The sequence below is a fragment of the Acinetobacter sp. CY17 genome (assembly GCF_059515825.1).
Genome location: NZ_JCAKMX010000019.1, coordinates 1 through 57,671 on the forward strand (window position 1 = coordinate 1; position 57,671 = coordinate 57,671).

Annotated in this window: 49 protein-coding genes, 4 pseudogenes and 2 riboswitches (1 of these 55 running past the window's edge); of the genes and pseudogenes, 33 read left to right on the forward strand and 20 right to left on the reverse strand. The window is 42.1% G+C overall.

What is annotated here, in order from left to right; genetic code table 11:
• The 3 genes and pseudogenes from AC5YCI_RS12555 to mtlD form a co-directional block, all read left to right on the forward strand.
• The coding region (locus tag AC5YCI_RS12555) for an IS3 family transposase (protein WP_496175593.1) at positions 1-204 on the forward strand (204 nt) is incomplete at its 5' end.
• Positions 205-534: 330 nt separating this feature from the next.
• Positions 535-795 (forward strand): annotated as a pseudogene (locus AC5YCI_RS12560) (transposase); the annotation flags it as partial.
• 248 nt (positions 796-1,043) lie between these two features.
• Positions 1,044-3,170 carry a bifunctional mannitol-1-phosphate dehydrogenase/phosphatase gene (mtlD, locus tag AC5YCI_RS12565; RefSeq protein ID WP_496129454.1) on the forward strand — a complete coding sequence of 709 codons (2,127 nt, stop codon included), beginning with the start codon at positions 1,044-1,046 and terminating at the stop codon, positions 3,168-3,170.
• A 36-nt stretch (positions 3,171-3,206) separates the two neighbouring features.
• Here mtlD and AC5YCI_RS12570 read toward each other — a convergent pair whose 3' ends face one another.
• From AC5YCI_RS12570 to AC5YCI_RS12590, 5 genes are all read right to left on the reverse strand, one after another.
• Positions 3,207-4,070, reverse strand: coding sequence for an ABC transporter ATP-binding protein (locus tag AC5YCI_RS12570; protein WP_496129455.1), 864 nt, complete (start codon positions 4,068-4,070; stop codon positions 3,207-3,209).
• 1 nt (position 4,071) lies between these two features.
• Entirely contained in the window at positions 4,072-5,016 is a 945-nt protein-coding gene (locus tag AC5YCI_RS12575; protein ID WP_496129456.1) for an ABC transporter permease, read from the reverse strand.
• A gap of 107 nt (positions 5,017-5,123) precedes the next feature.
• Positions 5,124-5,675 (reverse strand): lipocalin family protein, encoded by a 552-nt coding sequence (locus tag AC5YCI_RS12580; RefSeq protein ID WP_496129457.1) that lies wholly within the window; start codon positions 5,673-5,675, stop codon positions 5,124-5,126.
• Between the two features lie 181 nt (positions 5,676-5,856).
• Positions 5,857-6,468, reverse strand: coding sequence for a MarC family protein (locus tag AC5YCI_RS12585; RefSeq protein ID WP_496129458.1), 612 nt, complete (start codon positions 6,466-6,468; stop codon positions 5,857-5,859).
• The gene (locus AC5YCI_RS12590) at positions 6,465-8,510 is read right to left on the reverse strand and encodes a choline transporter (protein ID WP_496129459.1); all 2,046 of its coding nucleotides are present in this window, start codon (positions 8,508-8,510) and stop codon (positions 6,465-6,467) included. Before AC5YCI_RS12590 ends, AC5YCI_RS12585 begins: the two co-directional genes overlap by 4 nt.
• 141 nt (positions 8,511-8,651) lie before the next feature.
• On the opposite strand from AC5YCI_RS12590, the gene betI reads away from it, so the two are divergent.
• From betI to pgi, 6 genes and pseudogenes are all read left to right on the forward strand, one after another.
• Positions 8,652-9,236 (forward strand): transcriptional regulator BetI, encoded by a 585-nt coding sequence (gene betI, locus AC5YCI_RS12595; RefSeq protein ID WP_496129460.1) that lies wholly within the window; start codon positions 8,652-8,654, stop codon positions 9,234-9,236.
• Between the two features lie 10 nt (positions 9,237-9,246).
• Positions 9,247-10,728, forward strand: a complete 1,482-nt coding sequence (gene betB, locus AC5YCI_RS12600) for a betaine-aldehyde dehydrogenase (RefSeq protein ID WP_496129461.1) — start codon at positions 9,247-9,249, stop codon at positions 10,726-10,728.
• A gap of 9 nt (positions 10,729-10,737) precedes the next feature.
• On the forward strand, positions 10,738-12,387 hold the full coding sequence (gene betA / locus AC5YCI_RS12605; protein ID WP_496129462.1) for a choline dehydrogenase: 1,650 nt from the start codon (positions 10,738-10,740) through the stop codon (positions 12,385-12,387).
• Between the two features lie 108 nt (positions 12,388-12,495).
• Positions 12,496-13,356 (forward strand): UTP--glucose-1-phosphate uridylyltransferase, encoded by an 861-nt coding sequence (locus AC5YCI_RS12610; protein ID WP_496129463.1) that lies wholly within the window; start codon positions 12,496-12,498, stop codon positions 13,354-13,356.
• Between the two features lie 165 nt (positions 13,357-13,521).
• Positions 13,522-14,625, forward strand: a pseudogene (locus AC5YCI_RS12615) (UDP binding domain-containing protein); the annotation flags it as partial.
• The gene (gene pgi / locus AC5YCI_RS12620; protein ID WP_496175594.1) at positions 14,622-16,253 is read left to right on the forward strand and encodes a glucose-6-phosphate isomerase; all 1,632 of its coding nucleotides are present in this window, start codon (positions 14,622-14,624) and stop codon (positions 16,251-16,253) included. The pseudogene AC5YCI_RS12615 and the gene pgi, both read left to right, overlap by 4 nt.
• A gap of 30 nt (positions 16,254-16,283) precedes the next feature.
• Here pgi and AC5YCI_RS12625 read toward each other — a convergent pair whose 3' ends face one another.
• A complete protein-coding gene (locus AC5YCI_RS12625) occupies positions 16,284-17,648 on the reverse strand; it encodes a phosphohexomutase domain-containing protein (protein ID WP_496175595.1) in 1,365 nt (454 codons plus the stop codon).
• 156 nt (positions 17,649-17,804) lie between these two features.
• Positions 17,805-17,912, forward strand: a riboswitch (TPP riboswitch).
• Positions 17,913-17,997: 85 nt separating this feature from the next.
• On the opposite strand from AC5YCI_RS12625, the gene AC5YCI_RS12630 reads away from it, so the two are divergent.
• The 7 genes and pseudogenes from AC5YCI_RS12630 to AC5YCI_RS12660 all read left to right on the forward strand — a co-directional run bounded on the left by AC5YCI_RS12630 (position 17,998) and on the right by AC5YCI_RS12660 (position 24,143).
• Positions 17,998-18,921, forward strand: a complete 924-nt coding sequence (locus AC5YCI_RS12630) for an FAD-dependent oxidoreductase (protein WP_496129466.1) — start codon at positions 17,998-18,000, stop codon at positions 18,919-18,921.
• The gene (gene thiS, locus AC5YCI_RS12635; RefSeq protein ID WP_496129467.1) at positions 18,918-19,115 is read left to right on the forward strand and encodes a sulfur carrier protein ThiS; all 198 of its coding nucleotides are present in this window, start codon (positions 18,918-18,920) and stop codon (positions 19,113-19,115) included. The genes AC5YCI_RS12630 and thiS overlap by 4 nt, the downstream gene beginning before the upstream one ends.
• 1 nt (position 19,116) lies before the next feature.
• Positions 19,117-19,875, forward strand: coding sequence for a thiazole synthase (locus tag AC5YCI_RS12640; protein ID WP_496129468.1), 759 nt, complete (start codon positions 19,117-19,119; stop codon positions 19,873-19,875).
• On the forward strand, positions 19,875-20,834 hold the full coding sequence (locus tag AC5YCI_RS12645; protein ID WP_496175596.1) for a ThiF family adenylyltransferase: 960 nt from the start codon (positions 19,875-19,877) through the stop codon (positions 20,832-20,834). The genes AC5YCI_RS12640 and AC5YCI_RS12645 overlap by 1 nt, the downstream gene beginning before the upstream one ends.
• A gap of 70 nt (positions 20,835-20,904) precedes the next feature.
• Positions 20,905-23,541, forward strand: a complete 2,637-nt coding sequence (locus AC5YCI_RS12650) for a heavy metal translocating P-type ATPase (protein WP_496175597.1) — start codon at positions 20,905-20,907, stop codon at positions 23,539-23,541.
• A pseudogene (locus tag AC5YCI_RS12655) lies at positions 23,538-23,852 on the forward strand (MerR family DNA-binding protein); the annotation flags it as partial. The gene AC5YCI_RS12650 and the pseudogene AC5YCI_RS12655, both read left to right, overlap by 4 nt.
• A 96-nt stretch (positions 23,853-23,948) precedes the next feature.
• Positions 23,949-24,143 (forward strand): heavy-metal-associated domain-containing protein, encoded by a 195-nt coding sequence (locus AC5YCI_RS12660; RefSeq protein ID WP_496129536.1) that lies wholly within the window; start codon positions 23,949-23,951, stop codon positions 24,141-24,143.
• A gap of 173 nt (positions 24,144-24,316) precedes the next feature.
• Here AC5YCI_RS12660 and yddG read toward each other — a convergent pair whose 3' ends face one another.
• Complete coding sequence (yddG, locus tag AC5YCI_RS12665; protein ID WP_496175598.1) at positions 24,317-25,225, reverse strand: aromatic amino acid DMT transporter YddG; 909 nt, start codon at positions 25,223-25,225, stop codon at positions 24,317-24,319.
• 191 nt (positions 25,226-25,416) lie between these two features.
• Between yddG and AC5YCI_RS12670 the strand changes: the two genes are divergently transcribed.
• The 3 genes from AC5YCI_RS12670 (at position 25,417) to AC5YCI_RS12680 (ending at position 29,604) form a co-directional block, all read left to right on the forward strand.
• Positions 25,417-26,043 (forward strand): riboflavin synthase subunit alpha, encoded by a 627-nt coding sequence (locus tag AC5YCI_RS12670; RefSeq protein ID WP_496129472.1) that lies wholly within the window; start codon positions 25,417-25,419, stop codon positions 26,041-26,043.
• A 268-nt stretch (positions 26,044-26,311) separates the two neighbouring features.
• Positions 26,312-28,465, forward strand: coding sequence for a TonB-dependent siderophore receptor (locus AC5YCI_RS12675; RefSeq protein WP_496175599.1), 2,154 nt, complete (start codon positions 26,312-26,314; stop codon positions 28,463-28,465).
• A 377-nt stretch (positions 28,466-28,842) separates the two neighbouring features.
• Positions 28,843-29,604 carry a hypothetical protein gene (locus tag AC5YCI_RS12680; RefSeq protein WP_496129474.1) on the forward strand — a complete coding sequence of 254 codons (762 nt, stop codon included), beginning with the start codon at positions 28,843-28,845 and terminating at the stop codon, positions 29,602-29,604.
• Between the two features lie 39 nt (positions 29,605-29,643).
• Here AC5YCI_RS12680 and AC5YCI_RS12685 read toward each other — a convergent pair whose 3' ends face one another.
• Positions 29,644-29,988, reverse strand: coding sequence for a DMT family transporter (locus AC5YCI_RS12685; protein WP_496129475.1), 345 nt, complete (start codon positions 29,986-29,988; stop codon positions 29,644-29,646).
• Positions 29,989-30,371: 383 nt separating this feature from the next.
• Between AC5YCI_RS12685 and AC5YCI_RS12690 the strand changes: the two genes are divergently transcribed.
• The 7 genes from AC5YCI_RS12690 to AC5YCI_RS12720 all read left to right on the forward strand — a co-directional run bounded on the left by AC5YCI_RS12690 (position 30,372) and on the right by AC5YCI_RS12720 (position 37,131).
• Entirely contained in the window at positions 30,372-30,788 is a 417-nt protein-coding gene (locus AC5YCI_RS12690) for a RidA family protein (protein WP_496175600.1), read from the forward strand.
• A gap of 15 nt (positions 30,789-30,803) precedes the next feature.
• On the forward strand, positions 30,804-31,490 hold the full coding sequence (locus AC5YCI_RS12695; protein ID WP_496129477.1) for a DUF1028 domain-containing protein: 687 nt from the start codon (positions 30,804-30,806) through the stop codon (positions 31,488-31,490).
• Between the two features lie 15 nt (positions 31,491-31,505).
• A complete protein-coding gene (locus AC5YCI_RS12700; RefSeq protein ID WP_496129478.1) occupies positions 31,506-32,489 on the forward strand; it encodes a LysR family transcriptional regulator in 984 nt (327 codons plus the stop codon).
• On the forward strand, positions 32,490-33,623 hold the full coding sequence (gene argE, locus AC5YCI_RS12705; protein ID WP_496175601.1) for an acetylornithine deacetylase: 1,134 nt from the start codon (positions 32,490-32,492) through the stop codon (positions 33,621-33,623).
• A 189-nt stretch (positions 33,624-33,812) separates the two neighbouring features.
• Positions 33,813-35,324 carry an amino acid ABC transporter permease/ATP-binding protein gene (locus tag AC5YCI_RS12710; protein ID WP_496129480.1) on the forward strand — a complete coding sequence of 504 codons (1,512 nt, stop codon included), beginning with the start codon at positions 33,813-33,815 and terminating at the stop codon, positions 35,322-35,324.
• Between the two features lie 95 nt (positions 35,325-35,419).
• A complete protein-coding gene (locus AC5YCI_RS12715) occupies positions 35,420-36,250 on the forward strand; it encodes an ABC transporter substrate-binding protein (protein ID WP_496129481.1) in 831 nt (276 codons plus the stop codon).
• Positions 36,251-36,264: 14 nt separating this feature from the next.
• A complete protein-coding gene (locus AC5YCI_RS12720) occupies positions 36,265-37,131 on the forward strand; it encodes a phytanoyl-CoA dioxygenase family protein (protein ID WP_496175602.1) in 867 nt (288 codons plus the stop codon).
• 44 nt (positions 37,132-37,175) lie between these two features.
• On the opposite strand, the gene AC5YCI_RS12725 is transcribed toward AC5YCI_RS12720, so the two are convergent.
• Complete coding sequence (locus AC5YCI_RS12725) at positions 37,176-37,901, reverse strand: class II aldolase/adducin family protein (protein ID WP_496175603.1); 726 nt, start codon at positions 37,899-37,901, stop codon at positions 37,176-37,178.
• A gap of 155 nt (positions 37,902-38,056) precedes the next feature.
• Between AC5YCI_RS12725 and AC5YCI_RS12730 the strand changes: the two genes are divergently transcribed.
• Positions 38,057-38,881 carry an ABC transporter substrate-binding protein gene (locus AC5YCI_RS12730; RefSeq protein ID WP_496129484.1) on the forward strand — a complete coding sequence of 275 codons (825 nt, stop codon included), beginning with the start codon at positions 38,057-38,059 and terminating at the stop codon, positions 38,879-38,881.
• Positions 38,882-38,946: 65 nt separating this feature from the next.
• Complete coding sequence (locus AC5YCI_RS12735) at positions 38,947-40,077, forward strand: hypothetical protein (RefSeq protein WP_496175604.1); 1,131 nt, start codon at positions 38,947-38,949, stop codon at positions 40,075-40,077.
• A 40-nt stretch (positions 40,078-40,117) separates the two neighbouring features.
• On the opposite strand, the gene AC5YCI_RS12740 is transcribed toward AC5YCI_RS12735, so the two are convergent.
• From AC5YCI_RS12740 to AC5YCI_RS12755, 4 genes are all read right to left on the reverse strand, one after another.
• Positions 40,118-41,110: a TauD/TfdA family dioxygenase gene (locus tag AC5YCI_RS12740; RefSeq protein WP_496175605.1), complete on the reverse strand. Its 993-nt coding sequence runs from the start codon at positions 41,108-41,110 to the stop codon at positions 40,118-40,120.
• A 57-nt stretch (positions 41,111-41,167) separates the two neighbouring features.
• Positions 41,168-42,439 (reverse strand): flavin-containing monooxygenase, encoded by a 1,272-nt coding sequence (locus AC5YCI_RS12745; protein ID WP_496175606.1) that lies wholly within the window; start codon positions 42,437-42,439, stop codon positions 41,168-41,170.
• A gap of 177 nt (positions 42,440-42,616) precedes the next feature.
• Positions 42,617-43,411, reverse strand: a complete 795-nt coding sequence (locus AC5YCI_RS12750) for a phytanoyl-CoA dioxygenase family protein (RefSeq protein ID WP_496175607.1) — start codon at positions 43,409-43,411, stop codon at positions 42,617-42,619.
• Positions 43,412-43,775: 364 nt separating this feature from the next.
• Positions 43,776-44,672: a LysR family transcriptional regulator gene (locus AC5YCI_RS12755; protein WP_496129489.1), complete on the reverse strand. Its 897-nt coding sequence runs from the start codon at positions 44,670-44,672 to the stop codon at positions 43,776-43,778.
• A gap of 241 nt (positions 44,673-44,913) precedes the next feature.
• Between AC5YCI_RS12755 and AC5YCI_RS12760 the strand changes: the two genes are divergently transcribed.
• Both AC5YCI_RS12760 and AC5YCI_RS12765 read left to right on the forward strand, forming a co-directional pair.
• Positions 44,914-46,335 carry a GntP family permease gene (locus AC5YCI_RS12760; protein WP_496175608.1) on the forward strand — a complete coding sequence of 474 codons (1,422 nt, stop codon included), beginning with the start codon at positions 44,914-44,916 and terminating at the stop codon, positions 46,333-46,335.
• A gap of 15 nt (positions 46,336-46,350) precedes the next feature.
• On the forward strand, positions 46,351-47,136 hold the full coding sequence (locus AC5YCI_RS12765) for a 3-hydroxybutyrate dehydrogenase (RefSeq protein WP_496175609.1): 786 nt from the start codon (positions 46,351-46,353) through the stop codon (positions 47,134-47,136).
• Positions 47,137-47,191: 55 nt separating this feature from the next.
• Here the strand turns inward: AC5YCI_RS12765 and AC5YCI_RS12770 are convergent, their stop codons facing one another.
• From AC5YCI_RS12770 to AC5YCI_RS12785, 4 genes and pseudogenes are all read right to left on the reverse strand, one after another.
• The gene (locus tag AC5YCI_RS12770) at positions 47,192-49,351 is read right to left on the reverse strand and encodes a malate synthase G (RefSeq protein WP_496175610.1); all 2,160 of its coding nucleotides are present in this window, start codon (positions 49,349-49,351) and stop codon (positions 47,192-47,194) included.
• A gap of 81 nt (positions 49,352-49,432) precedes the next feature.
• The gene (locus tag AC5YCI_RS12775; RefSeq protein WP_496129493.1) at positions 49,433-49,555 is read right to left on the reverse strand and encodes a hypothetical protein; all 123 of its coding nucleotides are present in this window, start codon (positions 49,553-49,555) and stop codon (positions 49,433-49,435) included.
• A gap of 24 nt (positions 49,556-49,579) precedes the next feature.
• Positions 49,580-50,806, reverse strand: coding sequence for a D-amino acid dehydrogenase (locus AC5YCI_RS12780; protein WP_496129494.1), 1,227 nt, complete (start codon positions 50,804-50,806; stop codon positions 49,580-49,582).
• Positions 50,807-50,911: 105 nt separating this feature from the next.
• Positions 50,912-50,998, reverse strand: a riboswitch (glycine riboswitch).
• A 268-nt stretch (positions 50,999-51,266) separates the two neighbouring features.
• A pseudogene (locus AC5YCI_RS12785) lies at positions 51,267-51,491 on the reverse strand (amino acid transporter); the annotation flags it as partial.
• Positions 51,492-51,806: 315 nt separating this feature from the next.
• Between AC5YCI_RS12785 and AC5YCI_RS12790 the strand changes: the two are divergent.
• Positions 51,807-52,919, forward strand: coding sequence for a zinc-dependent alcohol dehydrogenase family protein (locus tag AC5YCI_RS12790; protein WP_496175611.1), 1,113 nt, complete (start codon positions 51,807-51,809; stop codon positions 52,917-52,919).
• 392 nt (positions 52,920-53,311) lie between these two features.
• Positions 53,312-54,517 carry a zinc metallochaperone GTPase ZigA gene (zigA, locus tag AC5YCI_RS12795; protein ID WP_496175612.1) on the forward strand — a complete coding sequence of 402 codons (1,206 nt, stop codon included), beginning with the start codon at positions 53,312-53,314 and terminating at the stop codon, positions 54,515-54,517.
• A 51-nt stretch (positions 54,518-54,568) separates the two neighbouring features.
• Here zigA and AC5YCI_RS12800 read toward each other — a convergent pair whose 3' ends face one another.
• A complete protein-coding gene (locus tag AC5YCI_RS12800) occupies positions 54,569-55,264 on the reverse strand; it encodes a DUF1826 domain-containing protein (RefSeq protein ID WP_496129497.1) in 696 nt (231 codons plus the stop codon).
• Positions 55,265-55,633: 369 nt separating this feature from the next.
• On the opposite strand from AC5YCI_RS12800, the gene AC5YCI_RS12805 reads away from it, so the two are divergent.
• The gene (locus AC5YCI_RS12805) at positions 55,634-56,572 is read left to right on the forward strand and encodes a serine hydrolase (RefSeq protein ID WP_496175613.1); all 939 of its coding nucleotides are present in this window, start codon (positions 55,634-55,636) and stop codon (positions 56,570-56,572) included.
• A gap of 229 nt (positions 56,573-56,801) precedes the next feature.
• Here the strand turns inward: AC5YCI_RS12805 and AC5YCI_RS12810 are convergent, their stop codons facing one another.
• Positions 56,802-57,038: a VF530 family protein gene (locus AC5YCI_RS12810; protein WP_496129537.1), complete on the reverse strand. Its 237-nt coding sequence runs from the start codon at positions 57,036-57,038 to the stop codon at positions 56,802-56,804.
• Between the two features lie 279 nt (positions 57,039-57,317).
• On the reverse strand, positions 57,318-57,671 hold the 3' end of the coding sequence (locus AC5YCI_RS12815; RefSeq protein WP_496175614.1) for an IS982 family transposase. 504 nt of this gene lie beyond the right edge of the window; the window shows 354 of its 858 coding nt (coding positions 505-858); its start codon lies off the right edge, out of view; its stop codon occupies positions 57,318-57,320.

Genomic DNA, 57,671 nt, shown 5'->3' on the forward strand with positions numbered 1-57,671 from the left:
AATGCCCCAACAGAAAGGCTTTTTAGAAGTCTCAAGACTGAGTGGATTCCCAAATTGGGATACAGCTCAATTGAAGAAGCGAAGCTAGATGTTGGTCTGTATCTGATGGAATACTACAATCAGATACGACCTCATCGATTTAACGATGGTATCAGTCCTTGTCAGGCTGAAAATGAACTTAAAACTGTGTCCAATATTTGTTGACCACTATATATGGGGCAAAATATTACAAAATTTAATTGCTCTAAAATAATTTATAATCATCTCTCGTCAACACTTCGATTACTTCATTTGATTACTAGCATCATAAATATGAGAATTTTGAGAAACACTAAAGTTTATTTTTTAGAAAAAACTTAAATTCATTAAAAATATAAGTTTTTTAGGATCTATCCTTTAAAACAATTTACATTAACCCGAATCATGGATAAGAAATTCAGTTGAAAAAAAAGATAACTTAGTTGATAAGTGAGTTACCACACAAACTATTCAACCAGCCATCCTATGTTCGAGCTTACTACTTTATTCTGTGCGAAAGATAAATTAGCTAGGCAAGGTATTGAATTAATTACTTATCATCGCAAGAATATGCGACGAGTGGATCTATCATCAGAGGATGAAGTCATGCTGAGACAACGCAATAAAATAGAGACCATCTTTAGCTTATTGAAGCAATAATACAACCTAGTAAGCAGTGGCCATCGTTCCATTTCAGGTTATTTCGCTGGAATTTACGCATCCTTATGTACTTATCAAATCTGTCATCAAAATAAGTCTCAATTTATAACGATGTGAAACTAGGCTTATCCATGATTCAGGTTATATTAGCCCAACTCATAATCAGCCTTTATAAAATTCATTTCAATAAATTTACACACGAGTTACATGAAGTTTCTTAATCTTACAAAAATGAGTCATATGCAAGCCCGTTTGATTAAAAAATAATCTCAAGTATTACATTTTTTAAATTTCCTATATTTATTGATCTGATTTTCCTATGGTGTTGAGCAAACCTTGAACGCTTATGGAGAACAAATACACAGATGCTAGACTTTAAAACACATGTTATACACGGCGCAATTTTCGATATGGACGGTACGATGTTCGATACTGAACGTCTACGTTTCAATACTTTACAACAAGCATCAAAAGAACTGATTGGGGTAGAATTTTCGCATGATTATCTTATGCAATGTTTAGGCTTAAGTGCCAAAAGCGCAGAGCAGCTCGCTCAACAACAATATGGAACCGATATTCCCTACGCATTGATTCGTAAACGTGCTGATGAGTTAGAACTAGAGCATGTGCGACAATATGGCGTTCCTGTGAAGCCCGGCTTAGTACAGGTACTTGAACGCCTACGCAAATCTGGCTTAAAGATGGCTGTTGCGACTTCAAGTCGCCGTGCGATTGCAGAAGAATATTTAATTAATGCCAATGTCTATAAATTTTTTGATGTTTTGGTTTGTGGTGATGAAGTACAACGGGGCAAGCCACATCCAGAAATCTTTCTCAATGCGGCTCAGAAGATTAATCTCAGTCCAAAACAGTGTTTAATGTTTGAAGACTCGGATAATGGCTTAAAATCTGCGTATGAAGCGGGTGGCATTACCATCTTGTTTCAAGATATAAAAGTACCAAGCGCTGATATGTTAGATCGAGCTGATTACTTTTACCTTGATGTCCTCAGCTACTTACAGGATCTAGATCGCTGTGTACCCATTTTACCGATGCCCGAATTACATACGCCGTTTCCACAAACTTTAAATCAACATCAAGTGGCTATTCATGGCTTTGGTGCCATTGGTGGGGGATATTTAGCGCAAGTGTTATCCCACTGGGATGGCTATACACGTCCACAAAAAATTTATGCCTCTACCCGTAATCGACTGTATCAATCTACAGTCAATGCCTTTGGCAGCTACTGCATCCGTTATGGACAGCATTCATATGATGAGCGAATTGATCATATTCAGATTGTCGATGCCCATGATCAGTCACAAATGCATGAGATGTATATTCAGTCTAGCTTAGTGGCGATTTGTTTGCCTGAAGCTGCACTGTTAGAAGACATGCCGACCATTGCAAGTGCACTGTATGCGCGTTTTAAACACTATGGCGACCAAGAACAGGGACTGACCTTGTTACTGATTTTAAATAAAGTGGGTGCCAAAACCTTATTTGAACAGGCCTTAAAACACGCCTTGCTTGAACTTACCAATCCGCAAATTGCAGCAGATATTTTAAAACGCCATTTTATCTGCGATACAGTCGTCAACCGCATGGTATCTAAGCTCTCCGAGCAAAAACTCTATCGCCAGCTTCGTATTAAATACAACATTTTTAAGCAACAGCAAGCGGAAGAGGAAAATATCCAAGTTGATTTAGATGATGCAACCGCCTTAAGTCGTGAGCAAGAACATCAAGCCGGACTCTATGTGGCTGATCTACAAAAAAACTTTCAGCCCAGCCATAGTTTGCAGCATATCGATCTCATTTTGTTCCAAGCAGAAACAGATATGCCACTGTATGTGGAAAATAACAGTCCACTCTTGAAAAAAATGCGCCAAATGCATTTGGTGGATGATATCCATCAAATTCAACTTATTAAAAACCGCCTATGGAACGGTGTACATGCCATGTTGGCTTGGTATGCCATGCTGCGAGGCCATCAAAATATTGGGGTGGCCTTAGCAGATGATCAAGTGAAACGCTTTATGCTGCAATTGCTGGCACAGGTACAACAAGGCTTAAGGCAGGCGCTTCCACAGCATAGTCATGAGTTAACTCGCTTAAGCCAAAGCTTTATGGATTCATGTTCACATGCCTATCAAGACCCATGTTTACGTGTTGGACGTGACCCTTTACGAAAGCTCACTGCCAATGAGCGTGTCTTAGGCTCTATTGCCTGTCAATTGCGTTACGGCTTAGCCTATGATGTACTGCTAAAAGGCGCTGTGCTCGGTTACGTCTATGCGATTGAGCAGGGCGAATGTGACTATGTTGAAGCCTTGCTACACTTGCAAATGCAAGTCAAACAACTTGTGCCACAGCAGCAAGCCTATAGCCGCTTATATGATGTCATCGCAGAGCATATTGAAGCTTTAATTCAACAGGACATGAGTATTCAGCAATTTATGCAACATGATTTTCAGCGCCAACTGATTTAAACACAAGCGGCTTATCTTCAAGATAAGCCGCTTTTTCTATTTAACGCTGACTTGAGTCATGCGTGGAATTTTTGGCAAATCTGCCAATGCTGGATCAAGCTCATCATCATTGACATGAACCAGCGCATCGACACGTTGTCTTAGGGCTTTAAACTCAGCGCTTTGCATCACTTCAATATCACGTGGGCGCGGCAAATCGACCTCAATAATTTCTTTGATCTCACCAGGATTGGCTTTTAAAGCCACAATGCGATCGGCCAGTAAAATGGCTTCATCCATGTCATGGGTGACAAAAATAATCGTAATATCAATATTGGCCCATAAATCCATTAAGTGCTTTTGCATTTTTTGTCGAGTATGCGGATCAAGTGCGCCAAAAGGTTCATCCATAAGTAAAACTTTGGGTTCATTGACTAAGGCACGGGCAATGGCAACACGTTGTTTCATCCCGCCTGACAATTGATGCGGATACTGATCTTCATATTTTTCTAGACCAATGATATTGATCCATTCTCTGGCATGTGCTTCTGCCAATGAATGACTTTCGCCTTTCATCAATGGCCCAAACATCACGTTTTCTTTGACGGTTTTCCAAGGAAAAAGGGTATAACCTTGAAACACCATGCCACGTTCAGGGCTTGGACCTGTCACTAAAGCATCGTTTACCCGTAATTCGCCAGAAGTGTAAGGGTCTAGACCTGCGATCACTCGGCTTAAGGTTGATTTACCACAACCTGATGGCCCAATGACACAAATAAACTCACGCTTATAAATTTTAAGATCGATTTGATTTAAAACGGTGCGCTCTGTTTTCGCTTGCTGAAATACTTGGCTAAGTTGTTTCGCTTCTAGGATCACAGGGCGCTGTTTAAGATTTTGAAAGTATGCGGCATGCATCATATTATTTTACTCCTGCTTTCCATTGAAAAAGACGTTGTCCGAGTTTCATTAGAACCACATCACAGATCAGACCAATGATGCCAATAATTAAAATTGCAGCAAATACGTTGTCGAAATTTTGGTAGCGGGCTTGTTGGGTAATAAACCAGGTAATCCCTGAGGTGCTTCCAATCAACTCTGCCACAATTAAGTAAGTCCATGCCCAGCCCAGTAATACCCTTAGATCTCGGTAAATATCAGGCAAGGCAGCAGGAATCACCACATGAAATAAGCTTTTGATTTTATTGGTGCCTAAGGTAAAACCCGCCTCGATGAGACTTTTATCGACGGCTTTGGTGGTGTTGGCAATAATTAGGATTTGTTGAAACAAAGTACCCACCACAATAATGGCGATCTTGGGTGCATCATTAATGCCCAAAATCGCGACGGCAAGTGCGCCAAAGGCAGGGGCTGGCAAATAACGAAAGAATTCAACAAAAGGTTCTGTCAGTTGTGACAAGGTTTTAGAAAAACCACACAAAATCCCTAAAGGAATACCAATCAGAGATGAAATCAAAAAGGCACTAAACACCAGTTGAATACTGTGCCATAAACTCTCATGAAACCATGGCGCATTGTCTTGCGCTGGAGCAGTGGTAAATGCGGTGACTAACGCTCGTGCAACCTCATGCGGTGCAGGCAGATAAATCGGATTGCTGAGTAGACCTTGAGGTGGCTCCAAGCCTTGATCCACGGCAATTTGTGCTTGCTGATAGAACTCTGCCCGATCTACACGGCTGTCGACTTGTAAAAAAGCACTACTACCTGCATCAGTAATGTGCACTTGAGGATGCCAAAACATAGGTAGATAGCTAATGGCACACCACATCAAAATTGGAATCAAAAAGGAGCCAAATCCAAAGAATATTTTCTTTTTTTGGCTGAGTTCTCTTGCAACATAACCCATAGCTTTGCCTTTTAGTCATACTTTTTTTAAAAAACGTAATACTAATAAGCAAAATGAATGCCATAAAAAAAAGCAGCCTAAAGGGCTGCTTGTTCAATCTTAAAGCCTTATTTGGCTTTATAAGGTGTATAAATCACATCACTAAGATCATAACCCATCGATTGCGCATAGTTTAAGTACTCTTGTACCACTGCTTTGTTTGGCTCTGGATCACGAGATAAGACCCATAAATATTTTTTCTTTGGCTCACCCACTAAAACAGTTTGATAGTCTTGGTCAATTTTTAACACCCAATAATCACCACGGGCAATCGGAATCCAACGAATCGCTTTGGGTAAGAAGCTGACTTTGAGTTTTGAGTTTGCAGGGGCATTTTGCACATAAGCTTCGGCTGTTGATTGTTTCATGCTGCCATCTGCTTTATAGCAGCGGTTATCTACATTGACGTTACCTTTGCTATTTAAACTGTAGTTGGCCGTCACGTTGTACGCACAGTCCTTTTGGAAAGTTAAAGGCTTACGTGCCACTTCATGCCATTGACCTAAATATTGATTTAAATCCAATTGATCTACGGCTTTGACTGACTCATTGGCTAAAGCTGGAGTAATCATACTTGCAGCAAGGAATGCACCAACAGTTATTTTTTTCAATTGCTTCATGTATTTATCCAAGTGGGTTGTTATTTGGCTATCATGCTGAATTTCATCTTTAATTGCATAGGGTAAATCACTTACATTTGTATACTTATTGTTCCAAAAACAGCTTAAGTGTTTTATTTTTAAAACTTATTTTTTTATATATCTATTAATAAAATACTGCAAAATGCACATAATTGGATATCTAGCCCTGCCAAATACCTAAAATGCCGGTCACAATCATATCAATGGCAATGGTACCAATGAGTAGGGCGGCCAGTCGCCCGACAATATCCACATACAAATCGATATAGCTGGAATAACGGGTTTTGAGATGATCATGTGCATATTTCATTAAGATTAACAAACTACAACTGAGCAAAAGTGTCGAAGCAATCACAGCTACGGTATGTGCAAATGGCAACTGCACACCCGTAATAACAGCAGCACTGATGGTTCCTGGACCAATCATAAACGGCATGGCAATGGTGCCAGCCAAATGCTGTGGCGCACCGCGCATGACGCCAATGGTATCCGCCCCCTCAAATACATAGCGATAACCAATCACTAAGAAAATAAGCCCACCAAAGATTTGAAACGATTCAAAACGAACATGCAGGACATCATTAAAAAAAGCTTCTCCGGTTTTTGCAAAAATTGTGAAAACAATCAGACTAATCAGACTGCCTTGGATCAACGCTTTGCTAAAGGTCGATGCATCGGTGTGGCGGATAATGCCGAGCATATAAATGCTCATTAAAAATGGGTTGAGTAAGGAAAAAAACAGCGCAAAACTATGTAACCACGGACTGGTCATGTATGTTCTCCTTCATGTTCAGGAAAGAGCGGGCGTGTTCCGGGACTACTACGATTGATATGAAGAAAGTTTAGATGACGCTCATATTTATCCAAGATATCGTTAATCACCTGTTCTTGACTGTAACCCACCAGATCATTGCCTTGAGAGCCTTCAAATAAATAGCTTTCTAAACGATAGTAATATTTTTCAGTGCGCTTACCACGTTGACTAAAACTTGGTGCGATATAGCGTACCGGCCAAATTTGATAAACGAAGTTTTCTTCTGCCTCTAAGGCAATCTGAATATCAAGATGATATAGCTCAGGTTCATCTTCTAGTGCGGTTTGAGCAAGCTGTACGCTGATACCACGTAATTCGAGTTCGTCTGCAACCGCACGCATGGCCGGTTGGCAAACACGATCTAACATTCCACGGGTTTGGCTGGCATTTGGATGTTGCATCACGCGCGTTAAGCGTCTTCGCCAATTGGAAATATCCACATTACCGACCACAGGTGCGGCACTGGCATAGGTACTGGCTTGTCGAAAATCCTCTAAACGCAAAGACTTAAATAACCCTGCTGCTACAAAGAAAATCACAAAGCTAAAAGGTAAGCCCATAATGATGGTGGCATTTTGCAGTGCTGTAATACCATTGGTCATCAACATGGCCAAGGTGAGTAAACCAATGGTAATGGCCCAAAATACACTTAGCCATCGTGGTGAATCATGATTAATATTACTAAATTTAGTGGTGAAATTACCTAGCACCAGCGCGCCGGAGTCCGCTGAAGTGACATAAAAGAGTAGACCTGTAATGGTCGCAACGCCGGCAATAAAACTAAAAAATGGGTATTGTGCCAGTAGGTCGTAGAACCCATGGGCAGGATTAGATAAAACCGTTTCAGCGAGTTGTTGATTGCCTTCAAAAATGACATTGTACAATGCACTATTACCAAAAATAGATAACCAAGTGAGGGTAAATAACAATGGAATAATGAGAGTACCGGCCACAAACTCACGAATGGTACGACCGCGTGAGATGCGGGCTAAAAATAAGCCTACAAAAGGCGACCATGCAATCCACCATGCCCAGAAAAACAGTGTCCAACTGTTCATCCACTCCTTAGGTTGCTCAAAAGGAAAGCTGGTCAAAGACAGTTTGGGGAATTGACTCAAATAGTCACCAAAGTTTTGAATCAATGCAGCCAACAAAAACTCGGTATTGCCTAACAATAAAATAAACAGCAATAAACCCACGGAAACATAAATATTAATTTCCGAGAGAATCCGTAAACCTTTATTGACCCCTGTCACGACAGAAATAATGGTAATAATCACCGCAAGTGCGATCAATGCAGTTTGCATCCAAAGATTTTCAGGTAAGTCAAACAGCACATGCAGACCGTAATTCAGCTGTACCACCCCAATACCACAGGTGGTGGCAATACCAAAAATAGTGCCTAGCACGGCTGCGGTATCGACCGTATGACCAATCGGACCATGAATGCGTTTACCAAAAATGGGATACAGCGCTGAGCGAATGGTTAAAGGTAGGTTATAACGATAACTAAAGTAACCGAGCGCGACGCCCACTAAGGCATACATACTCCAGCCAGTAATGCCATAATGAAACAAAGTCCACACTAAACTTTGCCGTGCTGCTTCATAGGTTTCACCGCTGCCCACAGGTGGATTCATATAATGTGATAAAGGCTCCGCCACGGAGAAGAACATCAGGTCAATACCAATGCCGGCTGAAAACAGCATGGCGGACCAACTGAGTAGGCTAAATTCAGGTTTAGAGTGCTTAGGGCCAAGTTTAATTTCGCCATAACGAGAGCAGGCAATAAACACCACAAAGACAAAATACAGCGCTGCAGCCAAGAGGTAATACCAACTGAAGGTGCGGCTGACCCAATTCAAGGCATGCAAAATGCCTTGATTAACAGGTTTATTAAAAAAAATAGTAATGATAGAAAAACATAAAATCAAAAAAGCCGAACAAAAAAAGACCACTTTATTGAGTTGATCACGATTTTCAGGTTGTTTGTTGTCCATCACGCGTTAAATCGCACCTTTATTATTTACAAATTCACAGCAATTTAGAATTGCTCCTGTCCATAGCTTAAGACTATGATCTTTTTTAATTGAACGTTCAATTAACAAAAAGTTTTTAAATGTAAGTGTAAAGGAAACGCCATGCCTAAGGTGGGAATGCAGCCGATCCGTCGCCAACAGCTCATTGAGGCGACGTTAAGTGCAGTGAATGAGCTTGGCTTTCATGATGCAAGTATCGTGCAAATTGCACGGCGGGCAGGGGTATCAAGCGGCATTATTAGTCATTATTTTAAAGATAAGCATGGTCTGATTGAGGCAACCATGCGCTATTTACTCAAACAGCTCAGTCAAGATGTGGCACTGTGTTTAGCCCAAGCCAAACCGACCGCAGAGGCACGCTTATATGCCATTGTGGCCGGTAATTTTTCCCAATCGCAAGTGGAGCATGCAGCTATGAAAACATGGCTGGCTTTTTGGGCCAACAGCTTACATCACCCTGACTTACAGCGTTTACAGCGCATTAATCATGATCGTTTACATTCTAATTTAAAACATGAATTTGCCAAACAACTCACACCACAAGCTGCCGATCATGCTGCACGTGGACTTGCCGCGTTAATTGATGGTTTTTGGTTACGCGGTGCTTTATGTCCCCATGCATTTGATCCCGATTTAACCTTACACCTTTGTCACGACTACATCCAACAACAGCTTAAACAGATTTAAGGAAGCCTTCATGCCAAAATTTGCCGAACAATATCCGTATATTAACGGTCAATATGATCAAAAAGCGGGCCGTAAAAGTTTTGAAAGTATTAATCCAAGTAATGGTGAAGTTCTTGCTGTGCTGTATGCATGTGACCAGCAGGATATTGATCACGCTGTCAAAGCCGCACAAGCCGCACAACGTGATTGGGCCAAGCGCCCAGCCATTGAACGTGCCCGCATTTTGCGTAAAGCAGTTGATTTACTCCGTGCTCGTAATGATGAATTGGCCGTACTTGAAAGTTTAGACTCGGGCAAAGCCTTCAGCGAAACCTCTACGGTTGATGTGGTCACGGGTGCAGATGTCCTTGAATACTATGCCGGGCTTGCACCTGCGTTAGAAGGCCAGCAAATTCCGCTGCGTGATAGTTCGTTTGCTTATACCCGTCGTGAACCCTTGGGCGTGGTGGCGGGCATTGGCGCATGGAATTACCCAATCCAAATTGCATTATGGAAATCTGCACCTGCACTTGCTGCGGGCAATGCCATGGTGTTTAAGCCGAGTGAAAATACATCATTAACGGCACTCAAACTTGCTGAGCTGTATGTTGAAGCAGGTTTACCCGCTGGCTTATTCAACGTGGTGCTGGGCGGTGGCGAAGTTGGGGATGCGCTCAGCCGCCATCCTGAGATTGCTAAAATTTCATTTACTGGTGGTATTGTGACCGGTAAAAAAGTCATGTCGAGTGCAGCTGAATCGAGCCTTAAAGAAATCACCATGGAATTGGGTGGTAAATCACCTTTGATTATTTGTGAAGATGCCGATTTAGATCTGGCCGCTGATATTGCCATGATGGCCAATTTCTTTAGTTCTGGCCAAGTATGTACCAACGGTACCCGTGTCTTTATTCCTAAAGCCTTGCAAAGTGCCTTTGAAGAAAAACTCTTACAGCGAATCCCCTATATCAAAATTGGTGATCCATTAGCAGCAGGAGTTAACTTCGGTCCACTGGCCAGTTTCCCGCATATGCAAAAAGTGCTTGATTATATCGAGCAAGGCAAAGCCGCAGGTGCACGCGTGGTGACAGGCGGCCAGCGCTATCAAGAAGGCGCATGTGCAAAAGGTGCTTTTGTTGCACCCACCATTTTTAGTGATTGTCATGATGACATGTCAATTGTAAAAGACGAAATTTTTGGTCCTGTGATGTCTATTTTGACCTATGAAACTGAAGAAGAAGTCATTCGCCGTGCCAACACGACCACTTATGGTTTAGCAGCAGGCGTAGTTTCTCCAAATTTAGCCCGTGCCCATCGTATCATTCATCAAATTGAAGCCGGTATTTGTTGGATTAATACTTGGGGGGAATCACCCGCAGAAATGCCTGTTGGAGGATACAAGCACTCTGGCGTGGGTCGTGAGAATGGCCTCACCACCTTATTGGCTTACACACAATTAAAAGCCGTGCAAGTTGAGTTAGCCCCCTTTCAATCGATCTTTCGTGCCCAGGACTAAGGCGGTGTAATGCAATATTTTGATTATATTATTATTGGAGCAGGCTCAGCGGGCAACGTCTTGGCTGCCCGCCTGACTGAAGACCCTCAAGTTCAAGTGCTGTTATTAGAAGCTGGCGGACCTGATTACCGCTTAGATTTTCGCACCCAAATGCCAGCCGCTTTGGCCTATCCCTTGCAAGGTAAACGCTATAATTGGGCCTATTTAACCGACCCTGAGCCTTATATGAACGGGCGTCGTATGGAATGTGGACGCGGCAAAGGTTTAGGTGGTTCATCACTGATTAATGGCATGTGCTACATTCGCGGCAATGCCATGGATTTAGAACAATGGGCCAGTTTAAAAGGCTTAGCGCATTGGCATTATCGTGCCTGCCTGCCTTATTATAAAAAAGCTGAGAGCCGTGACATTGGTGGCAATGACTACCACGGAGATTCAGGGCCAGTCTGTGTAGCAACGCCTAAAAACAACAATAACCCCTTATTTCACGCCATGGTAGAGGCTGGGGTACAAGCCGGTTATCCACGCACCGATGACTTAAATGGCTACCAACAAGAAGGCTTTGGCCCTATGGATCGTACTGTGACGCCACAGGGGCGCCGTTCGAGTACTGCTCGCGGTTACTTAGATTTAGCCAAAACGCGTGACAATTTAACCATTGTGACGCATGCCATGACCAACCGTATTTTATTTTCGGGTAAAACGGCGATTGGTGTAGAGTATATTCAAGGTCAAAATACCCAAGCCCCTATACAAGTTTTTGCTGATCGTGAAGTTTTACTCTGCGCAGGCGCGATTGCATCACCGCAAATTTTGCAACGCTCAGGCGTAGGGGCAGCCCATGTGCTAAAAGAACACCATATTGATGTGGTGCAGGATTTACCTGGTGTTGGGGAAAACTTACAAGATCACTTAGAGATGTATTTACAGTATCGTTGTAAGCAACCTGTGAGTTTGTATCCTGCATTGAAATGGTATAACCAACCTAAAATTGGTGCAGAATGGTTATTTTTAGGTACAGGGATTGGCGCCAGCAATCAATTTGAAGCAGGGGGCTTTATTTGCTCATCTGATGAGTTTACTTGGCCAAATATTCAGTATCACTTTTTACCTGTGGCGATTAACTATAATGGCAGCAATGCCATTCATGAACATGGTTTCCAAGCCCATGTGGGATCTATGCGTTCACCCTCACGAGGCCGCATCCGTTTAAACTCCAAAGATCCGTTTGCACATCCGAGTATCTTGTTTAATTACATGAGTCACGAGCAAGATTGGCGTGAATTTCGTGATGCCATTCGCATTACCCGCGAGATCATGCAGCAACCAGCCCTTGATGAGTATCGTGGCGAAGAAATTAGCCCAAGCCGCCATGCCCACAGCGATGATGAACTCGATGCATTTGTACGTCAGCATGCTGAAACGGCTTATCATCCATGTGGCAGCTGTAAAATGGGGGAGGATGATCTCGCTGTGGTTGATGGCTTTGGCCGTGTGCATGGGGTGGCGCAATTACGGGTGATTGATGCATCGATCATGCCGCTGATTATTACGGGTAACTTAAATGCAACCACGATTATGATGGCAGAAAAATTAGCTGATCACATTCGGGGCAAAGCGCCTTTAAATGATGCACAGGTCGACTTCTATCACCGTTAAATCGTTATTTTTATTGTTTTTCCTGCTACTTTTTGTAAGTGATGCATGAACTTTCAACATTTCATATTATGGTTGAAAGCACCTATAACAATGACGCTAATTTTAACAATGATAAAAAAAGCTGTATTACCGGTTGCAGGTTTTGGAACTCGCTTCCTGCCTGCAAGTAAAGCCATTCCCAAGGAGATGGTAACCATTGTTGATCGTCCTGCCATCGACTATGTGGTGCAAGAGGCCATCGCTGCAGGAATTGAGCATATTATTCTTGTCACCCATGCCAGTAAGGGGGCGATTGAAAATTACTTTGATCGCCATGCTGAGCTTGAGCAATTACTCACCCAAAAAAACAAGCCAGAATTGCGCGAACGTTTACAGGTCATACCCGAACATATTCACATCACCAGCGTACGCCAAGGCCAAGCCTTAGGTTTAGGTCATGCCATTTACGCAGCACGCCATTTAATCGAACCTGACGAAGCATTTGCCGTTTTGCTCCCCGATGTGCTGATTGCAGGTGATCAGGCTGATTTAAAAGATATGATTCATGCCTATGATCGCCACCATGCAGCGCAAGTGATGGTCGAAACAGTAGATGCCTCTCGTGTCGATCAATATGGCATCGTGGCGCTACAAGGGGACTTAGCGCCAGGGCAAAGTGTTGCCATGCAGGGGATTGTCGAAAAACCAGCGCTTGATCAAGCACCTTCTCAATTGGCCGTGGTCGGGCGATATATTCTGCCCGGTCAGATTATGCAAATCTTAGCAGACACACCTGCTGGACAAGGCGGTGAGATTCAACTCACCGACGCTATTGCACAGCTGGATCATGTAGAAGCGTATTTGATGCAAGGGCAGAGCTTTGATTGTGGTAGTCAATTGGGCTATTTACACGCCGTGCTACATTATGCCCATCACCATCCAACTTTTGGAGCTGCCTTTCGTGAGTTAATCAAACATTATAATAATTAGAGGAACCGTATGAAAGTTGCCGTATTTGGAAAAACGCTCTATGCCGGCGTCATCAGTGCCTTATTAGCAGAATCAGGTCATGAAGTGTATTGGTGTGACCACTTGGCAGAAGATTTTAATCTTGAAGATAACTTTGATGATCCAGTTTTAAAACTCATTATTGTCAAACAAAAACAACAAGGCTTTTTAAACTACTGTTATTTTGAAGATTTAGATTTAGATATTGATGCCTACTGGTTTTGTCTGGGGCCGCATGAACAACAACAATCGCTCTCATTAGCACAGCGTCTCAAACAACGTCCCTTAATTCATCCAAAACTCATGATCAATACCGCAACCTTTGGTCTATATGGCACACAGCGCTTACAACAGATCCTAGAAGATGATGAGTGGGTGTATTTACCTGATAACATTCGTGAAGGGGATGCATTGGGCAGCCTCACCGATGCAGAGCAACTGATTGTGGGGTGTGATTGTGGTCACAGTTTAAATAAATTACAAGAGTTGTTGAGACCGCTTTTTCCACTGCCACAGCAATACGTGTGTATGCCCATTTTAGATGCTGAATTTAGTAAGCTCAGTATTTCAGGCATGCTCGGTTCCAGAATCAGTTTTATTAATGATTTGGCAGCAGTTGCTGAAAAAATTGGCGTAGATATTCATCACGTACGTTCTGCCATGGCTGCCGACCCACGTATTGGTGGGACCTATTTGTTTCCAGGGGTGGGTTTTGGGGGAGAACACTTCTCACATGATATTTTAACGTTGACACGGGCTGTGGCAGATGCTGGCGGTAAAAGCCGCTTACTCGAGCAAGTCTGGGAAATCAATGAAGAACAAAAAGAATTCATGTTTCGTAAACTGTGGCGCTATTTTAATGGCGATTTAAATGGGAAAACTATTGCCATTTGGGGTGCATCCTATAAAGAAAATACCGCAAGCGTACACCAGTCGCCTATTCATCCGATGCTCACCGCCTTATGGTCACAAGGCGCCATAGTGCGTTTACATGATCCTGCAGCATTAAATGCCATTTCTCGGATGTATGGCGAACGGGATGACCTGATTTTATGTGATCAACAATATGATGCCATTATTGGTGCACATGCTTTATGTGTACTCACCCCTTGGCGTCAATACTGGAGTTTAGACTATCGACACTTGCTGAATCGCATGCAGCATCCTTTATTGCTCGACGGACGCAATATCTATCGACCTGAATATGTCAAAAATCAAGGCTTAGCTTATATCGGGGTAGGACGTAAATGACCAGACAAGAACAACAACGTTTAAAACATTTAGCCGATCAAATCCGCCAGCAACATTTGCATGATTTATTTCAACACGATCAACAACGTTTTGAACGTTTATCCCTCCAGCACGAACAAGTCATTTTTGATTTTAGCAAGCAACGCTTAAATGACAATATACTGGATGAACTGATTCAATTCGCTGAAAAAAAACAGCTCAAGCAGTGGATTGATCGTTTATTTTCAGAAGAAAAGATTAACTATACCGAACAGCGTGCTGCCATGCATTGGGCACTGCGTTTGCCTGAGCATGGCACACCACATCAAGACTTAGCGCAAGCAGTGCATGAGCAATTACAACGCATGTTCGCACTGGTGGAACAAATTCATGCAGGGCAATATCGCGGCGTGACCGGAGAAGTGATTCAAGACGTGGTCAATATTGGGGTCGGGGGCTCAGATTTAGGCCCCGTTATGGTCAGTCATGCCTTGTCAGATTTTAAACGCCAGACCGCTAAGGATTTAAATCTACATTTTGTCTCTACCATGGATGGCAGCCAACTCTCTGATATTTTGCATAAATTACGTCCTGAGACGACCTTATTTATTATTTCGTCTAAATCCTTTACCACCATAGATACGCTCTCCAATGCACAAACTGCACGGCTATGGTTAGAGGCAAGTTTGGGAGAGGCTGAACTCTTTTTAAAACATCATTTTGTTGGGGTGTCTACCCGAGCAGATAAAATGACAGCTTGGGGCATCGCGCCTGAAAAACAGTTTTTACTTTGGGACTGGGTAGGGGGGCGTTATTCACTGTGGTCATGTATTGGCTTACCCATCGCCTTATCCATTGGGGTCGGACATTTTAAGCGCTTACTTGCCGGTGCGCATTCCATTGATCAGCATTTTCAACTGGCGGATTTACGCCATAATATTCCAGTGCTGATGGCACTGATTGGCATTTGGAATATTAATTTTTTAAATATTAATACCCATGCCGTACTGCCTTATGACGGTCGCTTGAAATACTTTACTTCCTATTTACAGCAGCTTGAAATGGAGTCCAATGGCAAATCCATCCAACGCAATCATCTCCCTGTGGAAGTGAATACCTGCCCCATTATTTGGGGTGAAGTCGGACCAAATGCCCAGCACGCCTTTTATCAACTGTTGCATCAAGGCACCAGCAACGTCAGTTGTGATTTTATTGCCCCTATACATCGTTATGATGATGAACAATTTGGTCATATTGAAAATGCAGCCTCTTTGGTAGAGCAACATTATTTGGCACTTTCAAACTGCTTAGCACAATCGCGTCTCTTAGCATTTGGCAATCATGCTTTAACAGAACAAAACCTGGCCGATTTACCGCTGTATAAACATTATAGTGGTAATCAACCCAGCAGCACCTTATTGATCAAGTCTTTGGATCCTTATTCATTGGGTATGTTAATTGCACTGTATGAACATAAAGTGTTTGTACAATCGGTGTTATGGAATATTAATCCTTTTGATCAATGGGGAGTAGAAAAGGGCAAAGAAATAGCCAATGAGTTATTGCCTGTGTTAACCCGAGAACATGCTGACTTATCGCATTTAGATGCCTCAACGCGCGGTTTGATACAAACGATTCAAATGTTCTAAAGCAACGCATGGCGAAGGCCATGCGTGATGTTATGATGTGCTCTCAATCAATTCGCTTAAGAGCTGCACATAATAATCCAGAGGCTGAGTTGCTTGCTCTTGATTGATTTCAATATTCAGTCTGAGTAAGGGTTCGGTATTTGAGGCTCTGACATTAAAACGCCATGTTTTAAAATCAAAACTTAAACCATCTGTGCTATCCAAATCAGGCTGATACTCTGAGAAATACTGTTTCAAGGCATTAATCGTCGTTGGCGCATCTTTGACAGTAAAGTTAATTTCACCACTGCAGGGAAAACGTTGCTGCATCGCTTGGGTGAGTTCAGATAAGGGACGCTGTTTGGCTGACAATAAGTTCACCACCAATAACCAAGGGATCATACCGCTGTCACAGTAGCCAAAATCACGGAAGTAATGATGGGCACTCATTTCGCCACCATAAACTGCATTTTCTTCACGCATGACCTGCTTCATATAGGCATGCCCAGATTTAGACTGAACTGCAATGCCTTGATAACGCGCCACAATATCCAATGTATTCCAGATTAAACGTGGATCATGCACAATCTTTTGCTGGGCTTGTTTTTGTAAAAATGCTTCTGCCAATAAGCCGACCAAATAATATCCATCAATAAACTGGCCTTTTTCGTCAAATAAAAAGCAACGATCAAAATCACCATCCCAAGCCACACCAAAATCAGCTTGATGTTCAAGTACCGCAGCTGTTGTCGCATGACGATTTTCAATCAACATTGGATTGGGAATGCCTGTTGGAAAACGACCATCCGGTTCATGCTGAATTTTAATCAGTTCAATAGGAAGATGTGCTGCTTTAAAACATTGTTCCAAAGCATCCACCGCATGCCCAGCTGCGCCATGTCCGGGATTGGTGACAATTTTTAAGGGTCGAATCTGTTGATCCAGATAGCCCATAAGATGGGCGGTATAGGCAGGTAAAATATCATAGGCTGTGGTTTGACCCTGTGCTTGCGTAAAGGCAAACACGCCTTGTTCAATAAAGGCTTGAATGTCTTTTAATCCAGTGTCCATACCAATAGGACGTGCGCCTTTGCCCACCAATTTCATACCATTATATTCAATCGGATTATGGCTGGCGGTAATTTCAATGCCACCATCAATATCCAAGGCAAAAGCCGCAAAGTAGATTTCTTCGGTACCGGCTAAACCTAAGTCCAGTACGTCGACACCTGCATCGTTTAAGCCGTGAATCAAGGCTGTTTTGAGCATGGGGCTACTTAAACGAATATCTGCACCCACCGCAATACAACGTGGTTTAAAGATTTCTGCATAAGCGCGACCCAAGGCATAAGCAAATTTAGGGGTAATTTCTGTGTCTAGTTTCCCCCGAATATCATAGGCTTTAAAACAAGTCATTCTTATCTATCTATTTAATTTATATTAGAAATTAAGCTAACAGTGTTTTTAGATACTTTGGGTAAGTAATCATTATTTTTTGTTAAGCAAAAAATAGCCGCATTTTAGCCCTACAGATTGCTTGACAAGCTGCTTAAAATTTAACTAAATAGAGACACTTTTAGGCAGGGGAGTCTCCAATAGAGACTGAGAGGCTAGTTGAGCTAGCGACCCTTTGAACCTGACCCAGTTAATGCTGGCGTAGGAAGACCATCTTAATACGGCCTGTGCTTTTAAAGCCAAGTCCGTCTTTTCCTGTACGTCGCATGGGTCTCTTGTCGGAGATCAACATGTTTCTTGAGTTATTGATATGAGCCACTGGTCAATTTTGGGCAGTGGCGTCACTGCCTTATGTGTGGCAACAGCCTTACATGCTCACGGCGAATCGCTAGAAGTGATTTGCTCAAATACGCATGCCATGGCTTCACATTTTGCCGGTGGTATGCTGGCACCGTTTTGTGAGGCAGAAGCTGCACCACATTTTAAAGCTTTATACGATTTTGACGCGATTGCTTGGTGGCAGCGCTATAGCACACAGGTGGTGCAACAGGGCACTTTGGTCTTAGCAAATAAGCGTGATCATGCCGAGTTGCAACGTTTTGCCACACGTACGACACAGCATCAATGGCTGAACCCACAGTGCCTGGAGCCTGAGTTGGAACATGTACAGCATGCCTTGTTTTTTAAAGATGAAGCCCATTTAGATCCACGTTTGGTCTTAGCTGAGCTCAAAAATAATTTAATTCAACAAGGCGTCGCCATCCACGCTGGCCAGCCCAGTGGCAGAATCATTGATTGCCGTGGTATTTATGCGCAAGATCAAATTCCCTTACGTGCAGTACGGGGTGAAATGCTGATTTTAGAGCAGCCGGAGTTACATTTTTCCCGACCCATTCGCTTATTACATCCCCGTTTTCCCTGTTATTTAGTGCCACGCGCACATGGTCGCTTTATGCTAGGGGCAAGCATGCTTGAAAGCGATTCGCGTCAGCCCATCACAGCACGTAGCATGATGGAATTACTCAGTGCAGCTTATAGCATTCATCCTGCATTGGCAGAAGCTTCTATTGTAGAAACAGGTGTCGGGTTAAGACCAGCTTACTCAGACAATATTCCAAAAATTGCTTATCAACAGCAGACCTTTTACGTCAACGGCATGCATCGTCATGGGTTTTTATGTGCACCATGGCTGGCCGAACAACTGATTCATCAACTTGCAGGGAGCACAGTATGAAGATTTATTTAAATGGTAACCCAATCGACACGCACAGTGAAAATTTAAGCCAACTACTTGAAGAACAGCAGTTTGACGGTAGCGCAGTGGCCACGGCGGTTGATGGCAACTTTGTTCCACGCAGCCAATATACAACCACCTTATTATGTGCTGGGCAAAAAATTGAAGTCCTTGCACCAATGCAAGGAGGTTAACATGCAGGTTTATGGTACAACGCTAAAATCACGTTTATTGTTGGGCACAGCCGGTTATCCTTCCCCGGATTGTCTTCTACGCGCCATTCAAACTGCGGATGTTGATGTCATTACCGTCAGTTTACGCCGTGAAGGCACAGGTGGGCAGGGCTTTCGTGATTTACTCAAGCAAGTCAACTGCCGATTTTTACCCAATACAGCAGGCTGTTACAGTGTCAAAGAAGCGGTCACCACTGCACATATGGCACGTGAAGTGTTTAATACCGCTTGGATTAAACTTGAAGTCATTGGGCATCCAGACACACTCCAGCCCAATCCATTTGCCTTGGTCGAGGCAGCACGGATTTTAGCTGAAGATGGCTTTCAGGTATTTCCCTACACCACAGATGATTTAATTGTGGCTGAAAAACTCTTAGATGCAGGCTGCGAAGTGCTGATGCCTTGGGGAGCACCGATTGGTTCGGGTCAAGGTTTATGCCATCTCGATGCCTTAAAACGAATGCGTCATTATTTTCCCACCACGCCGCTGATTATTGATGCAGGCATTGGGGCACCGAGTCATGCTGCTTTGGCCTTAGAAATGGGGTTTGATGCGGTATTGCTCAATACCGCCGTTGCGCAGGCCCAAGATCCTGTAATGATGGCACAGGCTTTTGCCGCTGCAGTACAGGCAGGCCACTTGGCATATCAGGCTGGGTTAATGCCGAAACGCGATCTTGCCCAAGCCTCGACACCACTTTTTGGTTTGGCGGAGTTCTAATGTTAGACAACGCACGTTATGCCAGACAAATACAATTACCACAGGTGGGAAGCTACGGCCAACAGCAATTACAAGCTGCGCGGGTCTTGGTGGTTGGAGCAGGAGGATTAGCAGCCTCACTACTGCCTATTTTAGCGGCCAGTGGTGTTGGCTATTTACGTATTTATGATGCTGATCGCGTGGAGCTTTCCAATTTGCATCGGCAGATTGTATTTCGTATGGCCGACCTTGGCGCATTTAAAGCCATTGCTGTTGCGCAGCACTTAAAGCAACTGAATCCTGAGATTGATATTGAGCCCCGTACTGAGCATATACACAGCAGCAATCTTGCAGCAGCACTGCAAGACATTGATCTTGTGGTAGATGCAGCCGATCGCTTTGCCACCACGTATTTGCTTTCAGATGCCTGTTTTATGCAAAAAATTCCTTTGATCAGTGCCTCTGTATTGGCTGAACAAGGTTATGTTGGCGGCTTTTGTGGACAAAGTGCGCCAAGCTACCGTGCGCTTTTTCCTGAGTTGCCACAACAGGCAACCTCTTGCCAAAGCACAGGCGTACTGGCTTCAACCGTGGCCACCCTTGCCAGCCTACAAGCGCATATGGTGCTCAATGTCTTGTTAAATGGCCAAAACTCCGCCCTTGGGCAGCTCTTGGGCTTAAATTTACAACAGTGGCATATCACGAGTTTACGATTTGATCAGCTGCCTGAACCTCAAGATTCATTGCTGTGGTTAGATCGCGCTCAGCTGCAGCCGGATGATCTGATTTTAGAACTGCGTGAGCCGAGCGAAATTGAATCTCCTCTTCAAGGAGCACATATGACACGATTAGAGCAGTTACCGACACAGATCACACCACAACGGGTGGTCTGTGTGTGTAAAAGTGGTATTCGTGCGGCCAAAGCCGCAAAACTGCTCAAGCAACGTGGTTTCGCTCACGTCTTTATTATGGCGGACTAAAAATACTTGACCTTCCCATTATGGGAAGGTTTATGCTATTGGCATGCTAGTAAAATTTATAGGTCTGATCATGCAAAGCGTTCAACTTCACATTTTAGGCATGAGCTGTGCTTCCTGCGTAGCGCGGGTGGAAAAAGCCTTAAATAAAGTTGAAGGTGTGACGGCAACGGTTAATTTGGCGACCGAATCTGCTCAAGTTCAGGCTGAAATCATCGACTATCCTGCTTTACAAAATGCCGTACACAAGGCGGGCTTTGACCTCGAGGTACAGCAATTTCATTTAAAAATTGTCGGCATGAGCTGTGCCTCGTGCGTGGCACGTGTTGAAAAATCCCTGAAAAAAGTATCTGGTGTGCTTCAAGCCAAAGTTAATTTGGCGACAGAACAGGCTCAGGTACACGTTTTAGCACCAACCTCACAAGCAGAGTTAATTCAAGCCGTACAAAAAGCCGGCTTTGATATTGCTTTAGAAAAAATACAGTTGCATATTTCTGGCATGACGTGTGCCTCCTGTGTGGCACGCGTGGAAAAAGCGCTCAAGAAAGTTGAAGGCGTAACAGAAGCTGGGGTAAATTTAACGACCGAACAAGCAACCATTCAGGTTGATCGTCAAGTTGAGCCACAACGTCTCATTGAACAGATTAAAAAAGCAGGTTTTTCTGCCAACCTATTGCAAGATCAAGTTATAGATCAAAAACAACAGCAACAGCAGACCCTCAAGCGTGATCTTATGATGGCCATCGTGTTGGCGCTACCTGTCTTTATTCTAGAGATGGGCGGGCATCTGATCCCTGCTTTTCATCATTGGGTTATGCATACGATCGGACAGCACAACAGCTGGTTGATCCAGTGCATCCTTACAACGCTTATTTTGCTCCTGCCAGGCCGTCATTTTTATCAAAAAGGTTTGCCAGCCTTATGGCGTTTGCATCCTGATATGAACTCCCTTGTCGCCGTGGGAACGTTGGCGGCCTATAGCTATTCGCTGGTTGCTATTTTGTTACCACATGTATTGCCTGCTGGTAGTCAAAACGTCTATTTCGAAGCGGCCGCAGTGATTATTGCCTTAATTCTATTGGGACGTTATTTTGAAGCACGGGCCAAAGGGCGTACCTCTTTAGCCATTCAACACCTTATCGGATTACAGCCAAAAACTGCCGCCATTGAACAACATGGTCAGGCTGTTGAGCTGCCTATTGAACACGTGACGCCTGGGATGTCTCTGTTGGTCCGTCCAGGAGAGCGGATTGCCGCAGATGGTCAGATTATCACGGGTCATAGTTATATCGATGAATCCATGCTCAGCGGTGAATCCATGCCAGTCTCCAAGCGCATTGGCGATCATGTGGTTGCAGGCAGTATTAACCAAAATGGTCACTTAAAAGTTAAAGTGAGCGCCGTGGGGCATAACACGGTATTGGCAAACATTATTCATATGGTCGAACAAGCACAGAGTGGAAAACTCCCCATTCAAGCTTTAATTGATCAAGTCACGCTATGGTTTGTACCTGTGGTGATGGGCTTATCATTGCTGACCTTTGCAGTATGGTTAGCGTTTGGTCCTGAACCGAGTTTAAGCTTAGCGCTGGTTAATGCAGTGGCCGTACTGATTATTGCTTGTCCCTGTGCGATGGGATTGGCCACACCTACGTCTATTCTTGTGGGCACAGGACGCGGTGCGCAATTGGGGATTTTATTTCGTCAGGGTGAGGCACTACAACTATTGCAACAAGCCAAAGTGGTCGCATTCGATAAAACAGGCACATTAACTGAAGGCAAACCAACGCTGACCGATCTATATAGCCTCGATGCTAGAGATGATAACGACTTACTCAGCTTAGTGGCAGCAGTCGAGCGTCAATCTGAACATCCTATTGCGCATGCCATTATCAAAGCTGCTGATGATCTCCATCTGCCTCAGTATCCTGCAACAGATTTCCAAGCGCTCACTGGCTACGGTATTCAAGCTCGAGTCAATCAACACATGGTACATATTGGTGCTGAGCGTCTCATGCAGCAGCTTCATCTCGATACTCAAAGCCTAAAGCAACAGATGCAGCAGTGGGGCAGCGAAGGGAAAACGCCAATTTTTGTGGCCATTGATCAAAAACTTGCGGGTATATTGGCTGTGGCAGATCCCATCAAACCCAGCAGCTTCGCGGCAATTCAAGCATTGCATCAGCAAGGAATTCGCGTGGCAATGATTACAGGCGACCAGCAACATACGGCCCACGCGATTGCTAAGCAGCTTAAGATTGATCAGGTGTTTGCTCAAGTATTACCAAATGCTAAAGTCGAAGCCATTCAAACATTGCAACAACAGGCTGGACGAGTTGCATTTGTCGGTGATGGCATCAATGACGCACCAGCCTTGGCACAAGCAGATATTGGCATCGCCGTGGGTACGGGTACCGATATTGCGATTGAAGCGGCCGACGTGGTCCTTATGTCAGGCAATATGCAGGGCGTGGCTCATGCAATCGCTTTAAGTCATGCAACCTTAAATAACATTCGTCAGAATCTATTTTGGGCTTTTGTTTATAATGCTGCATTAATCCCCATTGCAGCAGGTATTCTTTATCCTGCTTTTGGCATTTTACTCTCGCCTATGTTTGCCGCGGCTGCCATGGCGTTATCTTCAGTCTTTGTGGTCAGCAATGCGCTACGCCTGCGTCAATTTAAAGCCGTGAATGAGGCGAAAACATGAATATAGGTACAGTGGCGTTACACAGTGGGATTTCCGCCAAGATGATCCGTTATTACGAACAGATCGGCCTGATTCAAGTCAAGCGTCTTGGCAATGGTTATCGTGATTACCAGCCCGAAGATGTTGAAACTTTAAAATTTATTAAGCATGCCCGTGACTTAGGGTTTGATCTAGCGAAAATTCAGACCTTACTACAGCTTTGGCATAATCCAGAACGTCATAGCCGTGACGTCAAAGCCCTTACACGTCAACATATTGCTGATTTAGATCTTAAGATTCATAGCCTCCAACAGATCCGCCAGACGCTGAGTAACTCGTTAGCCCATTGCCACGGCAATGATTCATCGGAATGTAGTATTTTAAGCCAGATTGAATTTGGCAACACCATCTTAACAGGAGAACCAAAGATGAAATTTCGTATTGATAATATGACCTGTGGTGGCTGTGCACGCAGTGTGACGGCAACCATTCAAGACTTAGACCCTCAGGCTCAAGTTAACATTGATGTGGCGACAAAGCTTGTTGAGGTCCACTCTACGCTAGATGCAGCGCAAATTGTGGCTGCGTTAACCGAAGATGGCTTCCCACCCGTCGATGCTTAATCGCTTAGGCGGGTCGCAGATGCTGCCCGCCTATTGTGTTAAAAGCTGCTGAATTTATCGTTTAAGCTTTTGAATTATTACTATATCTACCCACTGTCCTAGATTGAGATAAGTACAATAACTCTGCACTAAGGTATAGATCGGTTGTTTATGCAAATAACAGGTTAAATAGGCTATCTTTTTTGTCGTGTTGACAACCAACACAGCATTGCACCTAAAGTGACACACAATACACCTTGCCAAAACATCCAGGACAAGGTGGTATTGAGCAAAAAGGCAGCAAAAAAAGCGGAAAATACTGGCGTGAAATAAGAAGCACCGGCCATCAAGGTCATATTGCCAGATAAAATGCCGATATTCCAAGCACCATAGCCTAAACCCAATCCAGCTGCAGCAAAAAAGAGGGCTACGCTATTATCAAAATTAAAAGCTAAGCTTGGAGCACCCATCAGCCAGTACTTCACCCACAGCACAATTGCCACCAAAGCAAAAAACAAAGTCACCACATTTTTGCCTTGCGAACGACTGACAGTGACTGAGCAATATAAGCCCCACAGCACAGCTGCTGCCAAAGCCAAACCATAACTGAGAGGATTATTCTGTATATTTCCCCACACCTGAGCCAGCTCAAGTCCTGTTTCCGCCGCTAACACCCAAAAGATCCCGATTAGCGCAGCCAAACAACCTGGAATAATCAAAATATTGGCTTTGACATTATTGAATAAAATTGCAAAGAGTAGGGTAAAGGTGGGCCACAAGTAATTAATCATACCCACTTCTATGGCCTGTTTTGGATGATGTGCATAACCGATTGAGAGGGCAAAACACAATTCATAAGCAATAAACAGTAAGCTTCCCCAAAATAAATAAGTTTTTGGAATGCTATTGAGTTTAGGTAAACCAATAGTAAAAAATAAAATGATGGTGGCCACACTGTAGATCAATGCAGCCCCTGCCACAGCGCCAAAACTTTCACTGACGCTACGCATTAGGCCAACATTGGTACTCCATAACAAAACAGCACTCAAACCAATCGCAGTTGCAGTATTTTTACTTAATGGTTTGGCAAAATGAAGTCGCATAGATTTGCTCTTATTGTGTTATTTCCTACCAGTATGCAAGTAAACATGTCTTAGATACAGCATATTTTGAAAGAACATTTACAAGCCTCCATTCAAAAAATCCGAGCAATTGATTGAAGTATAATCAAAGCAATTACGGTGTGATCTCTGCTCTGTTATATTGAACACAATTTAAAACTCTAGGAATCACTATGTATACCGGTATTGTGCTTGGCACAGAACGTATTGAAAAAATTGAACAACATGACGGCTTCCATACTATTTTCGTAAGCAATACAAAAGGCTTTATGGATGATGTTTTTGTGGGCGCAAGTGTCGCGATTGATGGCACCTGCTTAACGGTAACAGGCATCACGGATGACAAAACTCAGGTCAGCTTTGACGTTGCAGCCTTGACACTCTCTCTCACCACATTAGCTGATTTGCAGGTTGGCGATTTGGTCAATGTAGAACGCTCATTTAAAGTCGGCATGGAAAATGGCGGGCATAACATATATGGTCATATTGAGGGTAAAGCAAGTATTGTGAATATCATCCATATTGGACAAACCCTACAATTTGATATTCAAATTCCTAAGCAATGTATGAAATACTTTTTCCTTAAAGGTTTTATTGGTTTACATGGCTGTAGCTTAACCGTCAATCAGGTGGATTTAGCACGCGATCAAATCTCCGTTAACCTGATTCCAGAGACCATTCGCTTGACCAAATTTGGACAGCTGCAGGTAGGTGACCAACTCAATTTTGAAATTGATCAAACCACACGCACCTTAGTCGATACCTTAGAAAATATTTACGCTCGCCAGCAAGCCATCTAGCTTAAATTCAGGCGCCTTTATATTTTAAAGGCGCTGAAATCCTTCAGATTTTCTTCATTAAAAACTCAACTATCAATCTAAATATTAAAATTCAATAAAAAACATTAACTTAATCTAAAAGACAGCAAATCTTTTTATATCCTATTGAAATAAAGACTCAAACTTGTGGTTTGGATTGCTAAAAACAATTCCTTTTTCATTGAAAAGTGTACAAGTTTTGCTACAAAATATAAATGATAATAATTATCTTTATTATATGGAAATGATCATGTTATTCAAAAGCACACTTTTAAATCGTTCTATCAAACTTGCTCTATTGGGCATCTCGACTATGGCGGTTACACATACCCAAGCCAGTGAGATCACTGTACTAGAAACGATTGAAAGTATGGCTGAGCAAGAGAGTGCGTATAAAGTTAAAAACTCGACATCAGCAACCAAGTTTAATTTAGCTTTAAAAGAAACACCGCAAGCGGTCAGCATCGTTACTAGTCAACAAATGCAAGACCAAAATTTAGATACGCTAGGTGATGTGCTGGCACAAACTGTGGGGGTCAGTGGCACACAATATGCAGCACCAGGGACGGACGATACCTTCAATAATTATTTTGCACGTGGTTTTAGTATTACCAATTATCAAGTAGATGGAATCAATAGCACCAGTGCTGCAATAGGCAATACCACTTCATTAAACACAAACGTATATGAAAATGTCACAGTCCTCAAAGGTGCAAATGGTTTGCTGAGTGGCACAGGTAATCCAAGTGCAACGATTAATTTAGTGCGCAAAAAACCTACCAAGGAATTACATAGTGATGCTCGTATCGAATTAGGCTCTTGGAATAAAGTTCGCTCTGAGGTTGATGTCTCAGGCAGCTTAAATCAAGATCAATCGCTACGTGCGCGTGTAGTGGCATCTTATGAAGACTATGACAGCTACCAAAAACGTGGAACAGGCAAGCAAGCAGGGATCTATGCGATTGTTGAAGCTGACCTTGATGAGTCGACTACATTACACGCAGGTATTGATGCTTATCAAAAAGAAAATGATGGTGTCACTGCTCATGGCTTTAATATTTTAGATATCAGTAAAACTAAGCGCACACCTTTTGGACCCAAAGACAATCACGCTGCTGCTTGGTCCTATGATGATGTGCAGCGTATCAACGTCTTTGCTGGGATCGAGCATATATTTAACAATGATTGGAAGACGTCCTTAAATACAGGTTACACCTGGTCAGATACAGATATTGTGTACGGCATCGCAGGGCGATCGAACATTAATCTCGCGGCAGACATAATGGCCTTTAGCGCTGACCGTAACACCAGAACACCTGAGCAATGGAACATTGATGCTTCAGCACAAGGTCCATTTCAATTGTTTGGACGCACACATGAAGCAGTATTGGGGATAACCGCCTATGATATGGAGCGCCATGATGATGACTGGAAAATTGAAGGTGTACCAAGTACAGTGCCTGTGTCAACATGGGACGGCACAGTGGCGGCGCCGATCATTACAGCCTCAGGTACATTAGAAGAAAAACAACGCCAAATTAGCAGCTATGGTGCCTTACGCTTAAACCCGATGGATCACTTACATGTCATTTTGGGTGCGAGTGTCAATAACTATCAAAATAAAGGCAATATCACCAGTGCCACTAACGAAAATGGAGAATTTGTACCGTATGCGGGTATTGTTTATGATTTAACCCCTGCATGGTCTGTGTATGGAAGTTATACCAATATTTTTAAGCCACAATCTAGTCGCGCTTATGACGGTGCAACTTTGGATCCAGTGACCGGAGATACCTTTGAGCTAGGCGTCAAAGCTGATCTCCTTCAAGAGCGACTTAACCTCAGCTTATCCGCTTTTAAAACCAAGCAAGAAAATGTAGCCGTGCGTGCGGGGGAATATACGCAACAAGACCTAGATCAAGGGCTTATTCCACCTGATTTAAGCATAGATGATGCCTACTACCGTGCAGCGCAAGGGGTAGAAAGTGAGGGGATTGAATTAGAAGTAGGTGGTGAACTACTGCCAAACTGGCGTATCGCTGGTGGCTATAGTTATGTCAATACAGAAGATAAAAGTGTACGCATTAATACCAATATTCCACAGAATCAGTTGAAGTTATTTACCAGTTATCAATTTAGTGGTGCACTAGAAAAACTATCCTTAGGTGCTGGGGTAAAATGGCAAAGTGATATTTATGCCTCAGTTGCTGACCGTAATACGTATAAACAAGATGCTTATACCCTCGTTGACCTAATGGGACGTTATCAAGCAACCGAGAATATAATTTTAGGCTTAAATATTTCCAACTTAACTGACGAAGAGTACTTGGTGGGTACTATGGCGCGCAGCAATGTTTGGGGGGCACCGCGTACCGTGACGGGTTCGGTACAATTTAAGTATTAATATTTTCAAAGTAGCCAATCCAAAGATTGGCTACTGCTTTTAGCTAAATAAATTCATATGAAATTTCCATTAATTTTATAAAAATATCTTTATGAAAGATCAACTTATATTTAAAAAAAACATTAATTACAAAAAAATAAATAATTTAACGTTTCAATTTATGAATGCTTTAAATTATCTAAGCCATTACTTTACAATAAAAAAATTATTTTTTTTTACTCAAAATTAAAAATGAATGATAGAAATATAATTTTAATAAAAATAAGTATTTGATATAAAAATGAAAATTAAAATAATAGAAAATTATCTTAAACATATTTTTTTAATTTATTTCATCAATAATAAGATCCAGATTCAACAATGAAGAGGGAACGATCATGTTTAAGTTATTTACCGCGAAACTCAGTAGTATTTTTACTCCAGCATATCAAGGTGTCACTCAAGTTGTAGGGAACACCATAAGTTATACTGCAGGTTTAGTCGACACTGCAGCCACAATTGTCGCACCGGTCACTGATGCACTCAGCCACATTCCAGTGGTGGGCTCAGTGATTGAGTCGACAGTGACAACCGCAGGCAACCTAGTGGCAGATGCAACCACTACTTTAAATCAGGTCGGCCAACATGTAGCTGCAGGTGACATTTCAGGTGCAGTAGATCAATTGCTTGACCATGCCACAGATCTCGTCGGTGGAACACTCAATCATGCATCAGACATTATTACCGACGTGGGTAATCTTGTTGATCCAATTACAGGTCATCCTTTATCAGATGTACCAATCCTAGGCGATGTGCTTAATGCCGCAGGTGTTACTGTAGGCAATGCAAGTGGCTTAGTTGATGAGTTGGGCGATTATGTAGCAGGTATTGATCCTCTAGATACTTTAGGACAACTGGCAAGTGATCCATTTGCCACCGTAGGTGGTGTAGTACAAGATGTCTCTGGCATTTTAGACAATATTTTAGAAGACATTGCACCTGTCACTGATCTTGTTTCCAATGTACCTATCGTCGGACATGTGGCTGATGGGCTAGGTTATGTGGCTCAACATACGATTGATGGTCTAGGCTTCTTAGGCGGGCATATCAGCCAATTGCCAAGTTTCAATCCATTTGATAGCGGCTCTTGGTGGACTTAATTCATACACATGCCTATGTAGCACTCTACATAGGCATTTTTAATGTCCTGTTGAACTAGAAAAAATATGAATAACCAACACACCACTTACAATCATTAGCATGCCAATGATTGCTGCAGTATCTAAAACTTGTTTAAAAAATACATAACCAATAATAGCGGTCAATACAATCCCTACACCACTCCAGATGGCATACGCCACTCCTAAGGGAATAGTTTTTATGACGTGTGAAAGTAAAAAGAATGCCACACTAAACAATAAAACCACCATCACCGAAGGTAACAGTTTAGTAAAACCTTGAGATTTTAATAAAAAGCTTGATCCTGTAACTTCGCACACGATTGCGATGGCCAATAATAAATAAGCGGTAAGGATTGGGCTCATAGCAGCTTCCTGAGTACTGTTGTGATTGAATTATTTTGATCACATGTGGATATTAAATTTGTACAAATCTAAGACACCTATGTGATTTATAAAACTTTAATTTTTAATCTATAGCGTTCACTGAAAGATTTAATCATTTTCCCCAGTAAAAGCTACACATTTCAATCTATTTTAAAAACAAGGATGATCAAAAAAAGCTACTTAAGCTTAACAACAATCAGCAAACACTCAAATCTTAGTCTTAAAAATAATGCTGACGTTTACTTGAACTTAGATATTCTGCAGCTTAATAAGGAAAATGCGAACTATTGAAGCAGAAAAGGAAAATTGCCTTATCAAGCACTTGATTCATACTCGGCCTATGAACTTAATAGGATCAAGTGATGAAACATAGACGTATTCGTACCTTTAACACTCAGGCCACCTATCCAGAACAACATTTAGATAATGATTTATGCCAAGCCGTGGTTGCACGTGGCAGTACCGTGTTTTTGCGTGGTCAAATTGGACAGAACTTAGATACATCTGAAAGCGTTTGTATTGGTGATGCAGCGGGTCAAGCTGAGCAAGCGATGTATAACATTAAGATGTTACTGGAAGAGGCCGGCGGTGAGCTTGAGGATATTTGTAAAATCACCATTTACATTATTGATCCACGTTACCGTGAAGAGGTTTATCGCGTGGTGGGGAAGTGGCTTAAAGGCGTGTTCCCCGTTTCAACCGGTATTGTGGTCTCTGCACTGGCTCGCCCAGAGTGGTTAGTTGAAATTGATGCCACCGCTGTGATTCCTGATGCCTAAGGTTGGAGGTTGTTTATGACTTTTTCCATTATTGCACGTTGCCCTAAAACTGGGCAATTTGGCGGCGCCATTAGCTCATCTTCACCCGCAGTTGCCGCACGCTGCCTACATGCCAAAGCAGGTATCGGGGTTGCCACCTCACAAAACATTACGGATCCATACTTGGCAAACATTTTGCTAGATATGCTGAAGTATGATCTGGCTCCTGAGCAGGCGATCTCAGAATTGGTAAAGAATACCGATTTTATTGAATATCGTCAGCTAACTGCACTCAATACCTCAGCACCACCCGCTGCATTTAGTGGCACTTATAGTTTAGGTGTACATGCTGAGTGCATTGGAGAACACGCAGTTGCTGCAGGCAATTTACTTGCCGATGCTCGAATCCCTGAAATCATGGTGAATACTTTTCACCAAGCATCAGGAAGTTTAGCTGAGCGTCTGTTACAGGCGCTACAAGCAGGTTTAGCTGCAGGTGGAGAAATGGGGCCTGTTCATTCTGCTGGCGTATTGGTAGTTGATAAACTCGAATGGCCAGTCATTAATTTACGTGTTGATTGGTCGGATACGCCAATTGAAGATCTCTATCAACTTTGGAAGCTATATGAACCTCAAGTCGAAGATTACGTAGTACGCGCTTTAAACCCAGCTATTTCACCCGATTACGGTGTACCGGGTAGCCAAGTTTCTTCGAGAGGTTAACGTTAGGATAATTAGGTGCTTAATCGAATCTCACTCCGTCAGATGCAATATTTTGTCGCGACTGCACAAAGTGGCAGCATTATTATTGCCTCAGAGAAAATCCATGTTTCTTCACCTTCGATTTCTGCAGCCATTGCACATATTGAATCTGAATTACAAGTGCAGCTTTTTATTCGCCAACATGCCAAAGGCTTAATCTTGACCAATATTGGTGAGCGTGTCATGCAAGAATGTTTGTTGATCTTAAACCAATCAACCAACCTATACGCTTTAGCTGCCGATTTCTCTGGGTCGATTCGTGGCCCCTTACGCTTAGGATGCTTTAGCGCATTTTCACCGATGATTTACGCTGAAATTATCCACGGCTTTACTAACTTATATAAAAAAGTTGATCTCGCTTTATGTGAGGATGATCAGCAGGTATTGCTTCATCGTTTGGTCAGAAATGAACTGGATGTCGTGCTGACTTATGATTTGAACATTGATCATGATGTGGTGAATTTTGAATCTTTAGCTGTATTGCCCCCACATGTTTTGGTCAGTGAAGCACATCCTTTAGCAAAAAACTCAGCGGTCACTTTGCAAGAATTGGCTGACTATCCCATGGTGTTATTAGATATGCCTTACAGTAGTGATTATTTTATTTCGCTATTTCGGCAGCATAAACTCAGTCCCAAAGTTGAGCACTCGTCTAAACATGTGGATGTGGTACGGGCGATGGTGGCAAATAATTTAGGCTATACCATTTTAAACGTGCGTCCTAAAAACAATTATGCCTTAGATGGGAAACGTTTGGTCCGTATTCGCTTGGCAGGAGAACATCGTCCAATGCAAATTGGCTTGGCGACAGCAAAAAATGCACATTTAAATACGGTGTCGCAAGCGTTTATCAGCCGTTGCCGCGCTTTCTTGTCCAATCAATATATTCCTGGCATGGCAGATGCACATTTCTTTGATGCGCATATGAAAACCAAGCCATCACTGGTCGAGGTAGATTAATTGCAGCAATTCAATCATCTTACAGTTCTCAAACAACTGATTTCTTTTGACACCACATCCTATAAAAGTAATTTAAACTTAATTTTTTATTTGCGTGATGTGTTTGAAGCTGCCGAGATTGACGTCCATCTTGATTTTAATGCAGAAAAAAATAAAGCCAATTTGTTGGCCAGTGTTGGCCCTTTAGATCAAGCCGGTATTTTGCTGTCAGGTCACTCCGATGTGGTACCCATCGATGGACAAAATTGGGATACACCAGCGTTCCAAGCCACGGTGAAACAGGGCAATATCTATGGACGTGGCACGGCGGATATGAAAGGCTTTCTGGCCTGCGCCGTGCTTGCATTATTAAAAGCCAGTCAACTCAAGCTACAGCGCCCATTACATTTATGTATCTCTTATGATGAAGAAATTGGCTGTATTGGGGTACGTGGTATTTTAGATCAACTGAAACAGCAGCTTAAACCCCCACTGATCTGCGTCATTGGCGAACCCACCATGATGCAATTGGCACTCGCCCATAAGGGGAAAACTGTATTTCGTGCCAAGTGTTGTGGTCAAGAAGGGCATTCGGCTTTAGCGCCCAATTATTTAAATGCCATCCATGTCGCTAGTGCTCTCATTCATGCGATTCAAACTGTACAAACTGATCTACAACAGCATGGCCATCAAGATGTAGGCTACGACATTGCCTACAGTACTTTACATGTGGGGAAAATTTCAGGGGGTACAGCTTTAAATATTGTCCCAAATCTATGTGTAGTCGATTACGAACTTCGACATTTGGCTGAAGATCAAAGCCATAGCATTCAAGAAAAAATTTTAAGTTGTCTTCAAGAAGAATTCCGCCACAAGATTCAACTTGAAGAAATCAATCAATATCCTGGGCTTAAAACATCCCCAACAGTACAAGCCGTTTCATTTATACAAGATTTATTGCCTTGCAATACCCGCACACAAAATATTTCCTTTGGTACTGAAGGGGGGCTATTTCAAGATGCCTTAGATTGTCCAGTGGTGGTATGTGGGCCAGGCGATATTGCCGTTGCACATAAACCCAATGAATACGTGGCAATTGAGCAATTACAGCAATGTGACACATTTTTAGAGAAAATTATTCAGAGCTTAATCTAAATTTAATCAATTATTTAAAAATAAAAGTGCACCTGTATGTGTGCGCTTTTATCGCTATATGCTTATCACTTCAGCCTTTTTGATTGCTTAATTAAAGCTGTATTAATAACTCAATTTTTCCAAATTACTTCCCGCTTAAATTTCCGCTATAACAGAATAAATCAAACATTGAATAGGCGGGGGATTGGAATGGATTTTAACTGGGCATATACCTTAAGTTTATTCTCACATCAAAGTTTTTGGAGTGCCACTTGGACCGTCATTCAGCTGAGTGTCTTAGTGTGGCTGCTAGGTATTGTGCTAGGTTTCATTTTAGTTTTTGCCAAACAATCACGTTATAAACCTTTAGCTTGGTCGAGTGACTTATATATTTGGTTTTTCCGCAGTTTGCCGCTGCTGGTGCTCTTGGTCTTTGTGTATAACTTACCGCAAATTTTCCCGGCATCGAGCGTTGTACTGGCATCACCATTTTTAGCAGGTCTGATTGCCATGACCTTAAGTGAAGCTGCCTATATTGCTGAAATTCATCGGGGTGGGTTAACGGCCATCCATAAAGGCCAAATCGAAGCAGGTAAAGCCTTAGGACTTAAATACGCAGGTATTCAACGCCTGATTGTCATTCCTCAAGCCTTTCGTGTGGCATTACCAGCGCTGGGTAACGAATATGTATCCATCGTAAAACTCACGTCTTTGGTCTCAGTCATCTCTTTAACTGAAATTTTGTTGGTAGGTCAGCGTCTTTACACCCAAAACTTTTTAGTGATGGAAACCATGTTGGCGGTTGCATTTTATTATGTCTTAATTGTGACTGTGTTTGGCTGGTTAATTCAGTATTTTGAACGCAAAATTGATATTAGCCAACGCAAACCTGGCATGCTCAGCGAACAAGATCCACTGAATCAGCTTCCGCTGGCCTCTATCCGTGCTCGTCAAGACGTACAACATGTAAAGCAAGGTGATTATGCTTTAGAAGCGTTAAACATTCATAAATCTTATGGGCAGCATGAAGTACTAAAAGGGATTAACCTGCAAGTCAAATGGGGGGAGGTGATCTCCATTATCGGTCCATCTGGTTCAGGAAAAACCACCTTGATTCGTACACTCAATGGTCTGGAATCACTCAATCAAGGCACAGTAAATTTACTGGGCCAACCCTTTTTAAAAGATCAGCACTTAACTGAAAATTCACCTGAATACAAAAAAAATATTGTCCATGTTGGAATGGTATTTCAAAGCTTTAATTTATTCCCACATAAAACCATTTTACAAAATGTCATGCTGGCGCCGATGTATCACCATATGGGAACTGTTTTAGACAACAAAATGACCGCTTTAGCCATGCTTGACAAAGTCGGTATGAAGCAACATGCCCATAAATACCCACATCAACTTTCTGGTGGCCAACAACAGCGTGTCGCAATTGCTCGTGCGTTGGCGATGCAACCCTCTATCATTTTGTTTGATGAGCCTACATCTGCACTCGATCCAGAATTGGTCAATGAAGTCTTGAAAGTGATTGAAGCATTAGCGGCTGAAGGCTTGACCATGATTATTGTGACCCATGAAATGCGCTTTGCTTTTCAAGTATCTGATCGGGTGATGTTTATGGAAGGTGGACATGTGGTGTTAAACGATAGTCCAGATGTATTGATGCGTACCCAACATGAACGCTTTCAACGCTTTATTGCGCAAGATCAATAGTTTTTATAAACAGGCGCTTAGAAAAATACGAATCGGATTTAAGTCTTCAAACACTTATATTAAAAACATCATAAAAACTCTAGCGAGTAAGAACAATGAACTATAAATCTCTAATGATCACAACTTTATGTAGTAGCTTTTTCCTCACTGCATGTGGCCAATCGAAGCAACCAGCGGCAGACTCAAACCATAAAGTGCTTGCGGTCGGTTCAGATCTCACCTTTCCACCTTATGAATTTTTAAAAGATGGCACACCAAGTGGCGTAAGCGTGGAAATTATGGAAAAAATTGCAACCGTACAAGGGTCAAAAACCAATTGGGTCGATACGCGCTGGGCCAATCTTATTCCAGGCCTAAAAGGCGAAAAATTCGATATTTTATTTTCTTCGATGTACATCACCCAAGAGCGTTTACAGCAAATTGACATGATTCCGTATTACAAAACCGATATCTCTTTATTGGTGCGTCAGGATTCACCCCTTAACCCACAAGGGCCCAATGATTTATGTGGCAAAACAGTGGGTGCCATGAAAGGCACCGCCTTCTCAAGCCAAGTATATGAAATCTCTAAACAACGCTGTGAAGCAAAAGGGTTGGCTGCGATTACCGTGCGTGAATTTGAGACTTCACCACAAACTACACAAGCCCTGCTTGCTCATGCCGTAGATATTCAATACGACGATGCAGCGGTGATGAAGGCGGCTGAACAAAACCTACAAGGCAAAGTCAAAGTGACCTCGACCGAAGCATTCTTCCCCACAGTCGGTGGCATTGGTATTCGTAAAGGGGATAAAGCCACCTACGCCTTGGTTGAAGAGGGAATTGCCAAGCTCAAAGCCTCAGGTGAGTTTGAGAAAATTTTGGCCAGCTATGGCTTAAAAGCACCCACAGATGCTGATATTGCTGCTGTGATGAATCCTCAGTAATAAGGAATAGGAATATGCTACATCCACAACAGATTGAACAATTCCATCGCGATGGATATTTAGTGGTTGAAGATGTCTTAACTGAACAAGAGCTGAAAGGCCTTCGTGACCAGTTAGAAATATGGATTGAAGAAAGTCGTGAGTTTGAGGCCGCCTATGGTGAAACGATAGATCAGCGGGCACGCTTTGATGTCGACCCTGTGGATCATCGTCGCGATCATCCTGCCTTAAGACGCGTCAGCTCACCGACCGAAATTTCTGATGCCTATTATCAAATTGCGATGCAATCGGCGATGACCAAAATGGCGGGACAGCTCATTGGGGGCAGCGGTACGCGTTTTCATCATAGTAAAGTCAATGCCAAACTTCCGCATACCGCAACCACTGTAAAATGGCATCAAGATTTCCCTTTTACCCCACACACCAATGATGACATGATTACTGCATTGCTGATGGTCGGGGAAGTCACGGCAGAGAATGGTCCCTTACAGGTGATTTCAGGTAGCCACCGCGGAGAATTATATAGCCACTGGCAAGATGGTCGATTTACGGGCAAAGTTACTGACGAAATTGAAGGTACTTGCCAAAACTATGTTTCATGCACAGGAAAAGCAGGCGCCGTATGTTTTATGCATACACGATTATTGCATGCCTCGGGTGCCAATCGAACCGAATTGCCACGCTATTTGTTTATTAGCGTTTATGCAGCAGAAGATGCGGTACCTCTATCAGACAATCCATTGCCTAGCCTACATCAAGGTCAGTTGGTGTATGGCCAAGAAAGTGGACAGGTTAGAATGAGCCCAAATCAGCTCCAAATGCCACAAAAGCCTAAAGGCGCCTCATTCTTTGTCCAGCAGGCTGGCCTAGAAATGGCCTAATCAAAAAAGAGAGCCTAAGAGCTCTCTTTTTTTAGGCTGCGTATTTAATCCAATACGCTCGGATCTTCTGCAATCATGATGGCTTTCATTTCATTAAAATGTGCCAAGCTAAAATCTTCAATCCCTTGCCAATCTTGCGCGGTTTTTTCTGCCACGTCATCACTCAAAATATTCAAAGCTTGACCTGTGGCGTAGGCATTTACCACAATTTGACAGGCTCGCTCAAAGGTATACATATCATCAAAGGCAATGCCAATCTCATGTGAGGCAATTAATACCCCATGATTGCCCATCATTAAGCGTTGATGTTGCCCTAAACACATGGCTAAACGTTGCCCTTCAGCGATGTGGTCTGCCATACCAGCGTAAGCCAAGTCATATGCCACACGGTTAAAATAGCGTGCACTATTTTGCTCAAGTGGAATTAACACCGGTGATTGCAAACAAGACAGCGTTGTCGCATAAATAGGGTGCAAATGCATAATCACTTTCAGCTCAGGACGGAGTTTGTGAATCTGGCCATGAATGGCCCAAGCCGTGGCATCAATTTTACTGTGATCAAAGCTTTGCTCATCATTCGCATCTAATAATATTAAATCACTGGCTTTAATTTTAGAAAAATGTTTCCACTTGGGATTTAGTAAAAAGTGTCGACCGTCGTCGGATACCGCAGCACTAAAATGATTGGCCACTGCCTCATGTAGACCTAGTTTTGCCACTAAACGTAGTGCTACAGCCAAATCAACTCGGATCTCTGCCTCTGTCTTCATTGCTTTTCTCATTTAGGATTTTCTTTAGTCTAAGCAGTTCAGTCGCAATCTTTGCATCGTATTTTTTGGAGTATTGGCTAAGAAATTCAAAATTACTTTTGCGCAACAACTCGCGTATAAATGATTTAAAACCTTAAAAATAAGCGAGTTAAACAATGTTTAAAGTTATTCCTTTGATTGGGGCACTAGGTTTAAGTTTCATCACGGCGTGTAGCCAACAAACACCGCCAGAACAGACACCAAACACCCAAGTTTATAACATTGGCAGTGACATGACTTTTCCGCCATTTGAATACATAGAAAATGATCAACCTGTAGGTTTTGATATTGATGTCGCTAGACAAATTTTTGCCCATTCCAATGCCGATGTAAATTTTATTGATAGCCGTTTTTCTAATCTCATTACTGGCTTAGAAGCCAAAAAATTTGATTTGGTGATGTCAGCGTTATACATCACCAAAGAACGTCTCAATAAAGTGGATATGGTGCCGTATTACATGACCACAGAAGCGCTCGTTGCTCTAAAAAACTCAAATTACCAACCTAAAACCCGCGATGATTTATGCGGTAAAACCATTTCTTCGCAAAAAGGCTCAATGTTCCCTGAACAACTCAGAACTATGTCACAAGATTCTTGTGTCGCAAAGGGCAAAGCGCCAATTACCATCCGTGAGTTTGACACCTCACCTGAAGCTGTACAGGCGTTATTGGCCAAAGCCGTCGATGCCCATTACGACGATGCCAGTGTGGCAAAAAGTACCGTCGATAAACTCAAAGACCGTGTCGTGATCAGTTCAACTGAAGATTTCTTCCCCGTACTCGGTGGCATTGCTATTCCTAAAGGCGATCAGGCGATGTTAGCAAAGGTTCAAGATGGCTTAAATGCAATGAAGCAATCCGGCGAATATGACAAGCTCTTAGCCAAATATCATCTGCAGGCACCCTCTGAAGAAGAAATTGCCCAATATATGCCGCAATAATACTCACACCATATAAGACCATAACTATGCAAAGATTCTTCAAAGCATCCCTGTGTTGCGTTTTAATGAGCTGCTTCAGCCTGCCTAGCTTGGCAGGACCACTCAAGATTGGCGATGCAAACTCCGCACAGGGAGAACTCTCTGTTTCAGGCTTTTTACGGGCAAAATATCAAGACAAAAGCTGGACAGACAATGACCATAAACTCAGCTTTGATACTGCACGTATTAACCTTGAGTATCAATCACCTACATGGTTTGGCTATGCAGAATACCGCTGCTATCAATTTGATAAGCTCTGCGATTTTTCAACCTTAGTCGATGGTTACATCGGCTACAAGCTCAATGATCAGCACGTGGTTCAAGCAGGGTTACAAGCTGTCCCTTTTGGTCCTGGGCGTTTTTGGGAAAGTAACTATTATGGCGGCATTATTACCCAAATTGGTCTAGAAGATGTACATAATGTAGGTCTTAAATATCAGGCCACCTTTGATCAGGGCTCAAATTTAGAACTGGGTTATTTTAGTGGTGATGGTGGCGCATATAGTGGCCCTTACGCTGATGATGCAAGTCGATATACCACGAATTTTGTTAAACCAGAAGATCCCAATATAAGCCATTTAGATGAGAAAAATATGTGGATTGCCCGATTTACCCAGACCTTACCAGGGCTTCCGCCAAGTATGACCAGCTCCCTTGGTGCATCCTATTGGTACTCAGAGATAGACAATAAAAGTTTTAATCGAGAAGGCGAGCGCAAAGCTTGGGCACTCTTTGGTCATCTTGCTTACCAAGATTGGACCTTTGCTTTAACGGTGGGCCAAAATGATGTGAATAATCAAGATCCGCGTCATTCAAAAGCCTCATTAATGGGTTCATTTGATGATAACTTTATGGTGGCCAATAAGGGGACGTTTTATACTGCCGATGTCAGCTATAGCTTTAAAGACGTTGGCCCATTGACCAAGGTGAGCCCGTATGCCATGTATAGTCTGTATGATAAATCAGAAAGCGGTTACCGAGATTCATCACGTCATTTAATTGGTGTGGCAACATACTATAAAGATATAAGCTTGGTGGCTGAATATATTATAGGCAAAAATGACTTCCTCATTGGCGGGCCGAGCGATGCGTATGCACAAGGGAGTGACACTCAAAGCCATGAGCTACTCAACTTACAATTGTATTATCATTTTTAATTCAAAAAAGGGGCGATAAGCCCCTTTTTTATCGCTTTATTTAAGCCACTTGACCCAGCCCTTTTGGAATGCCATTTCGACCAGGAAAATCTTCAGCGAGACGCCGTGCATTGGGCATTTTTAACCAGACTCTTAACAATTTACGACGTTGATGAATATCATCAAAATCTTCGAAGGCTGAACGTGAGTGCATCACAGCATAATTATTACAAAATTGTAGATCGCCCGGCTCTAACATCATATCTAATTTAAGCTCAGGCAGTTGACTGACCTGATCAAAAATATCCAAGGCATCGCGTTGCACGCGAGACAGCGGGATATTTTTCCGTTGATGCCCCAGTTCAATATAGTAACGTAAGTAACGACAAGATAGTTTCCCATCAAAATAGCTAAAAATTGGGGTTAATGAGGGTTCAAGCTCACCTAAGTGGTCATACCATGCCGGATGGTAATAATAAGCGAGGTATTGAGGATAATGCTTTAAAATATAGTTATAGACACTCGCAGAACTGACTAAACTGCTTAAGCCACCCTGTTTGGCTTTACGCACAGAAAGTAAGCCAACCACATCGCTTAAGTCGGCATGATAGGGCAGATTGGCATTGGTTTCGTAGACACGGGTCATTTTATTGTTCAAATCTCCGACGTTTTCTACATAACCAATTAAGTCACCACGGGCATTTTGAGTGACAGGTTCACCTAAGTATAGGCTCAAAATATAGTAGACGTTGGCCAACTCTGCTTCAGTATAATGCTGCGCATCTAGTCCTCGAATCACGATAAAACCATAACCGTTTTCAAGTTCTTCACGAATGTTGTCGATTCGATCTAAGAACATGGCATCATCAATGAGCACATCTGATCGATTAAAGTGAGGGGCATGTAAATTTTTATGGTGTATTTGCATAAGGGCTGAATCAAGTACCATTAACTCATGCCCAGTGAAATGATAAATCCAGTCGTACTGTGTCGCAAGCACCTGACCGAGCCAAGCGGCTTTGGTGGTCATCGGGGTGGTTAGCATGGTATTCATAGTGACTCCAAATTAAAAAAAATCAGCCCAGAGCAAGATGGGCTGAAACATGGAACATTACGCACATTCAGAGGTGTCTTCAGAGATTTTGTATTGATGATATTTATTTTGGATATCAATATGTTCTGCAATGTGTTTTGCATCGTGCCATACCCCCCAGATAAAGCTTGAACCGCGTCCTGTTAAATACGGTAAGCCTAGGAAATACACACCACGCTCAGAAGATATGCCACGGGTATGTTGTGGTTGTTGGTTTTCATCAAAGGCATTGACTTGTAACCAGCTAAAGTCATAACGAAAACCTGATGCCCAAATCACACTTGTAATCCCTGCAGCCTTAAGATCTAAACTGAGTAGTGGATTAGTGACACAATCAGGATCAGGTAATTGCTGACGTGCGTTCGGCTCCTCTGGCAGGTCCAGCCCATTTTTACTGACATAAGCATCGGCTTGATCATAAAATGCCATCAGAGCAGCATCGCCGTGTTTTAAGTTGTCAGCTAAATCAGCTTTAAAGTACACATTATGCTGATCAAAACGGTCCGTCATCCCCAATAAGGTAATACCTTGCTGAGCCAAGTGACGAAAATCAATATTGATCCCGCCATGTGCACCACTGACAGCCAAACCTTTTAAGGGGCCAGTGTCTTTACGCATAAAATCCCAACCGCCCAATACGCCAAGCCACCACACATTATCACGATTACGGTAGCTACGTGGAGGACGCTCATGCTGTCCCACGGAGAGATATACTTTTTTACCTGAGCGATTAATTTCATCGGCAATTTGTACACCAGATGAGCCCGAGCCAATCACCAGTACTGCACCTTCAGGCAGTTGTTGCGGATTTTTATATTGGTCAGAATGAATTTGGTAAAAATCGGGCAGAGCAGGAGCAATACTTGGAATCACTGCTGTCTGAAAAGCCCCTGTGGCTGACACAACATGCTGAGCAAAAAGCGTACCTTCGGAGCTTTCTATGGTAAAACCTAACGCTCCTTCAGATTTATAGACTTGATAAACGGTAACACCTGTATAAATCGGCAGTTGAAATTTTTCCGCATATTGTTGGAAATAATCAGCCACCTGATCATGATGGACAAAACTATCTGGATCCGCATCAAAGGCTAAATTGGGGAAGCAGTCATGCCAACAAGGGCCATTGGCGACCAGTGAATCCCAGCGCCGTGTACGCCATGCTTCAGCAATACGGTGCTTTTCAAGTACAACATGACCAATACCTAAGCGTGTCAGATGCTCACTCATGGCTACACCAGCTTGACCTGCACCGACGACCACGGTATCTACCTTGATTTGATCTAATTTCATACGTCTTTCCCGTGTCTGTTGCCATAACACTGTTATTGATTTGGATAAATTGACTATAGAACGTACACACACAATGCGAAAATCATATAAGCAGAAGTGTTAGATCAAAAAAACTGAAGTGACCCAAAAGAAAAAGATCAATACTGAGCTATTGATCTTTCTCATTTACTTTTTCTTTTATTCAGACATAATCGGAAATTCATCTTCGGGTAATGCATCACCTGTGCGAAGTACCCCGATTAAATGCGGATATTGAGGCGATGTTTTTCCGCCCCGATCTACATAAACTGCATGATCACCTAGCCAACGAAAAGATACCGCACGGCGCGCATGCGTATTAGACAAATTACCCGGTGCACCATGTACAGTCAGATAATCAAAAGCAATTGCATCACCAGGCTCCAAAGCCCAACCCACAATATCATAGGCATCACGTTGTGCGTCAATATCAGGTAAAATCACCTCTTTCGCTGCACCATGATCATAATATTCACCATTAAAACTCTGCGGACGAAAGTGTTGCCCCCATTGATGAGATCCCGCAATAAACTCAATGGTCGACTCTCGTTCTACGGGATCAAGTGGAATCCAAAGACTTAGGGTTTGTTGTGCATCTACCGGATAATAAGGTGCATCATGATGCCAAGGCGTAGCTTTATTCGAGCCAGCAGCTTTAACCAGAACATGTTCATGAAAAATTCTGACGTGTTTGGCCCCCATGATGGTTTTGGCAATATAGGCCGCAGGACTTTGCTCAATAAAATCTTTAAAGGGTTGAATTCTCTGCCAATTACAATAGTCTGCCCAAAATTTTCCTTGTGTTTTTTCAGGGGAATAATCTTTAAACCACGGTCCAGGTTGCGTCTCATTTTGTTGAACCCCTTGTTCAAGTAATGCTAACCAACCCTTAAATAAGCCTCGAATCACCACAACGCCATCACGTTGAAATGCTATTTTTTCTTGCTCTAACATATTGATTCTCCATTTAAGTACCTTCTTAAAGTAATCCGAATTGCTAAGGCAAGAAATTTAGCTTTTTAAAAGCTAAGCTTTGATTTTTTGGAATGACCTAGTTAAATATTCAAGAGCACATAGACATCGTGGCATATCAGAGAGGACCTATGTTTTGTCACAAATTATGTGTGCTAATGATGATAATTTCATAAAATGGATTTCAACATAAAGTGAGGGTTATCTGGTTCACAAGTGTGATCTGTGTATATAAAAGGGGTTATTTTATTTTTATATGCTGAGGTACGGAATAACCCATCAACAGCGTCATTCCGAAAATAATTTTTATCCAAAAACTTTAACAAACCGAATAAAAATCATAATCTTAATAAATTTTTTTAGAAAAATCTTGAGCAAGAAGTGTCTCTACAAAATGAGCAGAAATATGAGACAAATCTTGGGATGTTTTATAGATAATTCCTACAGGGAATAATGGACCATGATCTGCGATTTCAATTAAACAATTATGTTCTAGGTCTATAAAGTTTTGAAAATGTCGAGGAATAGCACTGACTCCTAAACCATAAGAAGTAAAATGAGACAGAGAGTTAATATGGTGGCATTCAACTTTCACATTTAATTTAATTTCATGCACTTGGCATTGATTTTCAATAATTTGGCGTACGATAGAAGGGTGTTGCAAAGTAACAAAAGGCTCTTTGCATAAGTCTTGCCAGGCAACCGATGAGCACTGACTTAAAGGATGCTTTTTGGGTACAACAGCAATAAAACCTTCGTCAAATAATGGATGAAAGGTCAACTGATGATATGCCTCAGGCCGAAAACAGATACCAATTTCAAAAATACCTTCTTGTACCTTTTCTATAATTTTTTCATGCGTAATATCATGAATGGAAAAATTAATATTGGGATGTAATTTGGAAAATCGATCAATTACCGCAGGCAACATAGAGTGAGTCACAAAGCTCATAGATGCAACGTTTAAGGTACCACGATTAAGTTTAAATCGTTGTTTAACATCCTTTTCCATCTCTTCCCAATGCGCCAATAATTTCTTAGCATAAGGAATTAAAGACTGACCTTCCGCAGTCATTTCTACACGGCGCGTTGTACGTTTAAATAACTTCCCACCTAACTCGTCTTCTAAAGTCTTAATACTTAAACTTAATGCCGATTGGCTAAGACATAGTTCATTCGCTGCATTAGCATAATTTAAAGTACGTGCCAAAACTAAAAAAGCTTTTAATTGTTTAAAGGTCATACGCTCTCTTTTAGCATTTTATTTATGCTCAACATCCACTTCTACTCATCAACTACCACTTGAGTATTCATGAGTTTTCCTGCTTAGCCAAGCACTATTTTCAAATAATCTCTTGATCAATCTGACTTATAGTAAGCCCAACTGCTGCATGATCTTGCACTATTCACCAGGCTGTAAATGGAACTTTACCGCTCGAGATCAGCAGTTTTCAGGATGAATAAGATAAGGACAACATACAGTTATGTGGGATTTAGGCATTATTTTACTTTCGTTAGGGCTGTTAATGTATACCGCCTATCGTGGATTTTCCGTAATTTTAATGGCACCTATTTGTGCCTTATTAGCGGTATTGCTGATTAATCCAGCCAACGTCTTACCATTTTATTCAGGGGTATTTATGCCCAAGATGGTGGGGTTTATCAAAGATTACTTTTTAGTCTTTTTACTCGGTGCAATTTTTGGCAAGGTGGTTGAGATGTCAGGCATTGCAGCTTCGATTGCAAAAACAATCGTCAATTTAATTGGTTCTAAGAATGCCATGCTGACTGTTGTACTTTTAGGTGCAATTTTAACCTATAGCGGTGTCAGTTTATTTGTAGTGGTTTTTGCAGTTTATCCTTTTGCTAATCAACTATTTAAACAAGCCAATATTCCAAAACGTTTATTGCCTGGTACGATTGCTTTAGGTGCATTTACCTTTACTATGGATGCCTTACCTGGTACTCCACAAATCCAAAATGTAATTCCAACGACGTTCTTTGGCACAAATATTTATGCTGCTCCGATACTTGGGATTTTAGGTGCTATTTTTGTACTGGGTATGGGACTCAGTTATTTAGAATGGCGTCGCCGTGTAGCCGCTAAAAAAGGACAAGGATATAGCGATGGTCTTGGCTTAAATGATACAGAATTACAGCAGTTAAATACGATAAGTTCTAAAGAAAATGGAACCGTCTTACGCCAATGCTTAGCTTTTGTTCCTCTTATTTTAGTGGCTGTAATGAATAAATATCTCTCTGGAGCAATTCAAGATTGGTATCCAAATGGCTTTGATTTTAGTGCTTTAGGTCTAATGAACTATAGTGTCGATGTTGCCAAAAGTGCTGCTATTTGGGCAGTAGGCTTAGCTTTAATTGTTGGGATCATCAGTGCAGTATTATTTGATTTCCGCCGTGTATATGACACCTTTAAGGAAGGCGTAAATACCAGTATCTCAGGTGCGCTATTAGCAGTAATGAATACGGCTTCTGAATATGGCTTCGGAGCAATTATTGCAGCTTTACCTGGATTTATTATTATCAGTCAGGCCTTAGGTAATACCTTTACAAATCCACTCGTGAATGGAGCTGTGACTACGACTGTATTAGCAGGTGTTACAGGCTCTGCATCTGGGGGGATGAGTATTGCTTTAAGCGCTATGGCAGATAAATATAATACGGCTATTACGGCTATGGGCATTCCCCCTGAAGTAATGCATCGTATCGTGGCGATGGCATCTGGAGGGATGGACACTTTACCGCATAATGGTGCTGTGATTACTTTACTTGCAGTCACAGGACTCACACATAAGCAATCTTATAAAGATATTTTTGCGATTACTATCATTAAAACACTGGCTGTATTTGTCGCGATTGCTGCATTTACATGGTTTGGTATTATTTAAATAAAGAGAATGAGTATGGAACACTTATTACAAGACAAAGTTGCATTTATTAGCGGTTCTGCTAGTGGTATTGGTTTAGAAATTGCGCAGAAATTTGCGCAAGCCGGTGCCAAAGTCGTGATTTCCGATTTAAATCAAGAAAAATGCCAACAGGCAAGCCAAATCCTACAACAACAAGGCTTTGATGTCTTATCTGCACCTTGCGATGTCAGCAATGAGACCGACTATCAAGCTGCGATTCAACTCACTGAGCGTCATTTCGGCCGTCTGGACATTTTAATTAATAATGCCGGCTTTCAGCATGTGGCTGCGATTGAAGACTTCCCTACAGAAACCTTTCAAAAACTTATCAATGTGATGTTAGTGGGTTCATTTATTGGGATTAAACATGCCTTACCCATCATGAAACGTCAAAAATTTGGCCGTATTATTAATATGGCTTCGATCAATGGACTGATTGGCTTTGCGGGAAAAGCTGGCTATAACAGCGCGAAACATGGCGTCATTGGACTGACCAAAGTGGCCGCACTCGAATGTGCACGCGAGGGCATTACCGTTAATGCTTTATGCCCAGGCTATGTAGATACGCCATTGGTACGTGGACAAATTACGGATTTAGCCAAAACGCGCCAAGTGAGTGAAAGCAGTGCTTTAGAAGATGTCATTTTGGCCATGGTGCCACAAAAACGCTTACTTAGTGTGGCAGAGATTGCCGACTATGCCATTTTTTTGGCTAGCGATAAAGCAGGTGGGATCACCGGTCAAGCAGTAGTCATGGATGGTGGCTATACAGCACAGTAAAAAACCACAAATAAAAAAGCCTCAACGAATTGAGGCTTTCTTTTATGACTAAACCTTACGCGTGTTTTTTCACTTTTAAACGTGCTTCATGTAAAAGTGGCTCGGTGTAACCAGAAGGTTGCAATTGACCTTTAAAAATTAGATCCGACGCTGCCTGAAATGCGATGCTGTGTTCAAAATCATCTGACATCGCACGATACTCAGGATCATCGGCATTTTGTTGATCAACAATTTTCGCCATCCGTTGTAAAGCTGCTGTAACTTCGGCTTGTGTAACTACGCCGTGACAGAGCCAATTGGCAAGATGCTGTGATGAAATACGTAAAGTGGCACGATCCTCCATCAAACCAACATCATCAATATCAGGTACTTTCGAGCATCCAACACCTAAATCCACCCAACGCACTACATAACCTAGAATCCCTTGGCAGTTGTTTTCAATTTCACGGCGTTTTTCTTCAGCACTCCAATTATAATCTAGGGCCAGTGCAGGGCTAAGTAAGTCATCTAAGCTAAGCATAGGCTCATATTTGAGTTGTTGCTGGCGTTGGCTTACATTCACTTGATGATAATGTAGCGCATGCAACACAGCACCTGTTGGTGAGGGCACCCAAGCACAACTTGCACCAGCGTGTGGATGTTCAGCTTTAGAGTCATACATGGCTTTAAGCAAATCGGTTTTGGCCCACATGCCTTTACCAATTTGGGCTTTACCTTGTAGACCTACTTGTAAGCCAATCATGACATTGCGATTTTCATAGGCATCAAACCATGCTTGGTTTTTAATTTGTGCTTTAGGTAAAAATGCACCTGCATGCATGAGAGTATGAATTTCATCCCCAGTACGGTCCATAAAACCAGTATTGATAAAAATCACGCGATCTTTGGCTTCAGCAATACAATTTTTTAAGTTAACCGAGGTGCGACGCTCTTCATCCATAATACCAATTTTCAGTGTTTTTGCAGGAAGATTGAGTGCTTGTTCAACCCGACCAAACAACGCCACCGTAAAGGCCACTTCTTCTGGGCCGTGCATTTTGGGCTTCACAATATACATCGAACCCGTACGCGAGTTGGTGAAAGGGTTTTCACCACGTAGATCCGTTAAACTGAGTAAAGGTGTAATCAATGCATCCATAATGCCTTCAAAGATTTCCTCACCGTTAATTAAAATCGCGGGATTGGTCATCAGGTGTCCAACATTACGTAGCAGCATCAATGAACGTCCTTTTAATACGTGCTGAGTGCCGGATAAATCTTGATAGCTATGATCTTGATTGAGCTGGCGTGTAATGGTTTTACCATTTTTTTCCAGTGTCTCTTGTAAAGTACCGCGCATGAGACCCAACCAGTTACGGTAAGCTTCAACTTTATCCTCAGCATCTACCGCAGACACAGAATCTTCTAAATCCTGAATGGTAGTGACAGCTGCTTCAACTAAAATATCTTTAATACCAGCTAGGTCTTGCTGACCAATAGGATGTTGGTCATCAAATTGAACGATGATATGTAAGCCATTATTCTTGAAAATAATTTCAGATGGTGCATTTGAGTCACCGTTTAATCCTACACATTGACTTGGATCTTTTAAGCCTGTGGTTGTGCCATCTTGTAAGGTTATCGATAGGGCGCCATTTTGGATTGACCATTGTGTAGCTTGATGATAACTCGCATTTTGTAGTGGGAAGGTCTGATCTAAGAAATCTTTGGCAAAAGCAATGACCTTTTCACCACGTAGCGGATTATAGCGTGCAGTTTTTTCACAGCCATCCGTTTCTGCAATCATGTCTGTGCCATAGAGTGCATCATAAAGTGACCCCCAACGTGCATTGGCGGCATTTAAGCTATAACGCGCGTTACGTACAGGAACAACCAGCTGTGGACCGGCAAGCGTAGCGATCTCTTCATCTACATTGGTGGTCGTGACTTGGAAGTCCTCAACCTCTGGCAGTAAATAGCCAATGTCTGTTAAGAAAGCTTTATAAGCATTTAATTCGAAAGTATTGTTGCGATGCCATGTATCAATTTGACTTTGTAGCGCATCGCGTTTGGCCAACAGATCTTTATTCTTTTGGGTAAATTCCAGGGCAATTGTTTCAAAATTTTGCCAATAGGTTTGACTGTCAATCCCAGTGCCGATTAAAGCTTCGTTTTCAATAAAGTCGTAAAGTTCTTTGGCAATCGCTAAGTGACCGTGTTCAGTAAATAATTTCATGTTGTCTATCCTATTTTTTATACACACGACGATCTAAATCGCTGCGCCGTGAGTGATATATTTTTTTGCAGTAGGCAGGTCTTAGATGGATTGCATACTTAAAGCAACCAGTACCGTGATCAGTTGTAAGACACAGACGAGGGCAAATAACTGCCAACCGCGTTTTTTATTTTTTTGCCGTAATTCAGAGACAAAATTTGACATGATTTTAGCCTCCGTAGATACGGATTAAGCAGCAGCCAATACAGTTTGAATTTCATGGCGTATCAAAACTGCTGTGGCAGCAGATAGGGTAAACCCCAGATGGCCATGGCCTGTATTATAAAAGACCCGTGATTGGCAACTGCGTTGTACACGTGGCATCATGTCCGGCATCATTGGACGTAAGCCCGCCCATGAGATCACATTATCTGTGGCAATATCGAAGTTCTTATTGACCCAATCGACCAAAGGCTGAATACGGTCATGGCGGATATCCTTGTTATAGCCATTAAACTCTGCCGTCCCAGCAACACGGAAGCGATCTTTACCTAAACGAGAGGTCACAATCTTGGCACTTTCATCTAATAGACTCACCCAAGGCGCATTGTTAACACTCTGTTCATCTTGTAAATTGACCGTAATCGAGTAGCCTTTGACTGGATAAATATGAATTTTGTCGCCCAGTTGTTCGCCTAAATGGTAACTATTGACACCACCACAAATCACCACACCATCAAATGTCTGTTGCTGTTGGGCATCTTGTTGGCTGTAGAGAATATCAACCCGATCAAGATGCGGGCTAATATTTAACACATTGGCTCCTAAACAGAACTTCACCCCATATTTTTCACATGCTGCGGCTAGGCCGCGGGTAAATTTATGAATATCACCCGTCGCATCATCTGGTGTATAAAAACCAGCGTAATATTGACCGGTTAAGGTGGGCTCAATGGCCTTAATTTCATCAGGTGTGACTGCATGGCGCTCTAAGCCACCTTTTTGCAGCAACTGATTGACTTTTTTAGCCACCTCAAATTCATATTGATTATGATAAAAATGCAAAATCCCTTTTTTTTCTAAATTAAAATCAAAGCCTTCTTCATCAGCAATGCGAAACATATGCTGACGCGCCTCTAAGGCAAGGCGTACTGTGGCAATGGTATTGTTTTCATAATGTTTAATGTTATTTAAAAATGACACTAACCATGTGTATTTATGCAGATTAAAAGAAGGATTGAGCAGCAATGGCGCGTCTTTTTGCGACATCCACTTTAAGCCTTTGGCGATGGTGGATTTCTGATTCCACACCTCTGCATTACAGGCAGACAATTGACCGCCGTTGGCAAAGGAAGTTTCCATTGCGGGGTAGAGGTTTTTTTCAAAAACAGTGACATCAAAGCCTTGCTTGACAAGTTCATATGCAGTGGTCACACCCGTGATCCCTGCACCAATAATAGCAATATGATGGGTCATATCGTCCTCACTAATTTAGGTGATATCCCATCTGTCCTTGGACCTGAGAGTTTCGGGATTGCCCCTTCCTCCTTCGGTGTGCTGATGCACTCTCCAGATTTTTTATTATGCGTTACAGTCCTTTTGCCTGAGAGTTTCCGGGATGTTGCACCTTCGGCGAATCATTGAAGATTTCTCTCCTGTAACGATTTTTTATTATGCAATTACGATGCCATCCTTGATTTTAAGTTCCAGAATAAAATAATCGTAATTGAAGCATTGTGCAGCCGTTATTCCTTGTGTGACCGCACTGAAAACAACAGTAGCAAAAATTAATTGCACCATAATGATACATCGTGTTGTTCATCTGTTAAAAAAGGTGAATCATTGATTCACCTCGTTGCATAGATCAAAACACTAGACTGACTTATGTCAAGCTTTAGCTTGAGCAGGTCGGTAAAAGCCAAAATAACCAATGCTTTGGCATTTTAAATTTAGATGCTTGATGCAAGTGAGGTTGCGTTTTGTAATAGCGTAAATAACAACACATAATCAATGCCCAAATACTAATAAATAAAATCACGCATAAAGCACTGGCAAGCGTAAATAGCTCCATAGTATTGGGCACAAAATATTGTAAAGCTGCTTTTGATAACTGTCCAAATCGAGCAGGTGCTAAACGATATTGTGATAAACCAAAAAGCATGAATGGTCAGTGATGGCGATATCACACCCAGCTTTGATGGCCTTACAATACATAAAAGCATTTTATTAGCAGCAGGGCATAGCACATCTCCTATCACTAGAAAAATATACCCCATCTGTCTTATAAACCTGAGATCTTTAGCACCCACTACGTGCTTTATTCCTTCGGTGAATCAAATTAGTTTGATTGCTCTCTTATCATCATGGTTTATGATACATAAGCATATGCCAAGAAGATAAATAACTAGGATGAGCTGCTTGTTGTTATCGTTTTCTACACTACAGTCAAATCTTCAAGCACTCATCTGCTGCTAGAATGTCAAATCCTTGTCAGCTTACAATAGCTTTCATTCAAGATCAGGCGATATCTAGCCATCAGCGTTATGACAAGAAAAATATTACCCATCAAGAGATAAGTTTTATGCAAGCGATTATTGTTCAACATCCTGCAGGTTTTGATCAGCTACAAGCCGTTGCGTTACCTGAAATTTCTGCACCAAACAACGGCGAAATCCAAGTGAGAATTCATGCCAATTCATTAAATTTCCATGATTTGGTGGTTGCACGTGGCGACTTCCCGACTGAAGATGGACGTATTTTAATGTCTGACGGTGCAGGGGTGGTTACAGCCGTTGGTGCGGACGTGACTGAATTTGCAGTGGGGGATCATGTGGTGTCCTGCTTCTTTCCGACTTGGCAAAGCGGCCCTGCCACTTTGTCCGATTTTAAAACTGTACCCGGTGATGGGATAGATGGTTATGCACGTAACATGGTCAATGCACCTGCAACTGCATTTACGCATGCCCCTAAAAATTATAGCCATGAAGAGGCAGCCACCTTAACCACCGCAGGCTTAACGGCTTGGCGCGCTTTGGTTGTGGATGGTCAACTTCAAGCGGGTGATACAGTATTGATCTTAGGTACAGGTGGTGTGTCAATTTTTGCCTTACAAATGGCAAAATCTTTGGGGGCTAAAGTTATTGCAACTACGTCGTCTGAAGAAAAAGCTGAAAAATTACGTGCGCTTGGCGCAGATCATGTGATTAATTATCGTGAAATTCCAAATTGGGGCGATCAAGTTTTAGCACTCACCCAAGGCCAAGGCGCTGATATTGTAGTTGAAGTAGGTGGGCCTGGCACTTTAGCGCAATCTATTCGTGCCTGTAAAATTGGCGGTCATATTGCTTTAATTGGCATTTTAACAGGCTATGCGGGTGAGATTCCAACGGTTGAATTAATGGCGAAACAACTGAGCTTAAAAGGTTTAATTGTCGGCAGCCGTACCCATCAACAAGACATGATTCAGGCGCTAGAAAGCTTTGAATGGAAACCTGTCATCGACTGTGTATTTAATCTTGAAGATTTGGCGAAAGCCTTCCGTTACCAAGAATCTGGTCAGCATTTTGGCAAAATCTGTATTCGCCACTAATACCTCTATGATCTATCTCTTCGTAGAGATAGATCATTTTTCAGTGAGTATATGAAAGGACAAAATAAAATCATTGATTCAACCATGATCTATATTGATTCTTTTAGTAGCTTCCAGATGTTGTCAAAGAAACATACATGGTAGACATCAGCCGTGTTATTCCCCAATTTCTTTTAGCCCCAAGCAAGAAGATCGTGATGTTCATGCTGTGATTTAAGTTTTGCAAGACAGTAAGCCTATAACATGCTATACAGACTGAATCAGTGTTTCATACGACGATTGTCTTGAAAACTTGGATAATTTGTCTATAAATCAAACAAAGTACGCTTTTATTTTGATATGTTATAACATAACATTATTAAACTTTTTTGGGTTAAGAGATCTGAACCAATATGCCTCATCATCCACTGCCTGTGACTGTGTTATCTGGCTTTTTAGGTGCCGGTAAAACCACCTTACTCAATCACATTTTAAACAACAGAGAAGGGCGTAAAATCGCAGTGATTGTCAATGATCTGTCGGAGGTCAATATTGATGCCGCTTTGGTGCGTCAAGGGGGAGCTAGCCTTTCCCGGACTGATGAGACATTGGTTGAGATGAGCAACGGTTGCATTTGTTGCACCTTACGCGAAGATTTGCTGGTGGAAATTAAACGCTTGGCACAAGAACAGCGTTTTGATCAATTGGTGATTGAGTCTACAGGAATTTCAGAACCCTTACCGGTGGCAGAAACCTTTAGCTTTGCCGATGAAGATGGACACAGCTTAAGTGACTTTGCCCGTTTAGACACGATGGTGACCGTAATTGATGCCTTTAACTTCCTTAAAGACTATCGGTCTTATGACAGTTTATCTACACGTGGAGAATCTTTGGGTGAAGAGGATGATCGCAATGTTGTAGATTTATTGATTGATCAAATTGAATTTTTTAATATCATGATTTTAAATAAGATTGATTTGATTGATGATAACCAGCGTCAAGAACTTTTCGCAATCTTAAACGCTTTAAATCCAGCAGCAAAAATTGAAGTTTCCAGTTTTGGGCAAGTGCCTTTAGCGCGTATTTTAGATACTCAACTGTTTGATTTTGATCAAGCCGCGCAAGCACCGGGTTGGCTGAGCACATTACGTGGTGAACAGTTGCCCGAGACACAAGAATATGGCATTCATAGTTTTGTATACCGCGCACGTCGACCTTTTCATCCAGAACGTTTTTATCAATTGATTCAAGAAGACTGGCCAGGCGTGATTCGTTCCAAAGGTTTCTTTTGGTTAGCCGCGTGTCCTGAATTTGCAGGCAGCTGGTCACAAGCTGGCTCAATTGCCAGACATAGTGTTGCAGGCTATTGGTGGACTGCGTTAGCCTCCGACCAATGGCCTGAGGACGAACTAAGTCTTAAAGCCATTCAACAAGACTGGCATCCAGAAACAGGCAATGCACGACAAGAAATTGTCATAATTGGCATACGAATGAATCAAGCACAGCTCGTCGCCAAATTAGATCAGTGTCTCCTCAGTAATGAAGAGATGGCCTTAGGGCAAGATGCATGGAAAACGTGGCCTAATCCTTTTGGAGATTGGTCTGAGTTGGTGGTCTAATCCATCATGGATGAGATTAAAAAACCGCAGTAGCGCGGTTTTTTATCGACCTTAACAAATCAAAAGCAACCGATAACGACCGTCTTCTATAGGAGCACGGTGTACACAAGGTAAAACTTGCTGCTGTGGATGATCTACAGCAAGACGCCAGAGATGACCTACACCTAAGTTGACGGGCTGTGCATGTGCTTGAGGTTGATAATGTAAATCAAAAAAATACTCCGTTAAAAACGCATCGAAACCTGCCGCCGGGCCATCATAAAGTGCGCTTAGTTGTTCACGGATTTCTGGAATTAAGATTTTTTGTTGCACTTGATCAGTGGGCAATAGCTCACTCGCAGCTCCAAAATAGGTACATAAAAAGGTATCGGTTGCCACGGGTGAACGATCAACATGGTAGGAATATACATCCGTCGCAATAAAATCAAATTCATCATCACGCGCATAGCATCGAATTAAATTCAGACTCGGCTGTGCACCGTACCGACTCAGCAATTGCATGTCCTCAATAATCACATCACGCGCGATCGCACCTTGTGATGTCAGCTCAAGTTCTTGTAAATCTTCAATGTAAACTTCGGTTATATCATCATCTAAGGCGAGCTTATTAACAATTTCTTGAAAATCGCCGTGTAATTGTCTTGACCAACACAGGGCGTTAGTTTGCCCTTGAAATGGGGTCTGAGTCAGCTCAGAAAATGTAGAAACAAGCTGAATATTGGGAGAATTGCAAATAGAAGATGACATAATAGGGATGAATAGGTACTCGTAAGACATTATATACTTAAGCTGATGTTGCTCAATCATATGATGTTTAAAATTGGACTTAGACCGTGGCTCATTTTGCAATGACTGAAATAAAGATGATCAGTCGCCATATGAGCATGAGGTTGGTCATCAATTGCTGCTTCTATAACTTTAAAAACTTATGACCAGCGCTCTCATAATGTTGGCTAAGTGAGCTCGAAAATTTCAAATACACAATAAATCAAAGAGACCTACTTTAAAGCAAAATACTTGCAAAACTCACCACTAATTTGTACCAAAAAAGAGTTTAAAAGCATGCTATTTTAAAGAAAATTACAACAAGCTAAGCAGAAAATGGAGGCTATCAAAGTGCTTAAGACCACACATCATTCGGAAGACTCTCAAGGAGACCAGTATCTTGATCTAGGTTACTTACGTCGTATTGATTTAAAATCTAGTCAGTCTGCGGGTGCTATAATTGTAGATAAAGATGGAGTGTTCTCCAAAGACCTTCTTTTATATCTATATAAAAAAAATCATATTGCTTTGCCAGCCTCTTTAACAAAAGTAATGACGACAATCGTGCTCTTAGATTTAGGGATCGATTTGCAGACTAAAGTTACCAAGACACAGGAAGACTCGTCTAAAGGGAATGGACCTAAACTGAATGAGGGTGAATCTCTTACACTTGAAGATGCTTTACATAATTTAATGCTTAGCTCGTCGAATGTAACAGCTAATATGATTGCAAGAATTTATGGTGGAAAAGCTTTAACAAAGGCAGGAATTACAACATTTAGCACTACCGAGGCCCATACGAAATGGGTGGAGATGTTGAATACCAAAGCCCAAGCCATTGGAATGAGTAGTACTATATTTTCATCTTCATCTGGGTTAGATGTAGACAGCTCAGCAGCAGCCAAAACCAACGTCCTCGACATGTTAAAGATGTTTTGCTACGCCACGCGTTACGATGTTTTGATGGAAGTCTGGTCAAAGCCAAAATACACCATGTCTATAATAACAACTCAGGGGACAATACGTAGTGTGGAGCTCACCTCCAGTGTCGTGCCATTAAGAGAAGGCGATCAAGATATATTAGGAGGTAAAACAGGTACATTGAAACGATATGGCTACAATCTTGGCGAGATTGCTGTGCTGCCTGATGGGCGTTATGTTGCAATCGTATGTTTGGGAGCCACATCAGACGCAGACCGGACATCCGATATACGTAGTATAGTTTCAAGAATACGCCGCAGGTATTCACGTAATGCTAAAGCACGCAGCTTGAAAATTCATGATCTATAGTAGTTAAATCTTGAATAGCAAGGCTAGATAGCTCACTCAAGAGCTTAAATAAGGCTTTTACACCTGACAAATGATCCGCTTTTCTTGTAAAGACTTAACACAAACGGATTTATTTTTGAAAAGATAATCAATTTTGCCAGATATACACAAGATGACTGGCTTTTGATTTTGTATGCCAACTCACTTATTAACTCAGTCATCTAGTATGCTAAGGCTCAGATGTGGATAACTAAGATTTCTGTTTGGCTTTTTGACGTAGTACATACAAATATAGGCTTTCTACTTTTTCACGTGCCCATGGTGTGGTACGCAAAAATCGTAATGATGATTTAACACTTGGATCTATACAAAAACATCGAATTTCAATTTTACGACTTAAGCCTTCAAAACCACCGTAGTAATCTAATAATTCATCCAAGATGTCAGCAAGCTTTTTGCCGTGTAAAGGGTCATTAGGAGTGTTCATCATGGAGCAACTATATGTAGGGAGCCCATTAGTATAACCTGAACATATTTAAAAATGAGAGCATCACAACGTAAATGATGCATAACATACGTCAAATCAAGCTTTATAAATAATGTTAGGTATTTACGGTCTAAAGCCACAGTTGATTAAATTTTTCCTTGCCGAATAAATAAATCATGCTAACACTGTAGCGTGGTAATGATGCCATGATGTTCATATTATAAAAGAACAAGAAAGGGCTTCTTTTTAGATAAACCCGAATCATTGATAAGCCTAGTTTCACATCGTTGTAAATTGAGGCTTGTTCTGATGGCAGATTTGATATGCGCATAAGGATGCATAAATTCCAGCGAAATAACCTGAAATGGAACGATGGCGACTGCTGACCAAGTTGTATTGTTGCTTCAATAAGCTAAAGATCGTCTCTATTTTATTGCGTTGTCTCAGCATGATTTCATCCTCTGGTGATAATTCCACTCTTCGCATGTTCTTGCGATGATAGGTAATTAATTCAATATCTTGTGTACCTAGTTTATCTTTTACAGTTTCACTGATGTAGCCACGATCACCGAAGATCTTACCCATGTAGCCTTGAGCGAGCTTCGGCAGAAGCTTTATATCTGAAGTATGGCC

Excerpts from the sequence above, each read along its gene's own strand:
- AC5YCI_RS12610 (WP_496129463.1), top strand. The coding sequence starts at position 12,496 with ATGATAAAAAAAGCTGTATTACCGGTTGCAGGTTTTGGAACTCGCTTC.
- AC5YCI_RS12810 (WP_496129537.1), bottom strand. The coding sequence starts at position 57,038 with ATGAACACTCCTAATGACCCTTTACACGGCAAAAAGCTTGCTGACATC.
- AC5YCI_RS12650 (WP_496175597.1), top strand. The coding sequence starts at position 20,905 with ATGCAAAGCGTTCAACTTCACATTTTAGGCATGAGCTGTGCTTCCTGC.
- mtlD (WP_496129454.1), top strand. The coding sequence starts at position 1,044 with ATGCTAGACTTTAAAACACATGTTATACACGGCGCAATTTTCGATATG.
- AC5YCI_RS12760 (WP_496175608.1), top strand. The coding sequence starts at position 44,914 with ATGTGGGATTTAGGCATTATTTTACTTTCGTTAGGGCTGTTAATGTAT.
- AC5YCI_RS12750 (WP_496175607.1), bottom strand. The coding sequence starts at position 43,411 with ATGTTAGAGCAAGAAAAAATAGCATTTCAACGTGATGGCGTTGTGGTG.
- AC5YCI_RS12740 (WP_496175605.1), bottom strand. The coding sequence starts at position 41,110 with ATGAATACCATGCTAACCACCCCGATGACCACCAAAGCCGCTTGGCTC.
- AC5YCI_RS12775 (WP_496129493.1), bottom strand. The coding sequence starts at position 49,555 with ATGTCAAATTTTGTCTCTGAATTACGGCAAAAAAATAAAAAACGCGGT.
- AC5YCI_RS12590 (WP_496129459.1), bottom strand. The coding sequence starts at position 8,510 with ATGGACAACAAACAACCTGAAAATCGTGATCAACTCAATAAAGTGGTC.
- AC5YCI_RS12575 (WP_496129456.1), bottom strand. The coding sequence starts at position 5,016 with ATGGGTTATGTTGCAAGAGAACTCAGCCAAAAAAAGAAAATATTCTTT.
- AC5YCI_RS12755 (WP_496129489.1), bottom strand. The coding sequence starts at position 44,672 with ATGACCTTTAAACAATTAAAAGCTTTTTTAGTTTTGGCACGTACTTTA.
- AC5YCI_RS12690 (WP_496175600.1), top strand. The coding sequence starts at position 30,372 with ATGAAACATAGACGTATTCGTACCTTTAACACTCAGGCCACCTATCCA.
- AC5YCI_RS12570 (WP_496129455.1), bottom strand. The coding sequence starts at position 4,070 with ATGATGCATGCCGCATACTTTCAAAATCTTAAACAGCGCCCTGTGATC.
- AC5YCI_RS12645 (WP_496175596.1), top strand. The coding sequence starts at position 19,875 with ATGTTAGACAACGCACGTTATGCCAGACAAATACAATTACCACAGGTG.
- AC5YCI_RS12745 (WP_496175606.1), bottom strand. The coding sequence starts at position 42,439 with ATGAAATTAGATCAAATCAAGGTAGATACCGTGGTCGTCGGTGCAGGT.
- AC5YCI_RS12770 (WP_496175610.1), bottom strand. The coding sequence starts at position 49,351 with ATGAAATTATTTACTGAACACGGTCACTTAGCGATTGCCAAAGAACTT.
- AC5YCI_RS12800 (WP_496129497.1), bottom strand. The coding sequence starts at position 55,264 with ATGTCATCTTCTATTTGCAATTCTCCCAATATTCAGCTTGTTTCTACA.
- betB (WP_496129461.1), top strand. The coding sequence starts at position 9,247 with ATGCCAAAATTTGCCGAACAATATCCGTATATTAACGGTCAATATGAT.
- thiS (WP_496129467.1), top strand. The coding sequence starts at position 18,918 with ATGAAGATTTATTTAAATGGTAACCCAATCGACACGCACAGTGAAAAT.
- AC5YCI_RS12670 (WP_496129472.1), top strand. The coding sequence starts at position 25,417 with ATGTATACCGGTATTGTGCTTGGCACAGAACGTATTGAAAAAATTGAA.
- AC5YCI_RS12585 (WP_496129458.1), bottom strand. The coding sequence starts at position 6,468 with ATGACCAGTCCGTGGTTACATAGTTTTGCGCTGTTTTTTTCCTTACTC.
- AC5YCI_RS12680 (WP_496129474.1), top strand. The coding sequence starts at position 28,843 with ATGTTTAAGTTATTTACCGCGAAACTCAGTAGTATTTTTACTCCAGCA.
- betA (WP_496129462.1), top strand. The coding sequence starts at position 10,738 with ATGCAATATTTTGATTATATTATTATTGGAGCAGGCTCAGCGGGCAAC.
- AC5YCI_RS12720 (WP_496175602.1), top strand. The coding sequence starts at position 36,265 with ATGCTACATCCACAACAGATTGAACAATTCCATCGCGATGGATATTTA.
- AC5YCI_RS12730 (WP_496129484.1), top strand. The coding sequence starts at position 38,057 with ATGTTTAAAGTTATTCCTTTGATTGGGGCACTAGGTTTAAGTTTCATC.
- AC5YCI_RS12710 (WP_496129480.1), top strand. The coding sequence starts at position 33,813 with ATGGATTTTAACTGGGCATATACCTTAAGTTTATTCTCACATCAAAGT.
- zigA (WP_496175612.1), top strand. The coding sequence starts at position 53,312 with ATGCCTCATCATCCACTGCCTGTGACTGTGTTATCTGGCTTTTTAGGT.
- yddG (WP_496175598.1), bottom strand. The coding sequence starts at position 25,225 with ATGCGACTTCATTTTGCCAAACCATTAAGTAAAAATACTGCAACTGCG.
- AC5YCI_RS12715 (WP_496129481.1), top strand. The coding sequence starts at position 35,420 with ATGAACTATAAATCTCTAATGATCACAACTTTATGTAGTAGCTTTTTC.
- AC5YCI_RS12630 (WP_496129466.1), top strand. The coding sequence starts at position 17,998 with ATGAGCCACTGGTCAATTTTGGGCAGTGGCGTCACTGCCTTATGTGTG.
- AC5YCI_RS12660 (WP_496129536.1), top strand. The coding sequence starts at position 23,949 with ATGAAATTTCGTATTGATAATATGACCTGTGGTGGCTGTGCACGCAGT.
- AC5YCI_RS12780 (WP_496129494.1), bottom strand. The coding sequence starts at position 50,806 with ATGACCCATCATATTGCTATTATTGGTGCAGGGATCACGGGTGTGACC.
- pgi (WP_496175594.1), top strand. The coding sequence starts at position 14,622 with ATGACCAGACAAGAACAACAACGTTTAAAACATTTAGCCGATCAAATC.
- AC5YCI_RS12790 (WP_496175611.1), top strand. The coding sequence starts at position 51,807 with ATGTCAAATCCTTGTCAGCTTACAATAGCTTTCATTCAAGATCAGGCG.
- AC5YCI_RS12685 (WP_496129475.1), bottom strand. The coding sequence starts at position 29,988 with ATGAGCCCAATCCTTACCGCTTATTTATTATTGGCCATCGCAATCGTG.
- AC5YCI_RS12735 (WP_496175604.1), top strand. The coding sequence starts at position 38,947 with ATGAGCTGCTTCAGCCTGCCTAGCTTGGCAGGACCACTCAAGATTGGC.
- betI (WP_496129460.1), top strand. The coding sequence starts at position 8,652 with ATGCCTAAGGTGGGAATGCAGCCGATCCGTCGCCAACAGCTCATTGAG.
- AC5YCI_RS12640 (WP_496129468.1), top strand. The coding sequence starts at position 19,117 with ATGCAGGTTTATGGTACAACGCTAAAATCACGTTTATTGTTGGGCACA.
- AC5YCI_RS12675 (WP_496175599.1), top strand. The coding sequence starts at position 26,312 with ATGTTATTCAAAAGCACACTTTTAAATCGTTCTATCAAACTTGCTCTA.
- AC5YCI_RS12580 (WP_496129457.1), bottom strand. The coding sequence starts at position 5,675 with ATGAAGCAATTGAAAAAAATAACTGTTGGTGCATTCCTTGCTGCAAGT.
- AC5YCI_RS12765 (WP_496175609.1), top strand. The coding sequence starts at position 46,351 with ATGGAACACTTATTACAAGACAAAGTTGCATTTATTAGCGGTTCTGCT.
- AC5YCI_RS12625 (WP_496175595.1), bottom strand. The coding sequence starts at position 17,648 with ATGACTTGTTTTAAAGCCTATGATATTCGGGGGAAACTAGACACAGAA.
- AC5YCI_RS12725 (WP_496175603.1), bottom strand. The coding sequence starts at position 37,901 with ATGAAGACAGAGGCAGAGATCCGAGTTGATTTGGCTGTAGCACTACGT.
- AC5YCI_RS12695 (WP_496129477.1), top strand. The coding sequence starts at position 30,804 with ATGACTTTTTCCATTATTGCACGTTGCCCTAAAACTGGGCAATTTGGC.